This is a genomic window from Glaesserella australis, assembly GCF_003260095.1.
GTDB lineage: Bacteria > Pseudomonadota > Gammaproteobacteria > Enterobacterales > Pasteurellaceae > Glaesserella > Glaesserella australis.
The window spans coordinates 115,344-156,940 of record NZ_PTPX01000001.1 but is presented as its reverse complement, the minus strand read 5'-3'; the positions used below and the strand labels follow the sequence as shown (position 1 = coordinate 156,940).

The window sequence follows — 41,597 nt, the reverse complement described above, 5'->3', positions numbered from 1 at the left end:
AAAAAGAACGACGCACTGTAATCTTAACTGCTTCACAACAGTGCGTCGTTGTGTGGTGCGCATTATAGAGATTTTAGAAATACGTGCAAGCACTTTTTTAAAGTTTTTTTCTAAATGTTTTGTTTTTCAACAAATCACATTATCAACAAAACATAACATATTGATTTATAAACATATTATTTTTCGTCAAAATGAAGTACATTTAACTGTCTGAAACCCCATTTTTGCATCACCTGTTCTCTTTTTAGGAAATCCGCACTATTTTTCGTACAAAACGCCTGATTTTCTCTCTTTTCGTGATCTGCTTTTATCTCTATATCTTTCAGTAAGTTCACCACTCGGTTAGCAATCCCATTACCTGGATCTACAAAAAATTTCACGTTAGGCAAAAGTTGTTGTAACTCATCTTTTACTAAAGGGAAGTGAGTACAGCCCAAAATTACCGTGTCTAATTTCGGGTAATCTTGCCATTCTGCCACCACTTTTTGTAAGCGAAGCATATCTACTACACCCGTCTGTTGCTTTTCTTCCACAATTTCCACTAAATCTGTCGAACCAATTCGCTCCACCACACAATCTTTCGCATAACGTGCTACAAGCTCATCAACATAAGGGCGAACCACCGTCCCTTTCGTTGCTAATAACCCAATGGTTTTCGTTTGAGAAATCTGTGCCGCAGGCTTAATCGCTGGTACCGTCCCCACAATCGGCATTGCAAATCGCTCTCGCAAGGCAGGCAGAACCACCGTACTTGCGGTGTTACACGCCACGACAACCAAATCAAGCGGGTAGATCTCGGCAATTTTTTGCACAATAAACACCGCTCGTTCGATCAACACCGCTTCCGATTTTTCCGAATAGGGAAAATAGGCGTTGTCAAAACAGTAGAGATAATGTGCGTCTGGCAGGCTTTCCCGAATGGCATCGTAAATGGTCAATCCGCCCATTCCAGAGTCATAAAGTAGAATTGTTGGTTTCATTAGATGTTTTTATTTAAATGGTTTCAAAGGAAAATGGTGGCAAAAACAGCTCTCGAATTTCTAACGGATAGCCTTTTAGCAACAGTTGCGAACGGCGAGCGTACAAGCCCGTTTGTTGATCTTGTTGCCATTCCAACGTTACACGTTGCGGATGTTGCGGAAAGAGCCACAAGCCAATCGGTTTATCGCCCAAAGTTAAAACCGCTTGAGCCACAGCGTCAATGGTCGCTTCAGGCAGTAACGTTTGAGCAAAAAGCCAACTACTTTCATCGCCTTTTAGCAACACTTCCCTGACCCACGTTTTTGCAAATTTTTGCTCAAAAGTGACCGCTTGCCACCCTTGCTGCACAATCTCAACCTGCAACTTGGTGCAAACTTGTTGCAACTTTTCCGTGAGAGAATGGGTATGTAACAACCATTGTGCAACATCGCTTGGCAAACCGACTTCCGATGTTTGCCAAGCGGTTGTGGCTAAGATCTTCCGATACAGGTCGAAATCGTGCATTTATGCCCCAAGCTGTTCCAACAAGATTTTCTCTAACACATCATAGCCTTGTTGGGTGAAATGCAAACCGTCGTGGCAAAGGTTGAGATCGAGCTTACCTTCTTGATTTGCAAAGGCATTCCACGTTTTCACATAGCGAATATCCGCAGGGCAATGTACTTCAATATATTGATTTAACAGCAAAATATCCGCATTATCGGTGGTCGCAATGTTATTTACAGGTGTCGCTTCCAACAGATAGTAGCGAGACGTTGGCGATAAGCGTCTGAAATGATCCACAATCTCCAACAGCCAATCCAACACCTGTTTTGGCGAATAATCAGGCTCTTTCACAATATCGTTTACCCCTAAAAAGAGAAAGACATCATCACCTAACTGTTTGATTAAATTGCCTTTTACAATCACATCAAGGTATTGACGTGTACTCGTCCCTGACAAACCTAAATTCGCCACCGTCCGCCCTGCCAAATTTGGCGTACCCTGTTCCATATCCGCCCACATATCAAATAACGAATGCCCAACAAGGCTAATTTGTGGCGATTTGTCAAACTCCGCTTGTTTGCTTAAGGCTCGGTTTAAAATATCTTGATCTGTTTTCATTGTTTGTTCCTTTAGTAAAAAATAGGCTAAATTTTACCGCTTGGGGTTGTTGGTAATTTATAACACGTTTTTCACTCGTAGGGACACACGCAGTGTGTCCCTACACATATTTTTATGCTGATATTTACGCATTACTATACACCGTTTTTTCATCTAGCCAACGGCGAATAAGCAATTTGGCGATCTCGGGATAGGTTACGGTCAGCTGTTTTGCATAATTTTGCACCAACGGGATCATCTTGCGGTCTCGCATTAAATTGGCGATTTTAAACTCCGCCATTCCCGTCTGTTTTGTGCCTAACACTTCGCCTGGCCCACGAATTTCAAGATCTTTTTCAGCGATCACAAAGCCATCTTGACTGTCTCGTAGCACTTGCAAGCGTTTTGATGAAATTTTGCCGAGCGGTGCTTTGTACATAAACACGCAATGGGAAGCCGTTGCCCCACGCCCGACACGCCCACGCAGTTGGTGAAGCTGTGCCAGCCCTAAACGCTCCGAGTTTTCGATAATCATCAAACTCGCATTCGGCACGTCCACCCCCACTTCAATCACCGTTGTTGCCACCAACAAATCGATATTTGCCGCCTTAAATTCCGCCATAATCGCTTGTTTTTCTTGCGGTTTCATTCGCCCGTGAACCAAGCCGATCCGCAAATCAGGCAAGGCTCGTTGCAAATCTTCGGCGATTGCCGCCGCCGCTTGTGCTTCCAACACTTCCGACTCGTCAATCAAGGTACAAACCCAGTAGGCTTGCCGTTGCTCATTTTTGCAGGCTTGATAAACACGGCGAACTACTTCATCTCGGCGATCTTCCGAAATTGCCACCGTAGTAATCGGCGTTCGCCCCGGCGGTAGCTCGTCAATAATAGACGTATCCAAATCGGCATAAACGGTCATCGCCAACGTGCGTGGAATCGGCGTGGCGGTCATAATCAACTGGTGTGGATACACATCGCCTTTCGCCCCTTTTTCTCGCAAGGTCAGACGCTGATGTACGCCGAAACGGTGCTGTTCATCAATGATCACCAACGCCAAATTGTTGAACTCGACCTGATCTTGAAACAGAGCGTGCGTGCCGATAATCATCTGCACATCGCCGTTTTTAATCGCTTCTAGCTGTGCCGTTCTCGCCTTGCCTTTCACCTTGCCAGCCAGCCAGCCCACTTCAATCCCAAACGGCTTCAACCAGTTGGCAAAATTGTTGGCGTGTTGCTCCGCAAGGATTTCCGTTGGTGCCATTAACGCCACCTGCTTGCCGTTATCAATCGCCAACAACGCCGCCAACGCCGCCACCAACGTTTTACCCGACCCCACATCGCCCTGCACCAACCGCATCATCGGAAACGGCTTGGCTAAATCCTGTTCAATCTCATCAGTTACTCGCCGTTGAGCATTGGTCGGTTGGAACGGCAAACTTGCCAAAAAGCGTTGTTTGAGATTAGTTTGATAACACAACGGCTCGGCAAAATGTTGCTGAACGCCCATTCGCACCTGTTGCATCGCCAAATTATGTGCCAACAGCTCTTCAAAAATCAGCCGTTTCTGAGCAGGGTGTTCGCCTTTGTCTAACAGCTCAGACGACACACTCGGCGGCGGACGGTGCAACAGTTGCAACGCTTCTTTTAAGCTATATTTGTGCGGATTAAATTCATCGGGCAACAGCTCTGCCACTTGCACCCGATCCAACAACGCCAACGCCTGATCAGTCAATTTACGCAACGAAGCCTGTTTCAGCCCCTCCGTTGTCGAATAAATCGGCGTCAGCGTTTCCGCCAGCTCAAGCGGTTGGTTCCCCCGAATAATTTGGTATTCAGGGTGATGAATTTCCGCCATAAACCGCCCCCGTTTAATCTCCCCAAAGGCTTTTACCCTTGCCCCAGTTGCAAGGCTATTTTTCATTCCTGCATTGAAGTTAAAAAATTTCAGGGTGATTTTGCTCGTACCGTCAGAAATGGTGGTACTTAAAATCGGACGGCGACCAAACTGCACTTCCGTCAGTTGCACAAAGCCCTCGACAGTCGCAAAACTTTCAGGACGCACATCAGCAATCGGCGTGATCCGAGTGCGATCTTCATACCGCATCGGCAAATGGAACAGCAGATCCTGCACATTATTAATGCCGATCCGACTGAGTTTCTCTGAAATCGCCGCCCCCACGCCCGAAAGAGCAGTCAGCGGCACACCGTCTAATAGTTGTTGGCTCATTGTAAAATGGTTGTGGAAAATAACCGCTTGATTGTATAAAAGAACAATGGGTGTCGCAATGGCACCTTTCTATGATTTGCAAATTATCCGATAGTTCTTTCCATTTTCCCCAAATTAGGTAAGAGAATAACGATTAAATAACCATAAACATATTATATAAACGATATAATTTAATATCTTCTTTCGAAATACGCAGCTGATTAAGTAATTCAGTATCTTCGCTTAAACGTATTCTAGAAAAAAGCATTTTCATTGAAACAGGCATCATTGGACGTGTAGAAAATCCCGTCCACAGCCCCCATTTTCTATCTGCTTCCAGCTGTGAGGCAAGGATTTGAATACTCGGTTTTTCCATTGGCATATGCTTATTTATCAAAATAATATTAGTGACTGCATCAAAATGTTCAATGTAGCCTGTGTAAGTATTCTCACATTCTTGATAATTATTAAAATCCTTATAATTCATATACATAACGACCTTAAAACGATTTTCTTCTAGCTGACTAATAAGATCAACAACGCAAGGTACAATAGAATTATTACGACCATCATAAAAATAGGCATAAAATTGTGATAACCCCATAAAGAAAGTTGGCACTTTGGCTGTAAGGCTGGTCTTCAATTCTCTATGTGGACGAATCAACAACTGCTCAATATCAATATTTAACACTTGTGCAATATGATATAGGGTTGGTATATCAAGAACAATTTCTCCTTTTTCATACTTAGATAGCGTTGATGGATTCTTATAAACAAGCTTTGAGAATTCTACTAAAGTTAAGCCACTTTTTTTTCTAGCGATACGGATTAAACGCCCAATTTCAATATTGATGTTCATATTTTCCTACAAAGATAAAAAGTTACACTAAATACTCTATTTTATTTATTCTAGAAACGCAATGCTTTGCGTCACTCATTTTTATATTTTGAAGAAAATTTAAAAGTTAAATTTTTACTTTAAAGAAAACTGGCTTGATTTGACTGAGTAAAATCAGTGCTTAGAATAAAGATCACTTTAACAACACAAAAGGAGATCACAATGTATAACTTCGATGAAATCATTGAACGCAGACATACAAATGCGTTAAATACTGATGGCTTTCGTTCTTATATCTTTAAAGATGATGATGGAACAATGGAATTCCCCTATAAAGATGAAGAATTTATTCGAATGTGGATAGCGGATATGGAATTTGCCACGCCAGATGTCATTATTGAAGGAATCAAGCAAAGGCTAGATAAACGAATTTTTGGATATACCAGAGTACACGAAGACAGTTATTATCAAGCATTTGCCAACTGGTGTAAAACACGTTATGACTGGAGCTTCGATAAAAAAGATTTGGTAATGTCCAATGGTATTATTCCCGCCCTATTCGAACTTGTGGATTACATCTGCAAATCTGACGAAAAAGTTCTCTTTCTTACCCCATCTTATGCTTATTTCAAATACGCCGCTGACCACACCCACAAACAAATCGTCTGCTCTGATTTGAAAAATACTGACGGTTATTATCAAATTGATTTTGAAGATCTAGAGAAAAAAGCCGCTGATCCTAAAACAACATTATTTATCTTATGTAATCCACATAATCCATGTGGACGTATTTGGACAAAAACAGAGTTAGAAAAACTTGCCGCCATCATTGAAAGACATCAACTTTGGGTTATTTCAGATGAAATCCATTGTGATTTATTGAGAGTGGGCTTAACTCATATACCTTTTGGTAAAATAATGCCTAATTACGAACGTTTAATTACAGCAATGGCTCCAAGTAAAACCTTTAATATGGCAGGATTAATGATTTCTAATGTCATTATTCGCAATAAGGAACTTAAACAGGTTTGGCTAAATCGCCATTACAATTTCGATAATCCTCTGAGTATCGCTGCTGCACAAGCCGCTTATGAAAAAGGGCAAGATTGGTTATCTGAACTACAAATCTATTTAGATAAGAACTTTCAATTTGTTCGTGACTATTTATCTGAGCATCTACCACAAGCTAAATACCGTATTCCAGAGGCTACCTATCTAGGCTGGATAGACTTAAGTGCATATTTTGAACCTCATGAAGATTTATCTAGATTTTTTGCTTATCAAGCTGGTGTTTTACTTGAAGATGGAAATATGTTTGTACAAAACGCAGATAGATGTATTCGATTAAATTTGGCTTGTCCAAAAGCTCTTCTAGCGGAAGGAATGAAACGAATTTGTACAGCAGTAAATAGCAAAAACTAAAAAACAATAAGGAATTTATTATGAGTAACCAAATATCAAAACAAGAAATAGATCCTAAAAAAATACCTTTTACAATGTATGATGCTGGTTGGGTTGTTTTATGTATCGGTATGGCAATTGGGGCTGGAATTGTTTTTATGCCAGTTCAAATTGGATTAAAAGGTATTTGGGTCTTTATTGTAGCTATTGCCTTGTCTTACCCTGCAATTTACTTTCTTCAAGATCTCTATTTAAAAACATTATCGAGAACTGAAGAATGTGAGAATTACACTAATATAATTTCACAATATCTAGGTAAGAACTGGGGAGTAACTCTTGGTGCGATTTACTTTCTTTCTCTTATAATGATATTTCTTTCTTATTCGTTAGCTGTTATTTTCGATAGCGCTTCCTATATCAAGACATTTGGTATTACAGAAACACTCCTATCAGAAAAACCTTGGTATAGTCTCATTGTATTTACAATACTAGTTTCTATTGCAGCACAAGGAGAGAAACTTCTATTTAAAGTATCGGGACCGATGATTATTGTAAAATTTAGTATCATTTTGATTTTAGGCTTACTGATGATACCTTATTGGAATTTTGACAATATTACGTCCTTCCCAGAGTTGTTACCTTTCCTACGAGATGTCTTCCTTACTTTACCATTCACCTTATATTCTATCTTATTTGTGCAAATTCTAAATCCAATGAATATTGCATATCGTAAAATTGAAAGTAATAAAGAAATTGCAGCCTACCGAGCAGTAAGAGTAAATCGTATTACTTATATTATTCTTGCCATCGCTGTTCTCTTCTTTGCTTTCTCGTTTACATTCTCTATTAGCCACGAGCAAGCAGTACAGGCATTTGAACAAAATATATCAGCTCTTGCCATTGCAGCACAAGTAATGTCAAGTGATGCGATTAAGGTAATGGCAAGTATCTTGAATGTTTTCTCAATTATTACTGCTTTCTTAGGGATCTATTTAGGTGTACAAGAATCTATTAAAGGGATTGTTATCAATATACTTAGCCGTTTCATAGAAGAAAAAAGGATCAATAAAATGGTATTGCATTATTCAGTAACCATTTTTATTATTTTGGCTCTTTGGGTTTGGGTCTCTACAAAATTCTCAGTACTTTATTTACTACAGCTTGCAGGACCTACCTATGGTATTATTGCTTGTTTGATTCCTGTTTACCTTATCTATAAAGTAGCAAATCTAAGTGATTTGAAAGGCTTTAAAGCTTGGTATGTGGCTTTCTTTGGCATCTTACTCTGTATTTCACCCCTATTTAGTTTCTTTGAATAACGCTCTAGTATATTGAAAAGATTTAAGGCTAAGTTTGATACCATATCAAACTTAGCCTTTCATATCCAAACACTGAATTTAATTCATAAATCACACACTCGATCTCACCGCTTTCACCACGCCAACCAAATGACTGAGTTTGGCTAAAATATCGTTGAGATGAGATCTATCGGTAACGCTCACTAATAATTTCACTTGATAAACACCGCCTTCTCGCTGTTGGCTGTGAATGTCGAGAATGTTGCTGTTCATTTTGGCAATGGCTGAGGTGATACCCGCTAAAATACCTTGTTGGTTAAGAATATCCACAACGATTTCTGCTTCAAATTCGACCGACTTATCCTTAGCAATTTCCCAACTCACAGGCAGATAATGACGATGATCGGTAGTGGCATCTTTGACATTTCGACAAGTCAAATTATGTACCATTAATCCTTTACCCGAGCTGATATGGGCAATAATTTCGTCCCCTGGCACAGGCAAACAGCATTTTGCAAAGCTAATCAAACCGCTATCCACGCCTTGAATTGCAAGCGGTTGATTGTTTTCAGGGTTGCCATCGGTATCAATTTCTAAGGTTTTACCCGATAAACGTTGAGCGACTACGCCACTGATTTGATTACCTAAACCAATTTCTGCCAATAAGTCGTCGAACTGCTCTAGTTTTAAGTCGTGCAATACCGTTTGGATAACAAGCGGGTCGATTCCGTCAAAATTTTGCAAATTCAGCGACAATAAAAGCTGTCTTCGACCAAGTGAAATCGCTTCCGTACGTTGCTGACGTTTTAATGTATTGCGAATGCACGAACGGGCTTTAGCCGTCACGACAAAGTTGAGCCACAAGGCATTTAAACGTGGGCTTTCTGCCATTTGAATTTCAATGGTTTGCCCTGATTGTAACGCCTGTGAAAGTGGATAAGGCTGATGATCAACCACAGCACCAATACAGCGATCTCCCACGTCTGTATGCACGGCATAAGCAAAATCGACGGCAGTCGCATTGGCGGGCAACTGTACAATTTTACCTTTCGGTGTGAAGACGTAGATGTCGCTTGAGAAAAGATCGGATTTGACGTTCTCAATAAATTCTGCTGAATTACCTGCGCTTTGCTGCATTTCTACAATACTTTTAAGCCATTGTTGCGCTCGCACTTGCACGCTCATATTCGCCTGCTCTTGATAGCCCCAAAATGCTGCGACACCAAGGCGAGCGGCTTGATCCATTTCTTCCGTACGAATCAGCACATCTACTGGCACACCTTTTGGACCGATCATTGACGTATGTAACGACTGATAGCCGTTGGTTTTCGGCACGGCAATGTAATCTTTGACTTGGAATGGGCGGGGCTTATACAGGCTATGCATCTGCCCTAATACACGATAGCAGTTGTCGATACTATCCACGACAACACGAAACGAGTAAATATCCAAAATAGAATTAAAACGTTGTGCCTTTTGGCGCATACGTTCATAAAGATAATAGAGATGACGTTCTTTGCCATAGACTCTGGCTTTAATGCCAAACTCACCTAATCGGGCTTGAATTTCATTTGAGATGCGTTGAATCATCTCTTGATTCGATCCCCTTGCGGCATCGACTGCCATTTTTAATATACGATAGCGATGGGGATACATCGCTTCTAAGCAGAGATTTTCTAGGGTGTTTTTAAGATGCTCAATGCCTAAACGGTGAGCCAATGGTGTATAAATTTCTAAGGTTTCTTTGGCTATGCGCTGTCGCTTATCTGGACGTAATGCGCCAAGGGTTTGCATATTGTGGGTACGGTCGGCAAGTTTGATTAACACGACTCGCACGTCTTTGGTCATCGCCAAAATCATCTTACGAAAGTTTTCGACTTGCGCTTCTTGGCGAGTGCGGAATTTGAGTTTATCGAGCTTTGATACACCCTGCACAATCTCTGCAGTACTTGTGCCAAACTCTGCGGCAAGTTGCTCTTCGGTATAAGGTGTATCTTCAATCACATCATGCAATAACGCTGCCATTACCGCTTCGTGATCGAGTTTCATCTCTGCAATAATGCAGGCTACAGCGACAGGGTGAGTAATATAAGGTTCGCCACTTGAGCGAAACTGCCCTTCGTGCGCATTTTTTGCGACAAGAAAAGCGCGCTTAACGATCTCTATTTGATCTGCGGGTAAATACCGCTGAATAATCCGATCAAGACTCTCAAATAGTTCCACTTTTTACTCCACCACAATGAAAACATTAGAAAAATAAAGATAATGTATAACGAAAAATGGACAATGAAAAGAGTAAATTACCCTTTTGATTGTCCATTTTACTTAAAAGTTAAGCGAATTATGAATTTGCTTGTACATCTGCAAGAAAAGAGATCGCTTCTTTTTCTGCCACTTCTTGTGCAATCGCATCAAATTTCTCTTGCTGATCCATAATTTGATTGTTGATTAAACCTTCTTCAATCTCACGCAAAGCGATAACCGTTGGTTTGTCGCCTTCTTCTGCTACAAGCGGTTCACGTGTGTGAAGTTGAAGCTGTCTTGCACGGCGCGCCGCCGTTAAAATTAAATCAAAACGGTTACCAATTTTCTCTACTGCATCTTGAACGGTTACACGAGCCATTGTTTACTCCAAATTTTGCAAAATTCTGAACTTATAAAAGGTTGGAGATTATACAGAAGTTACTTAAGAGTAGCAATCAAGATAGAAAAATAAAAAATTTTTGAAAAATATTTATTTCTTAAGATTTTTTTAAGATTTGCTTGTTTTAATACACACAACGAAAGGCAAGACACCTTCGTTGAAAACAGTAAACTTAAATAACTATTTTAACTATTCGGAGTAATCTATGAAAAAAGCAATTATCTTAACAACATTATTAGCCGTTTCTACCGTCTCTATGGCAAAAGGTGATGGCGACGATCGCCACCGTGGTGGTTACCATGACGGCAAAGGTCAAATGCAACAAGGCTTCTTTGATGAAAGCCTTGCAGTTAAAACCGTTGCAGATGCCCTTAAAGCGAGCGATGACACACCCGCGTTATTAGAAGGTAAAATCGTCAAACAGATCGATAAAGATGAATTTACTTTCCAAGATGCAACAGGTGAAATTCAGATCGATGTGAGCAAACATGCATGGCAAGGTCAAACCATTTCTCCACAAGATACCATTCAAATTCGTGGTAAAGTCGATAGCGAGTGGGGTAAAACCGAGATTGATGTAAAACAAGTCACTAAAAAATAATTTCTTTTAATAATATACAAGCGGTCGGATTTGCAGAATATTTTGCAAATCCGATCTTTATTTATATACGAACTATTATCAACAGTAATAATATTGTTATATTTTAGGCAAAAAGATAAAAAATTATGTAAAGATGTGAACGTAATTTAAAATCCTATCTCTAAGCAAGGCAATATGTATTTTTATAAGGTTTTTTTATGTTCTCCTTTCTTCCTAAATGGAAATTATCATCCACAACGCTAAATTTTATCGTATCGCTCTACTTTACGTTAGCGCTTAATCTTGGTTTTTATGAACAAGTTCTAGTTGCACAACCACTAACGTGGCAACCTGAAAGCTATTTCTTATTAACTATTCCATTTGTCTATTTCTTTGCATTGAATATTATTTTAAATGTATTATCTATTCCCTATTTACATAAAATAATTATTCCACTCTTAATTTTAATTAGTGCTGCAATTAGTTATAACTCTCTCTTTTTTAATATCTACTTTGATGTAGATATGTTAAATAATGTATTACAAACCAACTTCGCAGAAAGCTCTCGTACATTAACCACATCCTTTTTATTATGGTTATTTTGTTTAGGCATTATTCCTACCTTATTATATTTATCGGTAAAAATAGAATATAAACCGTGGTGGAAAGAATTATTAGCTCGCTTAGGGAGTGTAATGATTTCTGTTGTGGTAATTTTAGGTGTTGCTAAATTCTATTATCAAGATTACGCTTCTTTTTTCCGTAATAATAAAAGCTTGCCATATTTAATTACACCATCAAATTTTGTTGCATCAAGTATTAAGAAAATTCGTCACCACTATCGTGATAATTTACCTTATACCCAACTTGATTTAGATGCAAAATTAGCTAAGCCTGATGATTATCGCCATGTCACCGTGCTTGTCGTTGGCGAAACAACCCGTGCACAAAACTGGGGGCTTAATGGCTATGCACGCCAAACGACGCCAAAACTAGCCGCTCGTGGTGATGAAATCATCAACTTCACTGATGTTAATAGCTGTGGAACCGCAACGGCTGTCTCCGTGCCTTGTATGTTCTCTGCCTTAACACAAGATGAATTTAGTAATGCTAAAGCCTATAAACAAGATAACTTACTCGATATCCTGCAATGTGCAGGCATGGATGTGATGTGGCTGAATAATAATAGCGACTGTAAAGGTGTCTGTGAGCGTGTGCCTACCAAAAATATTATTGAATTAAATCTGCCGGAATTTTGTCGTGACGGTGAATGTTTGGATAATATTTTATTACCTGAAATTGAAAAGGCACTAAAAGAATCTACAAATAAAGATATTGTGATTGTTGCACATACTATGGGAAGTCATGGCCCGACTTATTATGAACGTTATACCGATAAAGAAAAAGTCTTTACGCCAACGTGTGATACCAATGAAATTAATCGTTGTAGCAATGAAGAATTAATAAACACCTATGATAATGGTATTGTTTATTTAGATCAGTTTTTAAATAATATTATTTCAATGTTAGAAAGCCATGAAAAATGGGAAAGTACATTATTTTATGTGTCAGACCATGGTGAATCTTTAGGTGAAAATGGATTATATTTACATGGTGCGCCTTATTCTATTGCCCCTGAATATCAAACCAAAGTTCCTATGATTATGTGGTTCTCAAAAGAATGGGTGAAAAACGAGCCATTTGATTTAAATTGTGTTCGTAAAAATGCGAAAACAAAAACCTATTCTCACGATAATTTTTTCCACTCTGTAATTGGTACTACAGACTTAAATTTATCCCTTTCTACTTATCGTAAAGATTTAGATATTTTAGGACAATGTCGTAAATAAAATAAATCTAAAATAGTTTAAATAGACAAGCGGTGAGATTAGTAAAATATTTTGCAAATCTCACCGCTTGTTATTATTTAAAAAGAAAGATTATTTTTTCACGCCTGTAATTCGACACCACTCTTCTTTTTCCACCACAGGATCAAGATTGAACGCCGTTTGATAAGCCTCACAGACTGACTCGGCTTGTGTGGCAAGAATACCTGATAAGCCTAAATCTCCTTGCGGTTTGACTAACGTGATAATTTGTGGCGCAAGCTCTTTAAGCGGACCTGCAAGAATGTTGGCAACAACAACATCTGCAATGAGATCTTTCGGCTGATCTTTTGCAAGAAAGAGCTGTAATCTATCCGCTACACCATTAGCTTCTGCATTGTTTTGACTTGCTAAAATCGCTTGTGGGTCAATATCAATCCCGATAGCCTGTTTTGCCCCTAATTTAAGAGCCGCAATCGCCAAAATCCCCGAACCGCAACCGAAGTCAATCACCGTTTTACCCGTCAAATCAAGCCCGTCAAGCCACGCTAAACAAAGGGCAGTTGTCGGGTGTGTTCCTGTACCAAAGGCAAGACCTGGGTCTAACATCACATTCACCGCATTTGGATCAGGCACTTCACGCCAGCTTGGGCAAATCCACAACCGCTTGCCAAATTGCATTGGGTGGAAATTATCCATCCACTCCCGTTCCCAATCTTTATCTTCAATCTGCTCAATTTTGTGGGCAAAATCTACCGCCACTAATTTGCTTGCCACCAATTCCGCTACAATCGCTTTCATATCGGTTTCTGCATCAAACAACGCCACCACATCGGTATTGCCCCAAAGTCGAGTTTCCCCCGGCAACGGCTCAAAAATCGGCGTGTCTTGGCTGTCCATAAAAGTCACGGACACCGCCCCAATCTCTTCTAAAAAATCGCTGATTTTCTCAGCTTCTCTGTCTGTACTATTTAAACGAATTTGTACCCAAGCCATTTTGTTTTCCTTTATTTCTAGTCTAAATATCTCTTTCAAAAAACTTTTCATTAATTTCAATGCCGTTATCAATCATCAAGCATTTAACTTCATTCAGAAAATTTTGTGTTTTATGATGTGTTTTTTGGTTTTTTATGTAATTAATAATTTGTATTTTATCTCTTTCACTGTATGTCAAAGCACAATAACCAACAGCCCAAGCTGTAAAAAATGGAAATTCTTCTTTATGACGTTCTAACAAAAGATGAGTCGCATTTTTTAATTGCTGCACAAAATCTGCAACCGCAATTTTAGGGTGGAGATCAACCAATAAATGAATATGATCAGGCATACCATTTATACGATATAAAACCGATTTTCTCTCTTTGATAAACTTCCAAATAAACGTATATAAAATTTCTTCATAGTTTTCTGTTATTGCTGGCACACCTGATTTTGTACGAAAAATAATGTGATAAATCGCTCTCGTATAACTCATCTTATTTCCTTAAAAAATAATCTATACAAGACCACATTTTGTATGCATTGGTAAGCAAGCTATCAAGTAAACATTTTAAGTTTTTCGATCGAGATCACAAATTTAGTTATAACGGTATGCTCTACCCTGAGCCACTGCGTGGCTCACTTATACTTAACCTTGTACGCTTTAGCGTGCAAGGTATATATCTGATTACATTGCCACCTACCCTGCACGGCAAGCCGTACAGGGTTAATCATAAGTCAGTCCCACTGGGACTGTATGCCTTGAGCCACAGCGTGGCTCACTTATGCCTAACCTTGTACGCTTTAGCGTGCAAGGTATATATCTGATTACACTACTGCCGGCACGGCACACCGTACAGGGTTAGTCATAAGTCAGCCCCGTTGGGACTGTATGCCCTGAGCCACTGCGTGGCTCACTTATGCTTAACCTTGTACGCTTTAGCGTGCAAGATATATATCTGATTACGCTACTACCTACCCTGCACGGCAAGCCGTACAGGGTTAGTCATAAGTCAGTCCCACTGGGACTGTATGCCCTGAGCCACTGCGTGGCTCACTTATGCTTAACCTTGTACGCTTTAGCGTGCAAGGTATTACCCCCTACCCCCAACCGTAATCCGATCCAACTTAACAGTCGGTTGCCCTACGCCGACAGGTACACTTTGCCCCTCTTTGCCACAAGTGCCGATACCTAAATCGAGTTCCATTTTTTTGCCGACCATTGAGACCTGTTGCATTGCTTCAATGCCACTGCCGATCAGCGTTGCCCCTGTGACAGGTTTGGTGATTTTTCCTTTTTCAATCAAGTAGGCTTCTGCGGTAGAGAAGACAAATTTGCCCGATGTAATATCCACTTGTCCGCCACTGAAATGGGGAGCATACAAGCCAAATTCGACGGATTCGATCATCTCGTCAAATTCGTGGTTGCCTTCGGTCATATAGGTGTTGGTCATTCGTGGCATCGGTAAATGAGCATAGGACTCACGGCGCCCATTTCCTGTTGGGGCAACGCCCATTAAACGTGCGTTGAGCTTATCTTGCATATAGCCTTTCAAAATTCCGTTTTCAATCAACACATTACGTTGGGATGGTACTCCCTCATCATCAACGGTAATCGAGCCACGCATATTCGGCACAGTGCCGTCATCTACAATAGTGCAGAGTGGCGATGTCACCAACTCACCAACTCGCCCTGTGAACATTGACGACTCTTTGCGATTAAAATCGCCCTCCAAGCCGTGTCCGACCGCTTCGTGTAGCAAAATACCCGGCCAGCCTGCCCCTAGTACAATCGGCATTGAGCCTGCGGGTGCTGCAACCGCATCAAGATTAACGACCGCTTGTCGTACCGCTTCTTTGGCGAGATAAACCGCACGGCTGTCGCCCGTATGATGTGGCTCAAAGAACCATTCCAAACCAAAGCGTCCGCCTGCCCCTGCACTGCCCCGTTCACGTTTGCCGTTTTGCTCAACCAACACTGAAATCGACAGACGCACCAACGGACGAATATCCGCCGCCAAAGTGCCGTCCGTTGCCGAGACTAACATCTCTTCATAAACCGCCGACAAGTTGGCATTCACCTGAATAACACGGGGATCTTCCGCTCTTGCCACGTTATCCACAAGGTGCAACAGCTCCACTTTCTGCTCACGGCTTAAGGTATCAAGGGGATTGATTGACGTATAACGTTTGATAGCGGTCGTTTCTTTGAAAGGTTTTACCAATAACTGACCGCTTTCCTGCGTAATACTACGAGCCGCTATTGCACACTGTTCAAGCTGAGAGAGCGAGATTTGATCCGCATAGGCAAAGCCTGTTTTTTCACCCGATACCGCACGCACACCAACACCTCGGTCGATATAAAAACCGCCCTCTTTGATAATGCGATCTTCCAGCGACCAGCTCTCATCTTGGCTGAACTGAAAATAGAGATCCGCATAATCAATCTGACGGCTCGAAAAATGATCTAACACTTTAGTGAGATCGGATAATTGAAGTCCGCTTGGCAACAGCAGACTGTTTGAAACTTGGTTTAACATTGATTTTCTCGAAAAGTAATAAGCGGTGCGATTTTAACGGATTTTTGCAATGGATAGGGAAATTTTTAGGGAAATATGATCTGTGATATACTTCCGCTGATTATCTGTTTTATCTAAGAAGTTTTACAATGCGAGATCCCCTTCAATACTATTTTTTAGAAATGCGTGAGCATTATCTGCACGTTCCTTATCTCAACCAACAACGCCGTATTCGTGTGCTGTTACCTAAAGGTTATCGCGAAGAAGCAGGACATTACCCTGTGCTTTATATGCACGATGGGCAGAACATCTTTTATAGCAAAGAGTCTTACTCAGGTCATTCGTGGAAAGTGATCCCCACGATTAAAAATCATAAAGAATTTCCGAAAATGATCATTGTCGGGATTGATAATGCAGGCGAAAATCGCCTTGATGAATACGGTCCGTGGCGAACGGATACCGGCTCAACTCCTGAAACGCAGAATGCTGGGGGCTACGGTATGGCGTATGGGCGTTGGGTGGTGGAAAGCGTTAAGCCGTTTATCGATCAACATTATCGCACCAAACGTGATCGTGAGCATACGCTATTGGCAGGCAGCTCAATGGGCGGTATTATCACCGCTTATATGGGGGCAGAATATCCTGACGTTTTTGGGCATTTGGGCGTCTTTTCCCTTGCTTCTTGGTTTAGCGAACCTGCCTTTTTAGAGTTTATCCACACTCACCCCTTAAACCGCTCGAGCAAGGTCTTTATCCAGGTGGGGACGAAAGAAGGTGATGAAGTCGATTCGCACTTTATCTCAAATATGAACCAAGCCTACATCGATTGTACGCTACACTATTATCAAGCCTTGCTCCGCACGGGTCACCCCTTGGATAACATTCGCTTAAAACTCATGGCGAACGAGATTCACCACGAGATGCACTGGGCGGATCATTTTGTCGAGTTTTTACGGTTTTCGTTGATGAATCATTAAGTACAAGCGGTCAGTTCTATAAAAAGATTGCAAATTTCCGCAAGAATCTCACCGCTTGCTATCATATAAATAAAGCACATCATTTGATGTGCTTTATCACTTAAATAATCCCTTGCTCTTCCAACTTACCTAGGAAATATGGCATTTGTTGACGCCATAATGGCCAGTCGTGAGCCATATCATGTCCCCAGTAGTCGAACCAACCTGGAATGCCTTTTTCTCTAAAGACTTCTTCTAAACGTTGAGTACTGATAACGTGTTGTTCTTCCCACGCACCTTGTCCTACGGCAACAATGTAGTGATTGCGGTAGTAACGCTCTAAGAACCAATTATCGTGTTGATTCCAAAGGTAGTCGATCGGTGAGTTGAAGTAAACGGCTTCATCGCCATAATATTCGTCTGTGAAGAAGCGAGCATCATAAACACCGCTTAACGCAATAGCAGTATCAAAAAGATCAGGGTGACGAAGTGCGAAGTTGATGGTGTGATAAGCCCCCATACTGCAACCTGTTGCAATCATCGCACCGCCCCATTGTGATTCGTGACGGATTAATGGCACAAATTCGTTGATAATATAGCGGTCGTAAGCGTTATGTGCTTGTGCCATATCATGCCCTGATTTCCACTCCGCAAGCCAAGATTCGCTATCAAAGGAATCTGGCGTGTAGAATTTGATTAATCCACGATCAATAAAAGAGCGACAAGCTTCGATCATACCAAAGTTGCCATATTCATTTTGGTTTCCGCCTGATGATGGGAAAACGATCACAGGCTTGCCAGCGTGTCCATAGACATTGAAGTGCATTTCACGCCCTAATTCACCACTCCAGTGGCTACGTCTTTCAAAGTGCATTTGTTTGTCCTTTGTTTTTCTAAAAAGTAGGGACACACTGAGTGTGTCCACTTAAATAATTAAGATGTAATGGACACACGCAGTGTGTCCCTACATTTTTCATTTGTTATTGCTTCTCTTGTGCAAAACGTGCAATTTCACGCATTTGTTCCATTGTTTCCGTGCGAGCTAAAATGCCGTGTTCGCCCATAATTTTAGCGAAAACGCCCGGAACGGTTTGAACGCTGATGATATTGCCAGCAAATTTCTGACACACTTCATCAATGGTATGTTTGTAGTTTTTGTTCGCTTTGCGAGCGATGTAAACCACATTCCACGGGTGAGTGATGTTTGAGTAGAATTTGTTTTCTTTAACGATATTCGCATATTCTCTGAACACGTCAAAGTCGTTTGCATAGTTCCACATATCAATGGTTAAACCACCTGGCGGACGACAGTTGATTTCAAGTGGCATCAATTCGCCTGTTTTCTTAACACGGAAGTATTCAAAGTGGAAGAAACGCTCACGCACTTTAAAGGCATCGACACATTTTTGCCCTAATTTCACTAAATCTTCTTTGATTTCACGTGGAATGTAGTAGAACATATCGTTGTCTTTTTCAACGGTTTCTAACACCACTTCAGAATACTCAAGGCTTGAGTAGAATACGATGTTACCGTCTTTATCGGTTAAGCCGTCAAAGGTCACGATATCGCCTTCGATAAACTCTTCCATAATGTATTCAACGTGAGCATTTTTATAGCCAAAAAACGCTTCTAACTCGTCCGCTGATTTGATTTTGTACGTATCGCTTGCCCCTACGCCAGAATTTGGCTTAATGATCACAGGGAATTTTAGCTCTTTCGCTAATTTGCGCGCGTCTTCATCATCTTTAAACACACGTCCTTTCGCTACTTTTAAGCCTGCTTTACGGAACACTTCTTTCATTTGAGCTTTGGTTTTGATTGCCAACATATCTTCGTTTTTATAGCCCGATACGTTGAAATCCGTACGCAATTTTGCGTCTAACTCAAGCCAGTATTCGTTGTGGGATTCCACACGGTCAATGCGACCATATTTGTGAGCAAAGTAGCCAACCGCACGGTAAACCTGTTCATAATCTTCCATATTATCAACACGATAATACTCAGTAAGCGAGTTGCGTAAGCCTTCGCTTAATTGCTCATAAGGTGTGTCTGCGATCCCCAAGGTGTTAAAACCACTTTCACGCAATCTGACCGCAAAGGCCTCAAAATTGGTAGGAAAGTGAGGGGAAATCATCACAAAGTTCATTGGTTTGGACATAGTTCTTCCTCTAAATTTGAACAAATTATAATTAATGTTGTTTGCGATGAGATTCTAATCGAAATTTGTTTAAAATAACATGAAAAAAATGGAATAAAGAAAAGTTAAGGTATCAATTTCATATTCGTAAAATATCTATCCAAGATTATAAATATTCTCACTCCTTTAGTTGGATAACTATAATAAAGCCAAAATCCTCTCTTTATTTGCCCCTTTTACACTCAACAATGGCATAGACATCAAAAAAACGTTTAGTTGGAGAAATCGATCCTAAAAATCGTGAATTTTATCGTTTCCCAGAATTTATCTAGCAAATGACTTTGAGATACGCAGTTTTCTTGCCGAAAATAAGGTAATTTTCCACCGCACTTTTATAGAAAGAAAAATGCCGTTTGAATCTTATTCAAACGGCATCAATATCACTATCTCATTTCAAATAATTCTTGGTGGAATTTACTGTTGGCTAAACCAAGTTGCGTGGCGGTATGACGCAATGCTTACCCAAATTCATCTAAGCCACAATACCATAATGATGTATTTTGCCAATCTGAAATGGGTGCCAGTAGTTGTTTGGTATCCCAACGGCCATGTTGTGCGGAGTCGTGTAAATGTAGGCGAACATTAGCTTGTTGTGCCGCTTGTTGCAGTTGCGCGAGAAATTCGGGCGTGTTGTCGCGGTAACTGTAATATAAATCAATCTGTTGCTGATTGCCCTGTTTTGCCAATTCGCCCAAACGTGCTAAAAATGGGGTAATGCCGATGCCTGTGGCTACCCAAATTTGTGCTTCGTTTTGGGGCGTGTCAAAGGTGAATCGTCCATACGCACCTTCTAAAGTGCGGTAATCCCCAGCCATTTATGCAAGCGGTAGCCTTTATCCAAGCCGTTTAACGTATTTTCCAGCCAACGTGGACGAGTCGCCAGCAACATACACAAACTCATCGCACCAAATGCCACGATACCACTGTATTGGTTCATCACTTCACGAAAGGCAAAATAAGTAAATGGTTGTGGAAACAACGTATCCGCTATTAGCCACAAACCGCTAGAGACAATCAAAAAACCGAGTAATATCAATTTAATGTTTTTCATATGAGTTCTTTGAAATATTTTTAATGATACAAGTGATGTATCAGATAACCTGAAACCATGACATTATCGCCTATTTTCTTAAAAAAACTCAAATTAGAATAATATTTAGAAATAATTTACGCCAAATAACTCTTTAGAACTTAGTGACTTTTAACTTTATACAATCATTCAGATAGTCTGAAAGTGACTACACATCTAGCGAATACAACAAAAAATACCATCTGAAATAATCTACAACTTAGTCAGTTTGGAGAAAATAGCACATAACAAGCGGTAAGATTCGGGCAAAATTTAGCAAAAATCTATTTTGTGATCTGCGTCGAAAAATTGAATTTTATCTATTTTCTTTCTAAAAACACTGTTTATAATTACACAAATACTGAAAATAAAAACAGTATATAAAAAGGGATTAATATGAATAATCAAATTCAACTTTATATCTCAGAAGATGGCAAAATTTCACTGCAAGTGTCGCTAGATAATGAAACTGTGTGGCTCACGCAAGCTCAAATGGCAAGTCTCTTTGGTGTGAAACCGCAAAACATCACAATGCACCTGAAAAATATTTACGATGAACAAGAACTGGACAAAAATTCAACTTGTAAGGATTTCTTACAAGTTCAAAATGAAGGTAGTCGCACTGTTTCTCGTAAACGGAAACACTACAACCTTGACGCTATTATTTCAGTCGGTTATTGCATTAGCTCCAAACGTGCTACGCAATTTCGCCAGTGGGCGACACAAACCTTAAAGCAATTTTTGGTGCAAGGTTATGCGATTAACCAAAAACGCTTACAGGAAAAGGGTGTGGAATTTTGAGCAAAATTTACGCTTTGCAGATTTTCTCAAACTTACCCACAATTAAATTTTCACCCCCATCACCGCAAACATTTCTCGCCATTGATGAAACACTTGTGGAAATGGCGGTATCAGATCCCGTTCAAAATAGTATCTTGCCGTGGTCAGCACATTGACGGCAAACAGCGTAGCTTGGTAATCCCAATCGGTTGTTTTGTCTGGAAATGTATTATTCGCTTGGCGAATAAAAGTTTGTTTAATCATCGTTTCCATATCTTGATAGAGATGATGTCGGCGAGTGTCGATTTTCCATAACGCCAACAACTGACGGCGTTTTTGAAACAGTCCTTGAGCCAGTTCTTGCATTGCCTCCGTCACATTCGGCGTTGCCAAACGCTTTTGCAACATAGCGGCGTATTCTGCTTTAAAATCAGCGATCATCTCACTTGCCAACGCACTCTTACCCGAATAGTGTTTGTAAAAGGTATTGCGGTTAATCATCGCTTTATCAGCAATGTCTTGCACCGAAATCTGTTTAAATTCCTGTGTTTCCAGTAATTCCAAAAAGGCGGTGCGAATGGCGTGTTTGGTGCGAAGAATACGTAAGTCGGTCATGATTTTTTTACCGTCAATGTGAATGGGATTACTTTGATATTAGCATAAAATTTAAAAATCTGTATGCTTAACTAGGTTGCTTCAGCAAAATAAGAAGTTTGATATTTTAAGTAATAACAATGCCTTGGGTTCAGATGAAATTTTTGAGAAATCTCGTACGAAAACACTTTACAGCTAGTAAGTTTTTTACTAAAATTTTTAGTAAATTAACTACTAACAGGGGAAGAATTCATGGAAATCCCAAACCATCTAAAACATACACCAATTTTAAAAGTAGAAAACTACGATAAGATTGATGGTCCTTATCGTAACGAGACTGATGCCAAAGGGTTATCTTTGGGATTGGCTCAATGGAGAGATTCTGGTGACGACGCTTTATCTGTAAAAATTTGGCGATACACTGGAGAAAAATGGTCTCGTCAATCAGAAGAAATTCCTTTACACAGAGTTATTGATTTGGCAACCCTAGTATGCTCAGCGATTAGTTGTGTAAAAAATGGCAACTTCTTAAACAATAGCGACTTTATCATTACCAAACGTCTTGATGAAAACTTAATATCAGAACTTACAGAAAAATTAAATGATAACTACATCAAACAAGATTTAGATGAACCGTTAAAAAGACTCGCTTTGGCATTAAAAAATATTGGATACTAGCAAGTAAATAGCAATAAAGTTATTATTTTTTATGATAGTCTAAATGCTGTTTGAATGAAGTTTCAAACGGCATTTTTATTTTCCCTATAATCAATATTTCCCAAATCATCAAGATAAACATACAGATTTATAAATTTGCCTAGTTATCCCTGCATTTTACAAAATATCCACCATTTCAGACCGCTTGTAAATCGCCTACAATGAGCTTGTTTTAATCAACGATCAAATTACAAAGCAAAGTTATGAAAAATTTTATCTCTTTTTATAGAAACACTTGGTACAAGCTAACCTTTCCCGTGTTTACTACGTTGGCGTTTTATATGCTGTTTTTGGGCGTACATCAGTTTAGCGATATGCAACTGATTTTAATGGCAAGTTTGATGGCATTGCTCATTCATCAGTTTGAAGAATATGTGCTACCCGGTGGTGCGCCTGTGATTATCAATCTGGCGACTTTTAGCGAAAAGGAAAATTTTCTACGCTACCCCGGCAATATGCATTCTTCTATGTGGGTCAATACCTTGGCGCATATTGCTTACACTGTTGCCGTGATTTTTCCTGACTGGATTTGGCTGGGCATTGGCACGATGTGTTTTAACCTGTTTCAGTTTGTCGGACACGGTATTCAAATGAATAAGGCATTGAAAACGTGGTATAACCCTGGTCTTGCGTCTGTGCTGTTTTTGTTTATCCCGATTGCAAGTTATTATTTTTATTACATTAATTCGCACGAACTAGTTTCAGGCTGGGATTGGGCGTTGGGCGGATTGGGTTTTGTCGGTTTACTGTTGGTGACGACCATTGCCCCTGTGCAGTATTTTAAAAATCCGAATACGCCCTATCCGATTACGGACGAGCAATATGAAAAATTCAAAAAAATCACCGCACTTTGTCGCTTGAAATAAGGAAAACTCGATGAAATTTATTTTAAAACAATGGTATAACCTAAGTGCCGTGATCGGCGTGGCTATTTTACTGTTTACGGTGGTTACTTGGTCGCATTGGCATTATTTGCAGGCGTTGGCGTTGCTCAATTTGGGCGTGATTTTTCTGCACTTTTTTGAAGAATTTGGTTTCCCTGGCGGATTTCCGAAATTCTGCAATACGATGTTCGCGATGAAAAACAGCCCTGCCCCCGACCGTTACCCGCTCAATCCGATGTCGGCATTGTGGATCAACTGGGGGACGGCAATCGTGATGTATCTTGTGCCTGTGTTTTTCCCTGAACAAATTTGGTTAGGGCTTGTACCGATGATTTTCGGCGGCATGGCACAGTTGCTGATGCACGGCGTGGTAAATAATGTGATGCTCAAATCTCGCTACAACGCAGGGCTTGCCACCACGGCTTTAGGACACGTTCCGCTGTTTATCGCCTACGTTTACCATATCGAAACTCACCACCTTGCGACAATGTGGGACTATGTGATCGGCACGTTGTTGATGGTGCTGTGGTATGGCGGCGTGGTGCGAGTGCTGATCCCGAAAATCTGGCAACGCCTTGATAGCCCTTATCACTTTAGCCAAGCGGAAATGGCACGATTTGATAAGCTCTATCCGCATTTAGCGAATAAATAAAAAGTGCGGTTGGATTTTTGGGAGTTTTTGCAAATTTTTCTCAAAATCCGACCGCTTGTTTATAGCTTAAACTTTCCAATAAATCACAAAAGTTTTATCTATACTTGAAACTTTTACAATTTGTCAGTAAAGTTTACACCATAAACCAATGGAGTAAACCATGAAAAAAGATCTGATTTTCCGCAAACACTATTTAGAGCGAGTGCGTCCGTTTATAAACAAATCACTGATTAAAGTCTTCACGGGGCAACGCCGTGTGGGGAAAAGTTATCTGTTACTGCAAATTATGCAGGAAATTCAAGCCAGCGATCCGTCCGCTCACATCATCTATATCAACAAAGAAGATTTGGTATTTGCCCATTTAAAAACCGCCGAAGAACTGGCGGAATTTGTCCTTGCAAACAAAAAGCACGGTCAGAAAAATTACGTTTTTATTGATGAAATTCAAGAGATTAGCGAATTTGATACCGCACTTCGTTCGTTATTGTTGGACGATGAACTGGATTTATATTGCACAGGTAGCAACGCTCACCTGCTTTCACGAGATATTGCAGGCACCCTGAGCGGTCGAGCGATTGAAATCCACGTTCATTCCCTTTCGTACTTTGAATTTTTGGAATTTATGCAGTTAGAAGAGGGCGATAAAGCGATGTCGCAATTTTTGAAATACGGCGGTTTGCCCTATTTGAAAGAGTTGCCGTTGCAGGATAATGTGGTGTTTGAGTATTTGCGGAATATCTATTCCACCATTGCTATTCGGGATATTGTGAACCGCTACGCCCTGAGAAATGTGCAATTTTTAGAGCAGTTGGCTCAATTTTTGGCGAGTAATATAGGCAATCTGTTTTCGGCGAAAAAAATCAGTGATTTTCTCAAATCGCAAAGAATTTCCGCCAACACCACTCAAGTGCAAAACTACGCCGAATACCTTGCCAACGCCTTTCTGATCCACAAAGTGCCACGCTATGATATTGAAGGTAAACGGATTTTTGAAATCGGCGAAAAATACTATTTTGAAGATCTCGGCTTGCGTAACGCCTTAATCGGTTATCGTGTGCAAGATCGGGGGAAATTGTTGGAAAACTGCATTTTTAATCACTTACAAATCGCTGGTTATGATGTCAAAGTCGGCGGTTTAAACAGCCAAGAGATCGATTTTGTCGCCGAAAAAGACGGCGAACGGATTTACGTTCAAGCCACACTCACTATTAACGAAGAGAAAACGTTAGAACGAGAATTCGGCAATTTACTGAAAATTCAAGACAATTACCCGAAATTTGTCGTCACGATGGACGAATTTGACGGCAATACTTTTGAAGGTATTGAGTGTTTGAGTTTAAGAGCGTTTTTGGTGAAGTTGATGGGTTAATTGATGGAAAAGAGCGGTTGGATTTTAAGACATTTTTGCAATTTGCAAAAAATCCCAAAAATCCAACCGCTCTTTGAGCATTGTTAAGCCTTATTGCCCCTGAAATTGAGTCGCATCCGCCACCATTGCGGCTTTAAATTCACGCACGGTATAAGCGGCTTGCTGGGTTGGGAAATAGACATCTTCCGCTAAAATTTCGTCTAAGGCTGCACGGCTTGGGGCGTGGGCGATAATCACGCCGGCGGCGGCTTGGTCTAGGTAAGGACCAAGCATTAAAAAATTGCCTGCCTGAAAATATTTGGCAAACCACGCACGGTGTTGGTTGAGTAATTCATCGGCTTGTTCGGCTGGGATTTTTTGCGTGTCTAACACAATATCAATAATGTACATCGTTTGCTCCTATAAACGGTTGATTTTGTCGGCTAATTTTTTCGCGTAGGCTTTGGCGTCCGCTTGTTGGGTTTGAATGGCTTGTTCATCACGCCCTACATAGCTTACACCGTTGAGCCACATTGCCCCTTGATAATCCAAGTTGCATAAAATCGCCGTAGTTTCAAAACCCGCTAAATAATCTTCCATTGTGTGTTGGAAGAAACCGTCTTTTTGGTACACGCTTTCTGGTGCACCAGTGGTGATGGAAACCAATAATTTCTTGCCCGCTAATTTAGCAGTTGAACCGTGGGCAAAGCCGTGAACGAAGGTGTCGTCCAGCCATTTTTTCATTAAGGCTGGCATTGAATACCAATAAAACGGCACTTGCCACACAATCACATCCGCTTGTTCCACCGTACGTTGTTCATCTTTCACATCAAATTCATAATGATCGTGAAGTTGATCCAATTTGCGAATTTCCGCATTCGGTAACAAGGTTTCTAATTCGCTGATAATCGCTGCATTTGCGATAGATTTCGTTAAATTTGGGTGTCCTGAAATAATCAATACGTTGCTCATTTTTTCTGTCCTTTTTCGTGGTTGATGGCATCATTATACGTTTTTTATTGAGGTTGATAAGTCGCTCAATACCTAATTCTTTATTAGGCTAAAACGAATAATTATGGCAACGTATTAAATTGCACTGAGCCTTTATTCATCAAGAAAGCCGGGGTGATCTCAATCATTTCTTTGCCTTGCAACATATCCGCCGTTTGTTTTAAATAATCTTTAAAATGGGCGGTTTGGCGATGTTGTTGATAGGCTTGTTCGCTGGCGTAGATTTCATAAAAATACCAACGAGTCGGCTTTTCTTTATCCGTTACCGCATACATCGCCAACACATCTTGCTCCACTTTCATTGACTGTGCCATTTCCGCAATCACAATCTCACGAAAGGCTTGATTAAACTCAGGTTTAACCTCCACCATCACAAAATTATTGATGGTTTGTGCGGTTTGTTCCACTTTTTTATCTGCCAAATACTGCGGTTCTACATTGATTTTGCGTTTATGATCCGTCAAAAGCTCAGGCGATTTTTGCAAGAAAAAGCGATATTGCGGTGATTGAATGTGGGTTTGATAGGCATCGTTATCCGCATAAATTTCAAACATATACGCCATTTCAGGATTATTTTTCCGCTTTGCCGAATACATCGCCAACGTGCCTTTTTCGTTCTGAACGGACGCGGTAATGTTATATTTGCCCACTTCATCATAAGCCGCCGTTTGCCCTGCTTTGATACCTAATTCAAAAATATTCATTATCGGCGCTGCCTGTGCGGTAACGGCGGTTGAGAGTAAAAGGGTGGTAAGTAGTTTTTTCATTGTGTTTTCTCTATTCAATTACGCCTCGCCTTCCCAGCCACCGCGTGTATCTACGCCGGTGTCTTTAGCAAGTTGTTCTAACTGTGCCACTTGTTCATCTGTTAAAACCACCTGTGCCGCTTTGGCTGCGTCAGTTACGTGATGAATTTTGGTCGCCCCCACAATCGGCAACGTGCCTTTGTGAATCGCCCACGCTAAAGCAATTTGTGCTGCACTTACGCCTTGAGCTTTGCCCATTTCTGCCATTGCATTGGTGAGTTTTTCCAATTGTGGCAACACTTTATTGTAAGTCGCCGCACGCATTGAGCCTTCAGGCAGCGGATTTGCCACGTTGTAGCGACCGCTTAACGCCCCTTGTTCTAACACCATATACGAGAAGAACGTAATGCCGTTTTGTTTGCAATAATCCAGCAAGCCGTCATCAATGGAATTGCGGTAAAGCAGGCTGAAATGGTTTTGAACCGCGTCAATCTTAAAGCCTTCGGCACCCAAAATTTCGTTTACGCATTTCACTTGTTCAAGACTGTGGTTCGACACACCCACGGCTTTCACTTTGCCACTTTTTAAGGCAGGGATTAAGTATGGCGACCAACGTTCTACGTCCAGCGAGTTGTGAATCCAGTAAATATCGATTTCGTCCACGCCCAAACGTTCAAGGCTGCCTTCAAGCATTGAGATAAACGGATCCGCTTGGGTTTCGTCCGCTAAATTTGGGTAAATTTGGTAGATAAAATCACGCTGCCTTTCGGTTGTTCACGGATAAATTTACCCAATTCTTTCTCTGAGTCACCCAAGCCATAAGCATAAGCGGTATCCCATAAATTCAAGCCGTTGGCGATTGCTGCCTCGAACACCTCTTTCATTTGGGATTCGGTTAAATGGTTGCCGAACACGGTATCGCCGCCAAACATTCCCACGCCCCAAGACCAAGTGCCAAGTGCGATTTTAGGTAATTGTTTCATTGTGTACTCCTTGTTTTGAATGTTGATTATGTTGAAAGAGCGGTCGATTTTGTAAAACATTTTGCAAATATAACCGCTTGTTGTTTGTTTCCATAAAATGCGGTCATTATAAACGTTATATTTGTAATGATAAGATAGGAAATATATAATTCACTATTAGGAAAAAACTAACAATAAGGCAATAAAATGAATAGTTCCATTTTCGGTTATCTCACTGCTTTTCACAGCATTGTTGAAGAAGGCTCAATCGCAGGGGCGTCGCGTAAATTAGAAATTGCACCGCCGTCTATCAGCCAATCGCTTAAATTGCTTGAACAACACATCGGTTTGCCCCTATTCAACCGCACCACTCGCCGAATGGAACTTACCGAAGCGGGCGTGCATTTATACGAAAGCACGAAAGACATCATCAAATCTCTTTCGTCCGCGGTGGAAAGCACGCAAGATTTGAAAAATACGCCTTCGGGCGTGGTGCGAATGACTATTCCACGCGTTGCCTATTGGCTGATTTTAAAACCGCACTTTGCGGAATTTTGCCGCCGTTACCCGAACGTGCAGCTGGAAATTGCCATTGATGACGGCACGGTGGATATTCTCAAAGAAAATTTTGACGTGGGCATTCGTTTTGGCGATAAAGTGGCGGAAAATATGGTGGCGAAAAAGCTGCTCAACCCCATTCGCTTGGGCGTTTATGGATCGTCCGACTATTTCACACAGCATAAAATGCCGAAGAAATTGAGCGATTTGCACGATCATCGTTTAATCAATTTCCGCTTTACAACCTCGAACCGTTTATTTCCTTTGACCTTGAGTGAGAAAGGGCAAGATGTCAGCGTGGAAATGCCGACTAGCTTTGTCGCCAATAATTTAGAAGTGGTAATGGATGCCATCCGCGAAGGGCTGGGCATCGGACGCGTGTTTGAACCCGTGGTCGCCCAACAAGCCGATAAAGAAAACTTTGTCCCTGTTTTGGAAAAATATTGGAAATCCTTTCCCCCAATGTATCTTTACTACCTACAACACAACCAAAAGCCCGCCCGAGTCCGTGCATTGATTGATTTCTTGCTGGAAAAGGCGGAATTGGGGCTTTAGGAAAAGCTCTAGCACGAGCCGTGCTAGATTCGTTAAACTGAGCCACACTATGGCTCTTTTATTGTAAAGAGCGGTCGGATTTTGGAAAGATTTTGCAATTTGCAAATTTCTTACCAAATCCAACCGCTTTCCCCTATCTCAACTCCTGCCAAGCTTGTGAAATAATCTCTTTCGCTGCTTGAATGGCTAAAAATGACAACACAAAGGCAACAATCAAATCAGGGTATTTGGATTGGGTGAAATAAACCGCCACACCTGCCAAAATCACAGCGACATTGCCAATCGCGTCATTTCTTGAACAGAGCCACACGCCACGTATATTGCTGTCGCCCTCACGAAAACGGTATAACACCCACAATGCCGTTAGGTTGGTGAGTAAGGCTAACACGCCGACAACGCTCATTTCGCTATGATTGGGGATTTCGCCGTAAAACCAGTTATACAAAGTGGTAAACAGAATAAAGATGCCAAATCCACCCATTGTTGCTCCTTTGAGCAGTGACGCTTTGGCTCGGTAGCTTAACGCCATCGGTAAAACAATCAAGCTAATCAAATAGTTAGCACTGTCGCCAAAGAAATCCAAACTGTCCGACAGCAAGGACACCGAACCAGCTTTAATACCCATGATGATTTCGACCGCAAACATCGTTAAATTTAGCCCGAACGCAATCCATAAAGCTTTGCGATATTGATGAGAAAAGTGTGCAGTTTGTGTACTGCTACAAGTTGAACACGCCATATTATCTCCGTGAGTTTGTGTTTAAAGTGGTGTACACTGTAAACTCCGTAACCATTACAGGGTCAATAGGCGATGAGCACATTTTTTAAAATCAGTGAATTAAGCAAAGCAAGCGGTGTGAATTTAGAGACCATTCGCCATTATGAAAAGATAGGCTTGATTACCCCCGCACAACGGCAAGCGAACGGCTATCGTCTGTTTGGCGAACATCAGCTTACTCAACTGCGTTTTGTGAAAACCTGCCGTGCTATTGGGTTTAGTTTGGACGAAATCAGGCAACTTTGCCGTCTGCAAGATAATCCAAACAATCGCTGTCAAATGGCAGATGATTTGGCACAAAAACACCTTACTCACATCACCCAGCAAATTGAACAACTACAACAGGTTCAACAGTTTTTGGAACAGTTTGTGGGGTGTAAGGAAGATGATGTGGAACATTGCAGGGTGATTCAGGGGATTAAGGGGGATTGATAAAGTTACAAGCGGTCGGATTTTGAAGAAATTTTGCAGATTTTGTCTGCAAAATTTCTCAGGCAATCAGCTCTAAAATCAATCCCGAACCTTGTGTTTTGGTAACGCCCAAGCCACTACGCCAAGCAAAGGCAAATAAGCGCAAAATTGAAAAATGGATTGAATGCCATACTTGTCTGCCCACATACCGAGCAAGGCAGAACCGATACCGCTAATGCCAAACATAAAACCAAACATCGCACCCGAAATCAAACCTACTCGATTAGGAATCGCTTCTTGTGCATATACAATCATCGCAGAAAACGCCGATGACATAATTAGCCCTGCACCAATCGCACACACCATCGTGCCGAGCAAATTGGCATAAGGCAACACAAGCGCAAACGGCACCATACCGACAAACGAAAACCAAATCACCGTATAACGTCCGATACGGTCGCCGATTGGTCCACCGGCAAACGTTCCGACAGCAACTGCCCCCATAAAAGCAAATAGACATAATTGTGCTTGTGAGAGACTTAAAGCAAATTTTTCTATCAAGAAAAACGTGAAATAATTGCTTAAGCTGGCAATGTAAGTAAATTTTACCACCATCAACAACGCAATAATACTCAATGCTCGCCCTAATTCGTTGCGTTGTAAGCGATAAGTTGTGTGTGACTGGCTCGTTGCTTGTACACGGTTTTGATAGGCAATCGTCCAACGGCTAATATAGTACAAAACCGCAATCGCCAATAAAGCAATCGGAATCAGTACTAAAACCGATTCTTGACCACGTTGAGCAACCCACACCGCCACCAACAATGGACCCAGTGCCGATCCTGTATTTCCGCCCACTTGAAAAGCCGCTTGTGCCGTGCCGAAATGCCCGTTGGAAGCGGTACGTGCTACTCGAGACGCTTCAGGGTGAAAAATCGCCGAACCTAAACCGATTATCACGCCCGATAATAACAAAACATAAAAATTCGGTGCATAAGCTAATGCCACAATACCGCACAAGGTGATGACCATGCCTGACGGCAATAAATACGGCTTGGGAAATTTATCGGTGTGCAAACCAATCCAAGGCTGAATCAGTGAAGCGGTGATTTGATAAGCTAATGAAATCAAACCGATTTGCGTAAAACTGAGTGCATAATTGCTTTTCAGCATAGGATAAATTGCCGTAACAACTGCTTGAATAACATCGTTAAACAAATGTGTTAATGAAACGGCAAGTAAAATCGGCATAACCATTTTTTGAGATGATGAGTGATTCATAATGTATTTATAGATGAAAAAGTTAAAATAAGAAAATATCACCTAATTTTAGATTTTAATAGTAAAATAGCACCATAAATTATCCAAATATCGCCAAATGACTATTTACGAACACTACAACCATTCCAGTAATTTCCCAAGCGAAACCGATTTTCCCTATCTTGTATTAACAGGGGATAACAATGATATCTCTCCACAAAATATGGGCTTTCGTGTTATGCATTGGCATGATGAACTGCAGTTTGTTTATGTAGAACAAGGGGAAGTTGAAGTGCAAACCTTGGAACAAACTTTTCGTATCGGCGCAGGTGAAGGCTTATTTATCAATAAGCGAGCGATTCATGTGGTGAATTATGTGGGTGAATGCCGATACTATAATTTTTTGTTTTTCGATCATTTGCTTTATTTCTATGACAACAGTCCTGTGCAAACGTGGGTTCGTCATGTTGTTGAATCGCCTGTGATAACGGCGTGTCACTTATCGTCTCATTCTTTATGGCAACACAATGTCTTGATATTTTTGAAAAAATTATTGCAATTAGAACGCCAACAAAGTGCGCATTACCATTATGAAGTGTTGCTGACGCTTTGTTCACTCTGGTTAGAAATGGGCAAGCATTTACTGCCAAATGAATCTGTACCTAAAAGTAAACTTAATGAACGAATGGGAAAATTTTTGCATTATATTGAGCAACATTATCAAGAAGATATCAGTTTGGAAAAGTTGGCAGCTTATGCCAATGTGAGTAAGTCTGAATGTTTGCGTTGTTTTAAAACCAGCTTGAATACCACACCTTACCGCTATTTAATTGAGTGGCGGCTAGCCAAAGCCACCGAATTGCTTCACGACACCGACAAACCGATTGGTTGGATCGCTAGCGAAGTTGGCTTCAACCAACCTAGCCATTTTACGCAATATTTCAAAGCAAAAACAGGATTAAGCCCGCGCGATTATCGTCAAGCTGTGTTGGGGAAATCAGAAACATAAAAATGCCGTTTGAATAAAATTTCAGACGGCACTTCCTATTAACTTTAGGTTTTAAACAACCTATTACCACCGCTTACACACTCACTTTACCACCGTAAACACCTTATTCGCCAAACGATGACCGCTGTTTTCATCGTGAGCGAACTGGGTGATGGTTGGTTTGCGTTGGCAGAGTACTCGCATACGGCGAGTGCTGTCGTTATGTAAATCGGCATCAACAGCTACGCCGTCCACTACGCCTTTTAGCATAGATTCTTCAGTATAAGAAGCATCGCCTGCTAATAGCACATAGTGATCTCCCATATCCACCACCACTGATAAATGCCCAAGCGTATGCCCCGGTGTTGGCACAAGGCGGATTTTGCTATCTTGGGTCAGTTTTTTGGACGAAGCGAAACTTTCAAATTCGCCGTCATCAAATTCGATGCCATTTGGTTTAAACCAGCTTGGGTAGTGCATATTTAAATAGCCTTGCATTACGCCATTTTTGGCTAAACAAGCGGTGGCTTCGGTTTGGCTAAGCACAAACTGGCTGTTTGGAAAATGGGCAATACCGCCTGCGTGGTCGCCGTGCATATGGGTCATCACCACCCATTTGACCTGTAGCGGATCAACGCCCATTGCTTTTAAGCGTTCGCCCACTTCTTCTGTCGGCTTCACCCAGCGGCGTTCACAAAAACGCATAAACAGATGCCACCAAGGCTGATAGCCTTTATCATTGGCGTGAGAACTCTCGCCCGTATCCACCACAATCAAGCCTTCAGGGTGCTCGATTAAATAACAGCCAATAGGCAAACGTGGCGACCAGTGTCGATCAATCAGTACATCAAACACTCGGGCGACTCTGGCGTGAAAACGAGCCACTTGGTGTTTACTTTTAATTTGTACATCGCCTGTTTGGATAGGGTGAATTTGAATGCTCATTTGTTTGTACCTTTAAATGATTAGATTATGTGAGCATTATAACGACAAAAAGCAAAACTGCCTGACACAAATGTGTCATTTTACAAGTAGTTGTTTTCTGATACGGGTCAGGCTTTGGCGTTGAATGCCCAGATAAGAACTTAAATCGCTCACAGACAGCCGTTTGAATAATTCAGGTTCGGCGTGCATAAAATCCAAATAACGCTGTTCGGCTTTGGTGATTAAAAACCGCTCGGTACGGCGAACATAGGCAAATAGGGCTTGTTCAAGGCTTAAACGATAAAGCCGTTCAAATTGTGGCATTTGTAAACAGCATTGTTCTAAATGAGAGAACGGCACGGCAATTAGCACACAAGGTTCAATGGCGATAAAGTCATATCGGCTTGGGCTTTGTGTGCGTAATGCTTGATAATCCACCACCGCCATACCTTCGCGGAAAAAATTCACATTGACCTGTTCGCCTTCATCATTAGTATAAACCGCTTTAATCAAGCCTTTTACGATATAGTAAACTTTCTGTGGAATCTCACCGCTTGCTAACAGCGACTGCTTTGGCGATAAGGTTTGAACACATAATCCCTGAGCAAAAATGGCAATTTCATCTTCGCTCAATAACGGGCAAAGCGTGCGAACGTGGTTGAGATACGTAGTTAAAGGCATAAGGGAAACAGTTGTGTGGAATAGGTGAAAAGTATTATAGCAAGAACAAGGGGCTATTTTTAATTTGTGATGAATTTGAAATACTTCATACTCCAATGTAAAATTTGGTGGTTTTCTGTGCAAACTTTTAACAACATTTATTGATGAGACTTATCTTATGAAAAACAAAACATTCATTATCAGTACCTTATTGAGCTTAGTCGCCAGTACGAGTTTTGCGGATACACCGACTTCTGCATTGGAACAACAGGTCGCCAAACGTGCCGTATTTGGACAGAATGAGCCACTTGACCCCAGTATTCAACGCCAGTTTGTGCAAGTTAATGGGGCAAGTGGCTATTTGTATCAACCTAAAGACAGCACCAATCCCAAACGCTCTACGGCGATTATGGTAATGCACGTTAAATTAGACTATTCGACCTTTCCGACTTGCTTTGCAATGGAAAAACGGGGCTACAGCGTCTTATGTATGAAGAACACGGGCAAAAATCTTAATGAAAAATTATTAGACGTGTATGCGTCCGTCAAATATCTCAACGCCTTGCCTGAAGTGAAAAATGTGGTGTTATGGGGACACAGTGGCGGTGCAACGCTGTTATCTGCCTACCAAATGATTGCCGAAAATGGCGTAAAATCCTGCCAAGATGACAACAAAATCACCAAATGCCCCGACTATTTGCAAGGGCTAATCCCAGCTGATGCGATTATTGTGGCGGACTCCAACTGGGGTAATGCAACAATGGGCGTGTTAAGTCTCGATCCTGCGGTGAAAGAACAAGATAATGGACTACTTATTGAGCCGACACTCGATCTCTATAACGTGGCAAATGGTTATAACGCACAAGGCAATTCAGATTATTCCCCTGAATTTATCCGTAAATTCCAAAAAGCCGTTGCCGAACGTAATCAAACATTGCTGGATTTAGCTCAAACCCGTGCCAACGCCATTACAAACGGTCAAGGCAAATTTAAGGACGATGAACCCTTTACGGTAGCAGGGGCAGGGGAAATGGGACCGAACAACAAATTATTCTTGCAAGATACCCGCTTGCTCGCCCATACCAAAGATAAATGGACGTTGGTTCACAAAGACGGCTCAGAAACAGTACAAGTAGTACATTCTGTCCGCAAACCGAACACTCGTGGTTCATTTACAGGGCAGTTAAATCTTGGGGCAGAAAACACAACGGTAAAAAACTACCTGATTGACCGAGCCATTCGCTTAAATGCCGATTTTGGCTATGATGCAACAGGCGTTTATGGCGTAAATTGGACATCAAGTTACAGCAGTACCGTTGGCAATTTTACGCAAATCCGTGTGCCGTCCTTAATGTTGGGAATGACAGGAAACTATGAATTTTTAGCCGCCGAAGAAATCTACCGCCAATCACCAGCCAAAGACAAACAGCTTGCCTTTATTGAAGGGGCAACACATATGTACGACACTTGCAAAGCCTGTGAACGCTATGACGGCGAATTTGGCGATACTATTAAAACGCTACACGATTATGCGGATAAGTGGTTAAATCAACGGTTTTAATTAGCCCAATGGTGCAAGTGTTCTCACTTGTGCCATAACACAAGCGGTTAGTTTTATTCTGAAATTTGCAAATTCTTACCTAAACTCCTCCGGCTGTTACTCCCCCCAAACCTCTTCCGCCACACCCTCGGACTAATCTGATGTTTCGCTTTGAAATGTTGGCGGAAGGCGGTGGCGGAGTGGAAGCCGATTTGGTGGGCGATATCGTCCACGTTTTGTTTGGTGCTTTCTAGCAATTCTCGACCACGTTGTAACCGTACTTCAATCAGCCATTCCGTCAGTGCCATTCCTGTCGCTTTGCGAAAATGTCGGGTGAAAGTGCTGCGGCTCATCATCAGGCGTTGGGCGAGCAGGTCGATGGAATAGTCCTTGTTCAGCTCGGTTCGCATCATTTCCAACAGTTCGTTGATGTTTTCGTTGGCGGTTTTGCGAGCGATTGGTTGCTCAATAAATTGGGCTTGACCGCCTTCTCGGTGGGGCGAAATCACCAGCAATCTCGCCAGCTGATTGGCAATTTTTACGCCATATTGTCGGCGGACAATCGCCAAACAGCAGTCCAACCCTGCCGCTGTGCCTGCGGACGTAATCACCTGTTCCTGCTCAATGTAAATCGCATTGCAATCCAGTTTGACCTGCGGAAAACGTTGTCTGAAATCCGTTTCGCCCAGCCAGTGCGTGGTGGCTTTTTTGCCGTTGAGCAAGCCTGCATACGCCAGTGGATACGCCCCGTAACACAAGCCAACCAGCGTTGCCCCTCGTTCCGCCGCTTGTTGCAAGGCTTGGATTAACGCCGCAGACGGCATTTGTTCCAATTTATCCCAGCCGAACATCACCACAAAATCCGCATCGTTTAATAAACTTAAATCGCCGTCTGCGGTAATGGTGGCAGGTTTGGATTGCGTGGTCTCGGGGGTTTCCGCCACGATTTTGACCCGAAACAACGGCTTGCCGTCAAGCTCGGTCGAAAACACCATATAAGGCACGGAAAAGTGAAAGGGGCTGAAATTAGGGTAAAGCACAAGGACAACGGTTGGGATAGGCATAGTTTTCTCTCATAATCAAAATTGACCCAATTCTTTCGATATCTGAATAATAAGTCAATGTTTTTTATCTTCTCATCGTTTCATAATACGCCCATCGCAACAAGCGGTTTAATTTATTCTATTTTTTACAAAAGGACAGTTTATGAAACTCAAATCAACACTTTTAGCGTTATCTCTTGCGACCACTTTTGCAACAACGGCAAATGCCGAAACGAGCTATCAGCATATCCGCAACGCCACCGCCAAAATTGAAATGGCGGGCAGCACGTTTTTGGTCGATCCTTATCTTGCCCCGAAAGGCACTTACGAAGGTTTTGCTGGCACAATTAACAGCGAAAAACGCAATCCGCTGATTGATATGTCAATGCCTGTGGAAAAAGTGCTTGAAGGCGTGGATGCAGTGATTGTGACCCACACCCACGATGACCACTGGGACGAATATGCTCAAAAAGTCTTGCCAAAAGATTTACCGATTTTCGTGCAAAATGCAGGCGATGCGAAAATCATTCGCTCACAAGGCTTTAAAGACGTGCGAGTGCTGGGCAAAAACACTGAATTTAACCAAGTGAAACTCAGCAAAACGGGCGGACAACACGGTACAGACCAAATGTATGCCGTGCCACAACTAGCAGAATTATTAGGCGAAGCAATGGGCGTAGTAATGCAAGCTAAAGGCGAAAAAACGCTCTACATCATCGGCGACACCATTTGGAACAACGAAGTGGATTACGCACTCGACCACTACAAACCTGATGTGATCGTGATGAACACTGGCTACGCCCAAATACAAGGCAACCCAAACGGCATTATTATGGGCAAAGCCGATGTCGCCAAAGCTAGCCAAGTTGCTCCAAATTCGGCAATTATTACCGTACATATGGATGCGGTAAACCACGCATCAGTAACCTCTGATGAAATGCGTCAGTTTGTGAAAGAAAACAAATTGAACAATGTCGCTGTGCCGAAAATGGGAGAAGTGTTGAAGTTTTAATTAATATCGGCAGTTAAAAGAGCGGTTGGATTTTAGAGTGTTTTTGCAAATCGCAAAATTCTCTAAAAACTCCAACCGCTCTTTCCTTTCACTTCAATTTTCATCATTAGTCAAAATCCTGACTAATTCTCTTGAAAAAGTCCAAATTATGACTATAATTAGTCCACTTTTGGACTTTTATGTAAAAAAAATCAATGAAACAATCAACCCCAATGGGCGTGAAAGAGCGTATTTTTCATGCTTGTCTCTTTGAATTAGGGGCAATTTTTGTATCCATCGTATTAGTTATGTTTTTTGCCGATACTCAAACCAATTCAGCTTTTATGATTAGCGTGATGATAGCGGTGACAGCAGTAGTGTGGAACTTTATTTTTAATATAGGCTTTGACAAAATTTTTACCGCACCGCGTGAAACCCGTGGGCTGTGGCTACGGATTTTTCACACCGTCAGTTTTGAACTCGGGTTATTGCTGTTTACCGTGCCGCTGATTGCTTATTATCTCCAGCTTTCCTTGTGGCAAGCCTTTTGGCTGGATATTGGTTTGACGCTGGCGATTATGCTCTACGCCCTGATTTTTAACTGGGGCTACGATAATGTGCGGTTGAAATTTATATAATTTAACGGAGAAAATAATGAACACATCTCAAACTGAATACTTTTCTGAACGTCCTGATTTTCCGACCAAAACCATTGTGTTTACGGTGTTTATCGGGGCGTTTTTTGGCTATTTGAACGAAACCTTGCTCAATGTGGCGTTAAGCACCTTGATGCAGGAATTTGCGGTGAGCAAAACCACGGTGCAGTGGATTAGCACGGGGTTTCTGCTCGTGATGGGGGCGTTTACGCCAATTACGGCGAACGTGATTCAATGGTTTAGCACTCGCACGATGTTGCTGATTACCCTTGCGGTCTTTTTGAGCGGTTCGTTAATGGCGGCATTTGCACCGACTTTCCCTGTGCTGTTGGCAGGGCGAATGGTGCAAGCGGTGTCGGCGGCGTTTACCGTGCCAGTGCTGTTTAACGTGATTTTGCTGATTTATCCCCCACATCGCCGTGGCGTGGTGATGGGGTTGGTGACGATGATGTTTATTGTCGCCCCTGCGATTGGTCCGACCCTGTCGGGGATTATTGTGGATCACTTTGGTTGGCGGTATCTGTTTTTGTTTACCGTGCCGTTTATTGGATTGGCGATGATTTTAACGACACTGTTTATCAAAGAAAATCTGCAACCGATCACCAAGCCGAGCATTGATGTGCCGTCTGCGTTGATGTCGATTTTTGGCTTTGGTGGATTGGTTTACGCATCAAGCAATTTTGCGACATTGGGCGTGATCGGTGCAGCAGCGATGGCGTTGGTTTCTGGGCTGATTTTATGGGCGTTTGCCAAACGCCAAAGCCAGTTAGCTGAGCCGTTGGTGGATTTGAGCCTGTTAAATGTGAAACAATTTCGCTATGCGGTGTGCGTATTGGCGTTGTTGATGATGGCGTTTATTGGGGCGGAATTGGCTGTGCCGATCTATCTGCAACAGGTCGTGATGCTATCTGCCACCACAACAGGCTTGGTGCTGTTTCCTGCTAGCGTGTTGCAAGCGATTTTAGCTCCGCTTGCTGGGCATTGGTTAGATAAAAAAGGCGTTCGTGGCTTAGCGTGGACTGGAGCGATAATGTTGCTAACGAGCTTTATCGCAATGCTTTGGCTTTTCCGTGAAGAGAGTTCGATTTGGTTATTGACCACCGTCTTCGCCCTCTTGCCAGCCTCCGCAGCCCTATTGATGACCGCCGAAACCCACGGCTTGAATGCTTTGCCGAAAGAGAGCTACCCTCACGGCACGGCAATTATTTCTACCGTCAATCCCATTGCTGGGGCGTTGGGTGCGGCGATGTTTGTCGGCTTAACGCAAGCGGGGGAATCGGTGGCGTTAGCTAACGCAGACAATGCACGTTCGGCGTTAATGTCAGGCGTAAATTGGGCATTTATGGCTGGGATTGTGCTGGCGGTGTTGGTGATGTTGTGCGTCCGCCATTTTCGTAATCATCAAGGTTCACTTTCACATTAACGAAGGGGCAATAAAATGAACAAAATGGATCAATTCGGGCAAATAATGAGCCAAGCATCCCATTTATATGGACATTGGGCGAAACAAAAAGGGATAAATTACAATTACTTAGCCATTTTCCACTCGCTCGTTCGGCTAACGGCTTGCCCACAAAAACAAATCTGCACCCTGTGGGCATTGCCAAAACAGACAGTTTCAATGGCGTGCCAAAAACTCTATGCCGATGGCTTGATTGATTATGTACCTGCGGAAAATGATAAACGCGAGAAATTGCTGATTTTAACCGCCCAAGGCAAAGCCCTTGCCGAGCCGATTGTGGCGGAGTTAGATGAAGTTGAACAGCAGATATTGGATCGCTTTGGCGATGCACGAGCACAATTCTTATTAAATGAATTGAGCGAGCTGCAAATGTTGTTGCAACAGAATTTGGTAAAATAAAAGAAAGAAAACACCGCTTGAATTTTAAGTTCAAGCGGTGTTTTAAAAATTATAAGATATTTTCAAACTTCGCTAACATCTCTTTCGGCCATACGCTTGATTGGACTTCGCCGATATGTTTTTTACGTAATAAGAACATTGCCATACGAGATTGACCAATACCGCCACCGATTGAAAGCGGCAGGCGACCTGCTAATAAATCTTTGTGCCAATCCATTTCTAAACGGTCTTCGTCACCTGTTAATGACACTTGTAAACGTAATGCTGTTTCATCAACACGGATACCCATTGATGATAGTTCAAATGCTGTACCGAGCTGTTCGTTCCAGACTAAAATATCGCCGTTTAAACCTTTGTATTCGCCTTCAGAAACTGTTGTCCAGTCATCGTAGTCTGGCGCACGTCCGTCGTGAGCTTTACCGTCCGATAATTTACCGCCGATACCGATTAAAAATACCGCACCGTACTCTTTACAGATCGCATTTTCACGCTCTTTGCTGGTTAAAGTTGGATAGCGTTTGACTAAATCTTCGCTATGCACAAAGGTAATCTCTTTTGGCAAAATAGACGGAATATCAAAACGCGCTTCCACTGCTAACTCGGTTAAACGAATCGCACGATAAATTGAACGAACTGTCTGTTTTAAGTAATCAAAGTTACGTTTGCCTGCTGGAATCACTTTCTCCCAGTCCCATTGATCCACATACACAGAGTGCGTTGGGTCGAGTGAATCTTCATCTGGGCGTAACGCTTTCATATGCACAAATAAACCTTCACCTTCTTGGAAGCCAAAACGTGCAAGGGTATGGCGTTTCCATTTTGCCAATGAGTGAACCACTTCATACACTGCGTTTGGAATACATTTCACGTTCACTTGAACCGCTTTTTCGATCCCTGATAAGTTGTCTTGCATACCGTTGCCCACTTCGCTCAGAATTGGGCCTTGTACTTCGATAATTTCTAATTGTTCAATTAAGTTTTGTGTAAAAGTGTTTTTAACAAAGCTAATTTCTTGTTGTTGTAAAATAAATGATTTTTTCATAATGCTTTTCCAATTAAATTTATATGAATCTCGTAAAAGATGTGCGTAATTTAAATGAA

The 41,597-nt window shown here is 41.7% G+C and carries 43 protein-coding genes and 1 pseudogene; 18 read left to right on the top strand and 26 right to left on the bottom strand.

From position 1 onward, the window contains the following. Nucleotides 1-176: 176 nt before the first annotated feature. From murI to C5N92_RS00820, 5 genes are all read right to left on the bottom strand, one after another. A complete protein-coding gene (gene murI, locus C5N92_RS00840; RefSeq protein WP_111748990.1) occupies nucleotides 177-980 on the bottom strand; it encodes a glutamate racemase in 804 nt (267 codons plus the stop codon). A gap of 13 nt (nucleotides 981-993) precedes the next feature. Continuing rightward, nucleotides 994-1,485 (bottom strand): chorismate--pyruvate lyase family protein, encoded by a 492-nt coding sequence (locus C5N92_RS00835; protein ID WP_111748989.1) that lies wholly within the window; start codon nucleotides 1,483-1,485, stop codon nucleotides 994-996. Then, nucleotides 1,486-2,085 carry an SGNH/GDSL hydrolase family protein gene (locus C5N92_RS00830; protein WP_111748988.1) on the bottom strand — a complete coding sequence of 200 codons (600 nt, stop codon included), beginning with the start codon at nucleotides 2,083-2,085 and terminating at the stop codon, nucleotides 1,486-1,488. A 124-nt stretch (nucleotides 2,086-2,209) separates the two neighbouring features. Beyond that, nucleotides 2,210-4,291 carry an ATP-dependent DNA helicase RecG gene (recG, locus tag C5N92_RS00825; RefSeq protein ID WP_111748987.1) on the bottom strand — a complete coding sequence of 694 codons (2,082 nt, stop codon included), beginning with the start codon at nucleotides 4,289-4,291 and terminating at the stop codon, nucleotides 2,210-2,212. A gap of 133 nt (nucleotides 4,292-4,424) precedes the next feature. Continuing rightward, complete coding sequence (locus tag C5N92_RS00820; protein WP_111748986.1) at nucleotides 4,425-5,129, bottom strand: helix-turn-helix domain-containing protein; 705 nt, start codon at nucleotides 5,127-5,129, stop codon at nucleotides 4,425-4,427. A gap of 201 nt (nucleotides 5,130-5,330) precedes the next feature. Here C5N92_RS00820 and C5N92_RS00815 point away from each other — a divergent pair, with 201 nt between their 5' ends. Further along, nucleotides 5,331-6,530, top strand: a complete 1,200-nt coding sequence (locus tag C5N92_RS00815) for a MalY/PatB family protein (RefSeq protein ID WP_111748985.1) — start codon at nucleotides 5,331-5,333, stop codon at nucleotides 6,528-6,530. 20 nt (nucleotides 6,531-6,550) lie between these two features. Next, the gene (locus tag C5N92_RS00810) at nucleotides 6,551-7,828 is read left to right on the top strand and encodes an amino acid permease (protein WP_111748984.1); all 1,278 of its coding nucleotides are present in this window, start codon (nucleotides 6,551-6,553) and stop codon (nucleotides 7,826-7,828) included. Nucleotides 7,829-7,918: 90 nt separating this feature from the next. On the opposite strand, the gene spoT is transcribed toward C5N92_RS00810, so the two are convergent. Together spoT and rpoZ are read right to left on the bottom strand one after the other, a co-directional pair. Then, nucleotides 7,919-10,030, bottom strand: a complete 2,112-nt coding sequence (spoT, locus tag C5N92_RS00805) for a bifunctional GTP diphosphokinase/guanosine-3',5'-bis pyrophosphate 3'-pyrophosphohydrolase (RefSeq protein ID WP_111748983.1) — start codon at nucleotides 10,028-10,030, stop codon at nucleotides 7,919-7,921. A 118-nt stretch (nucleotides 10,031-10,148) separates the two neighbouring features. Further along, entirely contained in the window at nucleotides 10,149-10,430 is a 282-nt protein-coding gene (gene rpoZ, locus C5N92_RS00800; protein WP_005712079.1) for a DNA-directed RNA polymerase subunit omega, read from the bottom strand. Between the two features lie 226 nt (nucleotides 10,431-10,656). Here rpoZ and C5N92_RS00795 point away from each other — a divergent pair, with 226 nt between their 5' ends. Together C5N92_RS00795 and C5N92_RS00790 are read left to right on the top strand one after the other, a co-directional pair. Then, nucleotides 10,657-11,052: a YgiW/YdeI family stress tolerance OB fold protein gene (locus tag C5N92_RS00795; protein ID WP_111748982.1), complete on the top strand. Its 396-nt coding sequence runs from the start codon at nucleotides 10,657-10,659 to the stop codon at nucleotides 11,050-11,052. 197 nt (nucleotides 11,053-11,249) lie between these two features. Further along, complete coding sequence (locus tag C5N92_RS00790) at nucleotides 11,250-12,881, top strand: phosphoethanolamine transferase (protein ID WP_111748981.1); 1,632 nt, start codon at nucleotides 11,250-11,252, stop codon at nucleotides 12,879-12,881. Nucleotides 12,882-12,971: 90 nt separating this feature from the next. On the opposite strand, the gene prmA is transcribed toward C5N92_RS00790, so the two are convergent. The 3 genes from prmA to tldD form a co-directional block, all read right to left on the bottom strand. Continuing rightward, the gene (gene prmA / locus C5N92_RS00785; protein ID WP_111748980.1) at nucleotides 12,972-13,853 is read right to left on the bottom strand and encodes a 50S ribosomal protein L11 methyltransferase; all 882 of its coding nucleotides are present in this window, start codon (nucleotides 13,851-13,853) and stop codon (nucleotides 12,972-12,974) included. Between the two features lie 22 nt (nucleotides 13,854-13,875). Continuing rightward, entirely contained in the window at nucleotides 13,876-14,331 is a 456-nt protein-coding gene (gene tnpA, locus C5N92_RS00780; RefSeq protein WP_111748979.1) for an IS200/IS605 family transposase, read from the bottom strand. A gap of 598 nt (nucleotides 14,332-14,929) precedes the next feature. Further along, nucleotides 14,930-16,375 carry a metalloprotease TldD gene (gene tldD / locus C5N92_RS00775; protein WP_111748978.1) on the bottom strand — a complete coding sequence of 482 codons (1,446 nt, stop codon included), beginning with the start codon at nucleotides 16,373-16,375 and terminating at the stop codon, nucleotides 14,930-14,932. Nucleotides 16,376-16,503: 128 nt separating this feature from the next. Here tldD and C5N92_RS00770 point away from each other — a divergent pair, with 128 nt between their 5' ends. After that, a complete protein-coding gene (locus C5N92_RS00770) occupies nucleotides 16,504-17,331 on the top strand; it encodes an alpha/beta hydrolase (protein ID WP_111748977.1) in 828 nt (275 codons plus the stop codon). Nucleotides 17,332-17,431: 100 nt separating this feature from the next. On the opposite strand, the gene C5N92_RS00765 is transcribed toward C5N92_RS00770, so the two are convergent. From C5N92_RS00765 to C5N92_RS11345, 4 genes are all read right to left on the bottom strand, one after another. Next, nucleotides 17,432-18,184 (bottom strand): esterase family protein, encoded by a 753-nt coding sequence (locus C5N92_RS00765; RefSeq protein ID WP_111748976.1) that lies wholly within the window; start codon nucleotides 18,182-18,184, stop codon nucleotides 17,432-17,434. A 106-nt stretch (nucleotides 18,185-18,290) separates the two neighbouring features. Beyond that, the gene (locus C5N92_RS00760; RefSeq protein ID WP_111748975.1) at nucleotides 18,291-19,469 is read right to left on the bottom strand and encodes an ATP-grasp domain-containing protein; all 1,179 of its coding nucleotides are present in this window, start codon (nucleotides 19,467-19,469) and stop codon (nucleotides 18,291-18,293) included. A gap of 497 nt (nucleotides 19,470-19,966) precedes the next feature. Continuing rightward, nucleotides 19,967-20,323: a ferredoxin reductase domain-containing protein gene (locus C5N92_RS11350; protein ID WP_238138415.1), complete on the bottom strand. Its 357-nt coding sequence runs from the start codon at nucleotides 20,321-20,323 to the stop codon at nucleotides 19,967-19,969. After that, complete coding sequence (locus C5N92_RS11345; RefSeq protein WP_238138414.1) at nucleotides 20,299-20,559, bottom strand: ferric reductase-like transmembrane domain-containing protein; 261 nt, start codon at nucleotides 20,557-20,559, stop codon at nucleotides 20,299-20,301. The genes C5N92_RS11350 and C5N92_RS11345 overlap by 25 nt, the downstream gene beginning before the upstream one ends. Before the next feature lie 414 nt (nucleotides 20,560-20,973). Between C5N92_RS11345 and C5N92_RS00750 the strand changes: the two are divergent. Further along, nucleotides 20,974-21,375 (top strand): annotated as a pseudogene (locus C5N92_RS00750) (virulence RhuM family protein); the annotation flags it as partial. 45 nt (nucleotides 21,376-21,420) lie between these two features. Here the strand turns inward: C5N92_RS00750 and C5N92_RS00745 are convergent. Continuing rightward, the gene (locus C5N92_RS00745; RefSeq protein WP_111748974.1) at nucleotides 21,421-21,972 is read right to left on the bottom strand and encodes a TetR/AcrR family transcriptional regulator; all 552 of its coding nucleotides are present in this window, start codon (nucleotides 21,970-21,972) and stop codon (nucleotides 21,421-21,423) included. A 231-nt stretch (nucleotides 21,973-22,203) separates the two neighbouring features. Here C5N92_RS00745 and C5N92_RS00740 point away from each other — a divergent pair, with 231 nt between their 5' ends. From C5N92_RS00740 to C5N92_RS00725, 4 genes are all read left to right on the top strand, one after another. Then, nucleotides 22,204-22,629 carry a DUF6530 family protein gene (locus C5N92_RS00740; protein ID WP_111748973.1) on the top strand — a complete coding sequence of 142 codons (426 nt, stop codon included), beginning with the start codon at nucleotides 22,204-22,206 and terminating at the stop codon, nucleotides 22,627-22,629. A 242-nt stretch (nucleotides 22,630-22,871) separates the two neighbouring features. Then, nucleotides 22,872-23,534: an HXXEE domain-containing protein gene (locus C5N92_RS00735; protein ID WP_111748972.1), complete on the top strand. Its 663-nt coding sequence runs from the start codon at nucleotides 22,872-22,874 to the stop codon at nucleotides 23,532-23,534. Nucleotides 23,535-23,544: 10 nt separating this feature from the next. Beyond that, nucleotides 23,545-24,204, top strand: a complete 660-nt coding sequence (locus tag C5N92_RS00730; protein ID WP_111748971.1) for an HXXEE domain-containing protein — start codon at nucleotides 23,545-23,547, stop codon at nucleotides 24,202-24,204. Between the two features lie 160 nt (nucleotides 24,205-24,364). Then, nucleotides 24,365-25,573 (top strand): ATP-binding protein, encoded by a 1,209-nt coding sequence (locus C5N92_RS00725; protein WP_111748970.1) that lies wholly within the window; start codon nucleotides 24,365-24,367, stop codon nucleotides 25,571-25,573. Nucleotides 25,574-25,663: 90 nt separating this feature from the next. Here C5N92_RS00725 and C5N92_RS00720 read toward each other — a convergent pair whose 3' ends face one another. The 5 genes from C5N92_RS00720 to C5N92_RS11400 all read right to left on the bottom strand — a co-directional run bounded on the left by C5N92_RS00720 (nucleotide 25,664) and on the right by C5N92_RS11400 (nucleotide 28,292). Then, nucleotides 25,664-25,963, bottom strand: a complete 300-nt coding sequence (locus tag C5N92_RS00720; RefSeq protein WP_111748969.1) for a YciI family protein — start codon at nucleotides 25,961-25,963, stop codon at nucleotides 25,664-25,666. Between the two features lie 9 nt (nucleotides 25,964-25,972). Continuing rightward, entirely contained in the window at nucleotides 25,973-26,524 is a 552-nt protein-coding gene (locus C5N92_RS00715) for an NAD(P)H-dependent oxidoreductase (protein ID WP_111748968.1), read from the bottom strand. 101 nt (nucleotides 26,525-26,625) lie between these two features. Beyond that, a complete protein-coding gene (locus C5N92_RS00710; RefSeq protein WP_111748967.1) occupies nucleotides 26,626-27,330 on the bottom strand; it encodes a putative quinol monooxygenase in 705 nt (234 codons plus the stop codon). Nucleotides 27,331-27,348: 18 nt separating this feature from the next. After that, a complete protein-coding gene (locus C5N92_RS00705; RefSeq protein WP_255409108.1) occupies nucleotides 27,349-28,002 on the bottom strand; it encodes an aldo/keto reductase in 654 nt (217 codons plus the stop codon). Nucleotides 28,003-28,034: 32 nt separating this feature from the next. Beyond that, nucleotides 28,035-28,292, bottom strand: coding sequence for an aldo/keto reductase (locus tag C5N92_RS11400; protein ID WP_255409107.1), 258 nt, complete (start codon nucleotides 28,290-28,292; stop codon nucleotides 28,035-28,037). Between the two features lie 186 nt (nucleotides 28,293-28,478). Between C5N92_RS11400 and C5N92_RS00700 the strand changes: the two genes are divergently transcribed. Continuing rightward, nucleotides 28,479-29,384, top strand: coding sequence for a LysR family transcriptional regulator (locus tag C5N92_RS00700; RefSeq protein WP_111748966.1), 906 nt, complete (start codon nucleotides 28,479-28,481; stop codon nucleotides 29,382-29,384). A gap of 133 nt (nucleotides 29,385-29,517) precedes the next feature. On the opposite strand, the gene C5N92_RS00695 is transcribed toward C5N92_RS00700, so the two are convergent. Next, nucleotides 29,518-30,123, bottom strand: coding sequence for a cation diffusion facilitator family transporter (locus C5N92_RS00695; protein ID WP_111748965.1), 606 nt, complete (start codon nucleotides 30,121-30,123; stop codon nucleotides 29,518-29,520). 72 nt (nucleotides 30,124-30,195) lie between these two features. On the opposite strand from C5N92_RS00695, the gene C5N92_RS00690 reads away from it, so the two are divergent. Further along, complete coding sequence (locus C5N92_RS00690; RefSeq protein WP_111748964.1) at nucleotides 30,196-30,594, top strand: MerR family DNA-binding protein; 399 nt, start codon at nucleotides 30,196-30,198, stop codon at nucleotides 30,592-30,594. A 78-nt stretch (nucleotides 30,595-30,672) separates the two neighbouring features. Here C5N92_RS00690 and C5N92_RS11340 read toward each other — a convergent pair whose 3' ends face one another. Continuing rightward, the gene (locus C5N92_RS11340) at nucleotides 30,673-31,854 is read right to left on the bottom strand and encodes an MFS transporter (protein WP_111748963.1); all 1,182 of its coding nucleotides are present in this window, start codon (nucleotides 31,852-31,854) and stop codon (nucleotides 30,673-30,675) included. A gap of 97 nt (nucleotides 31,855-31,951) precedes the next feature. On the opposite strand from C5N92_RS11340, the gene C5N92_RS00680 reads away from it, so the two are divergent. After that, on the top strand, nucleotides 31,952-32,842 hold the full coding sequence (locus C5N92_RS00680) for an AraC family transcriptional regulator (protein WP_111748962.1): 891 nt from the start codon (nucleotides 31,952-31,954) through the stop codon (nucleotides 32,840-32,842). Nucleotides 32,843-32,923: 81 nt separating this feature from the next. Here the strand turns inward: C5N92_RS00680 and C5N92_RS00675 are convergent, their stop codons facing one another. Next, complete coding sequence (locus tag C5N92_RS00675; protein WP_111748961.1) at nucleotides 32,924-33,766, bottom strand: N-acyl homoserine lactonase family protein; 843 nt, start codon at nucleotides 33,764-33,766, stop codon at nucleotides 32,924-32,926. A gap of 75 nt (nucleotides 33,767-33,841) precedes the next feature. Continuing rightward, a complete protein-coding gene (locus C5N92_RS00670) occupies nucleotides 33,842-34,426 on the bottom strand; it encodes a Crp/Fnr family transcriptional regulator (RefSeq protein ID WP_111748960.1) in 585 nt (194 codons plus the stop codon). Nucleotides 34,427-34,583: 157 nt separating this feature from the next. Between C5N92_RS00670 and C5N92_RS00665 the strand changes: the two genes are divergently transcribed. Then, nucleotides 34,584-35,966 (top strand): alpha/beta hydrolase, encoded by a 1,383-nt coding sequence (locus tag C5N92_RS00665; RefSeq protein WP_111748959.1) that lies wholly within the window; start codon nucleotides 34,584-34,586, stop codon nucleotides 35,964-35,966. A 53-nt stretch (nucleotides 35,967-36,019) separates the two neighbouring features. On the opposite strand, the gene C5N92_RS00660 is transcribed toward C5N92_RS00665, so the two are convergent. Then, nucleotides 36,020-37,009, bottom strand: a complete 990-nt coding sequence (locus C5N92_RS00660; protein WP_111748958.1) for a GlxA family transcriptional regulator — start codon at nucleotides 37,007-37,009, stop codon at nucleotides 36,020-36,022. Nucleotides 37,010-37,151: 142 nt separating this feature from the next. Between C5N92_RS00660 and C5N92_RS00655 the strand changes: the two genes are divergently transcribed. The 4 genes from C5N92_RS00655 (at nucleotide 37,152) to C5N92_RS00640 (ending at nucleotide 40,496) form a co-directional block, all read left to right on the top strand. Continuing rightward, nucleotides 37,152-38,000, top strand: coding sequence for an MBL fold metallo-hydrolase (locus C5N92_RS00655; protein ID WP_111748957.1), 849 nt, complete (start codon nucleotides 37,152-37,154; stop codon nucleotides 37,998-38,000). A 194-nt stretch (nucleotides 38,001-38,194) separates the two neighbouring features. Then, nucleotides 38,195-38,617, top strand: a complete 423-nt coding sequence (locus C5N92_RS00650; protein WP_238138410.1) for a PACE efflux transporter — start codon at nucleotides 38,195-38,197, stop codon at nucleotides 38,615-38,617. 16 nt (nucleotides 38,618-38,633) lie between these two features. Further along, complete coding sequence (locus C5N92_RS00645) at nucleotides 38,634-40,058, top strand: DHA2 family efflux MFS transporter permease subunit (protein ID WP_111748956.1); 1,425 nt, start codon at nucleotides 38,634-38,636, stop codon at nucleotides 40,056-40,058. 15 nt (nucleotides 40,059-40,073) lie between these two features. After that, nucleotides 40,074-40,496 (top strand): MarR family winged helix-turn-helix transcriptional regulator, encoded by a 423-nt coding sequence (locus C5N92_RS00640; protein ID WP_111748955.1) that lies wholly within the window; start codon nucleotides 40,074-40,076, stop codon nucleotides 40,494-40,496. Between the two features lie 49 nt (nucleotides 40,497-40,545). Here C5N92_RS00640 and asnA read toward each other — a convergent pair whose 3' ends face one another. Next, the gene (gene asnA / locus C5N92_RS00635; RefSeq protein WP_111748954.1) at nucleotides 40,546-41,538 is read right to left on the bottom strand and encodes an aspartate--ammonia ligase; all 993 of its coding nucleotides are present in this window, start codon (nucleotides 41,536-41,538) and stop codon (nucleotides 40,546-40,548) included. Between the last annotated feature and the right edge of the window lie 59 nt (nucleotides 41,539-41,597).

What these genes read in the sequence shown, in the direction of transcription:
- C5N92_RS11400 (WP_255409107.1), bottom strand. Translation starts at nt 28,292, where the DNA reads ATGAAACAATTACCTAAAATCGCACTTGGCACTTGGTCTTGGGGCGTG.
- C5N92_RS00770 (WP_111748977.1), top strand. Translation starts at nt 16,504, where the DNA reads ATGCGAGATCCCCTTCAATACTATTTTTTAGAAATGCGTGAGCATTAT.
- C5N92_RS00690 (WP_111748964.1), top strand. Translation starts at nt 30,196, where the DNA reads ATGAGCACATTTTTTAAAATCAGTGAATTAAGCAAAGCAAGCGGTGTG.
- C5N92_RS00820 (WP_111748986.1), bottom strand. Translation starts at nt 5,129, where the DNA reads ATGAACATCAATATTGAAATTGGGCGTTTAATCCGTATCGCTAGAAAA.
- C5N92_RS00745 (WP_111748974.1), bottom strand. Translation starts at nt 21,972, where the DNA reads ATGACCGACTTACGTATTCTTCGCACCAAACACGCCATTCGCACCGCC.
- C5N92_RS00710 (WP_111748967.1), bottom strand. Translation starts at nt 27,330, where the DNA reads ATGAAAAAACTACTTACCACCCTTTTACTCTCAACCGCCGTTACCGCA.
- C5N92_RS00665 (WP_111748959.1), top strand. Translation starts at nt 34,584, where the DNA reads ATGAAAAACAAAACATTCATTATCAGTACCTTATTGAGCTTAGTCGCC.
- C5N92_RS00790 (WP_111748981.1), top strand. Translation starts at nt 11,250, where the DNA reads ATGTTCTCCTTTCTTCCTAAATGGAAATTATCATCCACAACGCTAAAT.
- C5N92_RS00730 (WP_111748971.1), top strand. Translation starts at nt 23,545, where the DNA reads ATGAAATTTATTTTAAAACAATGGTATAACCTAAGTGCCGTGATCGGC.
- C5N92_RS00815 (WP_111748985.1), top strand. Translation starts at nt 5,331, where the DNA reads ATGTATAACTTCGATGAAATCATTGAACGCAGACATACAAATGCGTTA.
- C5N92_RS00670 (WP_111748960.1), bottom strand. Translation starts at nt 34,426, where the DNA reads ATGCCTTTAACTACGTATCTCAACCACGTTCGCACGCTTTGCCCGTTA.
- prmA (WP_111748980.1), bottom strand. Translation starts at nt 13,853, where the DNA reads ATGGCTTGGGTACAAATTCGTTTAAATAGTACAGACAGAGAAGCTGAG.
- tldD (WP_111748978.1), bottom strand. Translation starts at nt 16,375, where the DNA reads ATGTTAAACCAAGTTTCAAACAGTCTGCTGTTGCCAAGCGGACTTCAA.
- C5N92_RS00680 (WP_111748962.1), top strand. Translation starts at nt 31,952, where the DNA reads ATGACTATTTACGAACACTACAACCATTCCAGTAATTTCCCAAGCGAA.
- C5N92_RS00695 (WP_111748965.1), bottom strand. Translation starts at nt 30,123, where the DNA reads ATGGCGTGTTCAACTTGTAGCAGTACACAAACTGCACACTTTTCTCAT.
- C5N92_RS00720 (WP_111748969.1), bottom strand. Translation starts at nt 25,963, where the DNA reads ATGTACATTATTGATATTGTGTTAGACACGCAAAAAATCCCAGCCGAA.
- C5N92_RS00725 (WP_111748970.1), top strand. Translation starts at nt 24,365, where the DNA reads ATGAAAAAAGATCTGATTTTCCGCAAACACTATTTAGAGCGAGTGCGT.
- rpoZ (WP_005712079.1), bottom strand. Translation starts at nt 10,430, where the DNA reads ATGGCTCGTGTAACCGTTCAAGATGCAGTAGAGAAAATTGGTAACCGT.
- C5N92_RS00795 (WP_111748982.1), top strand. Translation starts at nt 10,657, where the DNA reads ATGAAAAAAGCAATTATCTTAACAACATTATTAGCCGTTTCTACCGTC.
- recG (WP_111748987.1), bottom strand. Translation starts at nt 4,291, where the DNA reads ATGAGCCAACAACTATTAGACGGTGTGCCGCTGACTGCTCTTTCGGGC.
- murI (WP_111748990.1), bottom strand. Translation starts at nt 980, where the DNA reads ATGAAACCAACAATTCTACTTTATGACTCTGGAATGGGCGGATTGACC.
- C5N92_RS00760 (WP_111748975.1), bottom strand. Translation starts at nt 19,469, where the DNA reads ATGTCCAAACCAATGAACTTTGTGATGATTTCCCCTCACTTTCCTACC.
- C5N92_RS00835 (WP_111748989.1), bottom strand. Translation starts at nt 1,485, where the DNA reads ATGCACGATTTCGACCTGTATCGGAAGATCTTAGCCACAACCGCTTGG.
- C5N92_RS00645 (WP_111748956.1), top strand. Translation starts at nt 38,634, where the DNA reads ATGAACACATCTCAAACTGAATACTTTTCTGAACGTCCTGATTTTCCG.
- C5N92_RS11345 (WP_238138414.1), bottom strand. Translation starts at nt 20,559, where the DNA reads ATGAAAAACATTAAATTGATATTACTCGGTTTTTTGATTGTCTCTAGC.
- C5N92_RS00705 (WP_255409108.1), bottom strand. Translation starts at nt 28,002, where the DNA reads ATGCTTGAAGGCAGCCTTGAACGTTTGGGCGTGGACGAAATCGATATT.
- C5N92_RS00650 (WP_238138410.1), top strand. Translation starts at nt 38,195, where the DNA reads ATGAAACAATCAACCCCAATGGGCGTGAAAGAGCGTATTTTTCATGCT.
- asnA (WP_111748954.1), bottom strand. Translation starts at nt 41,538, where the DNA reads ATGAAAAAATCATTTATTTTACAACAACAAGAAATTAGCTTTGTTAAA.
- C5N92_RS00830 (WP_111748988.1), bottom strand. Translation starts at nt 2,085, where the DNA reads ATGAAAACAGATCAAGATATTTTAAACCGAGCCTTAAGCAAACAAGCG.
- tnpA (WP_111748979.1), bottom strand. Translation starts at nt 14,331, where the DNA reads ATGAGTTATACGAGAGCGATTTATCACATTATTTTTCGTACAAAATCA.
- C5N92_RS11340 (WP_111748963.1), bottom strand. Translation starts at nt 31,854, where the DNA reads ATGAATCACTCATCATCTCAAAAAATGGTTATGCCGATTTTACTTGCC.
- C5N92_RS00765 (WP_111748976.1), bottom strand. Translation starts at nt 18,184, where the DNA reads ATGCACTTTGAAAGACGTAGCCACTGGAGTGGTGAATTAGGGCGTGAA.
- C5N92_RS11350 (WP_238138415.1), bottom strand. Translation starts at nt 20,323, where the DNA reads ATGGCTGGGGATTACCGCACTTTAGAAGGTGCGTATGGACGATTCACC.
- C5N92_RS00640 (WP_111748955.1), top strand. Translation starts at nt 40,074, where the DNA reads ATGAACAAAATGGATCAATTCGGGCAAATAATGAGCCAAGCATCCCAT.
- C5N92_RS00655 (WP_111748957.1), top strand. Translation starts at nt 37,152, where the DNA reads ATGAAACTCAAATCAACACTTTTAGCGTTATCTCTTGCGACCACTTTT.
- C5N92_RS00660 (WP_111748958.1), bottom strand. Translation starts at nt 37,009, where the DNA reads ATGCCTATCCCAACCGTTGTCCTTGTGCTTTACCCTAATTTCAGCCCC.
- C5N92_RS00810 (WP_111748984.1), top strand. Translation starts at nt 6,551, where the DNA reads ATGAGTAACCAAATATCAAAACAAGAAATAGATCCTAAAAAAATACCT.
- C5N92_RS00740 (WP_111748973.1), top strand. Translation starts at nt 22,204, where the DNA reads ATGGAAATCCCAAACCATCTAAAACATACACCAATTTTAAAAGTAGAA.
- C5N92_RS00715 (WP_111748968.1), bottom strand. Translation starts at nt 26,524, where the DNA reads ATGAGCAACGTATTGATTATTTCAGGACACCCAAATTTAACGAAATCT.
- C5N92_RS00700 (WP_111748966.1), top strand. Translation starts at nt 28,479, where the DNA reads ATGAATAGTTCCATTTTCGGTTATCTCACTGCTTTTCACAGCATTGTT.
- C5N92_RS00735 (WP_111748972.1), top strand. Translation starts at nt 22,872, where the DNA reads ATGAAAAATTTTATCTCTTTTTATAGAAACACTTGGTACAAGCTAACC.
- C5N92_RS00675 (WP_111748961.1), bottom strand. Translation starts at nt 33,766, where the DNA reads ATGAGCATTCAAATTCACCCTATCCAAACAGGCGATGTACAAATTAAA.